The sequence below is a fragment of the Mycobacterium colombiense genome (genome assembly GCF_003284935.1).
Classification (GTDB): domain Bacteria; phylum Actinomycetota; class Actinomycetes; order Mycobacteriales; family Mycobacteriaceae; genus Mycobacterium; species Mycobacterium arosiense_A.
Genome location: NZ_QMEV01000002.1, coordinates 110,986 through 166,277, shown reverse-complemented (window position 1 = coordinate 166,277; position 55,292 = coordinate 110,986). Strand labels below are relative to the sequence as shown.

Below are 55,292 nucleotides of genomic sequence, written 5' to 3'. Positions count from 1 at the left end.
GCACGGTCAGCGCCGGCCCCCCGGGGCTGCCGAGCAACTGCACCCCGGCATCGATGAGGTTGTCACGGCGAAGCGCGAGACGGCTCTCCAAAGGGACGCCGGTCCAGCGTCCCCGTCGTTGACCCGTCTGCACATCGCTCCTAAGCTCTAAATTGACAACGGTTGTAGTCAGAATTTCCACGATACCTGCAGGGATTCAATAGTGACTCAAGATACGTCCGCATCGTGCCCCCTGACCAGCGACGTAGCGCGCAGCGATGGCGTCGCCACCGCTGAGCAGTCGGTTTCGGCCGGGCCGACCGACGCGTCCGGCGGCGTCGCAGGCGGCTGTCCGGTATCGCCGGCGGGATACGACGCGCCACCGGCACCGCTGGGACCCGACTCGCTGACCTGGCGGTACTTCGGCGACTGGCGGGGCATGCTGCAGGGCCCCTGGGCGGGATCGATGCAGAACATGCACCCGCAGCTGGGCGCGGCGGTCATCGATCACTCCACGTTCTTCCGCGAGCGCTGGCCGCGCCTGCTGCGCTCGTTGTATCCCATCGGGGGCGTCGTCTTCGACGGGGAACGCGCGCCCGTCACCGGCGCCGAGGTTCGCGACTACCACGCCGACATCAAGGGGGTCGACGAACAGGGCCGGCGCTACCACGCCTTGTACCCCGACGTCTTCTACTGGGCGCACTCCACCTTCTTCATGGGCACCATTCACGTCGCCGAACGATTCTGCGGCGGAATCACCGAGGAGCAGAAGCGCCAGCTGTTCGACGAACACGTCGAGTGGTATCGGATGTACGGCATGAGCATGCGGCCGGTACCCAAGTCGTGGGAAGAGTTCCAGGTCTACTGGGACCACATGTGCCGCAACGTGCTGGAGAGCAATTGGGCCGCCCGGGCCGTGCTCGATCTCACCGAGCTACCGAAACCCCCTTTCGCGCAATGGATTCCGGACACGCTATGGGCGGCGCAGCGCAAACTGCTTGCCCCGTTTTTCGTCTGGGTGACCGTCGGGCTGTATGACCCGCCGGTGCGCGAGCTGATGGGCTATCGGTGGTCACGCCGCGACGAATGGTTGCATCGGCGCTTCGGTGACCTCGTTCGCGGGGTGTTCGCCTTGGTGCCAAGCAGATACCGCAAGCACCCGCGGGCCCGCGCCGGTTTGGACCGGGCGAGCGGACGGATCCCCCTCGATGCGCCGCTGGTGCAGACCCCTGCGCGCAATCTGCCGCCCGAAGACGAGCGCGGCAACCCCAAGCACTACTGCCCGGTGGTCTCCTGAGCCGCTGCTGCCGCGCCGGTCGCGCTATGCGTGGGCATGACCGTGGACATCTTCCAGGCCCGCCTGGTGCACGTGGGCGTGGCTGTGTTCGGTCCCGTCGGCGTGAGCGTGTGAGTGTTCGTGCTCGACGTGCTCATGCTCGTGGGTGGTGTGCGCGTGGGCGTGGGTGACATCGCCGTGCTGGTGTTCGTGCGCGTGCGGCGCGTCGTGGGTGTGCTGTTCGCTCATCGCTGTTCTCTCCTTGGGTGAAATGCCTTGTGGCTGATGCTCGCTCAGCGCGCGGCGCTGTGCCGCCGGTTCGGCGGGCGGGACGCTTCGGTGACGGCCGTCAGCCCGCCGTCGCCGCGATGGTGACCGGGAACGCCCGGGCCGGCGTGTTCGGCGTTGAACACCGCGTCGATGACGAGTTGACGAACGTGGTCGTTTTCCAGGCTGTAGAAAATCGTCGTGCCCTCCCGGCGGGTGCGGACCAGTCGGGCCATCCGCAGCTTCGCGAGGTGCTGGGAAACCGACGGCGCCGGCTTGCCCACGTGCTCGGCGAGTTCGTTGACCGACATCTCGCGGTCGGTCAACGACCAGAGCACCTGCACGCGCGTGGCATCGGCCAGCATCCGGAAGACCTCGACGACCAGGCTGGCCTGGTCGTCCGGCAGCCGCCCTCTGCCACTATCTGCATGCATACGCAAATATTAGCGAAGACCGGTCCAGCTGCCAAGGACCCGGTTCAGCAGGACGGGACGACCGTCGCCAGGCGTCCGCCATTGCGCTCGTTCCAGAACCGGTAGACCGCGCCGGCCTCGTCGTTGGGCTCGTAGCGCATCGGCAGGCGGCGCTGGTCCCATCGCTTCGCGAATTCGTCGTAGAACGTGGACAATTCGAAATACTTGCGGTCGTCCACGTAGTACCGCTCGTAGCTTTCGCGCGTGGTCAGGAACACCACTTCTTTGGGCGAGCAGTAGTACAGGGAGCCCAGGCACATCGGGCACGGGTGGGCGAGCACGTAGATGGTGGCATCGACGAGGTGCTCGGTGCCGAGCTTCATGCAGGCCTCCCGGATGGCGAGGATTTCCGCATGGGCGGTGGGATCGTTGGTCTGGGCCACCTTGTTGGCGCTCTCGGCGAGCACCTCGCCGTCCTGGACGATCACCGTCGCGAAGGGGCGGCCCCCGTCTGCCACGTTCCGGCGAGCCAGGTCGATCGTCCGCTGGGCGAAATCGGTCACGGGCCCTCCGGGATGGAACGGGAGCAGATAACTCGCAGAGTAGTCCCGCGCACCGGACCGCGGCACTGTGATACTAACTAGATTGTCTATCTTTTTCCTGGCCCGGTTTAAGGGGGCACCATGGCGCGCGCCGAACGTGATCGTTGGGATCTTGCGACCAGTGTCGGGGCGACGGCGACCATGGTGGCCGCGCAGCGGGCGCTGTCTTCGGACGCAAAGCTGATCGACGACCCCTATGCCGCGCCGCTGGTGCGGGCGGTCGGCATCGACGTCTATGTGCGGCTGGTGAACGGTGAAATCGCGCCGGGCGGTACCACGGAGTTCGATCCGCAGCGGATGGCGCGAGGGATGGCGTGCCGAACCCGGTTCTACGACCAATTCTTTCTGGAAGCGACCCGCAGCGGCATCGGTCAGGTGGTCATCCTTGCGTCCGGCCTCGACTCCCGCGCCTACCGGCTGCCCTGGCCTGCCGGGACGATCGTGTACGAGGTCGACATGCCGGAGGTGATCGAGTTCAAGACGCTGACGCTGGGCGACCTGGGAGCCGAGCCGACGGCCGAGCGCCGCACCGTCGGCATCGATCTGCGCGACGATTGGGCCGCGGCGCTGCGGGCGGCCGGATTCGATCCGCAGGCGCCCTCGGCGTGGAGCGCCGAGGGCCTGGTGGTGTACCTGCCCGACGACGCCCAGGACGCGCTGTTCGACAACATCACCGACCTGAGTGCCCCGGACAGCCGCCTCGCGTTCGAATTCGTGCCTGACACCGCCGTTTTCACCGACCCGCGGTGGCGTGCCCATCACGACCGGATGAGCGAACTCGGGTTCGAGATCGACTTCAACGATCTCGTGTATCACGGGCAGCGCAGCCACATCGTCGACCACCTCGGCCGGCGCGGCTGGCAGACCACATCGCAGACCATCGCCGAGTTGCATGCCGCCAACGCGTTTGCCTACGCCGACGACGACGTCGCCGCGGCCTTCGCCGATGTCACCTACAGCAGCGCGGTGCTCGGGCGATGAGCCGTCATTCCTGCGCGCACGGGCCGGGTCGTGCGCGTTTTGGTGCCCCCACTAGGACTCGAACCTAGGACCTGCGGATTAAAAGTCCGTAGCTCTACCAACTGAGCTATAGGGGCCGCGGAGATTCAGGATACTTGGACCGAAAACGAGGCTCGTTTGAGGATTGGGCACGCCGTGACCTAAGCTGACGTGGCTCCCAACGAAACCACGTTGCGAGTACCCCGGAGTGATTCGGTTCTGGCCCCCATCGTCTAGTGGCCTAGGACGCCGCCCTTTCACGGCGGTAGCACGGGTTCGAATCCCGTTGGGGGTACGCGACGCGGTGACGCGGAGCAGCAGCAAGGCCCTGTGGCGCAGTTGGTTAGCGCGCCGCCCTGTCACGGCGGAGGTCGCGGGTTCGAGTCCCGTCAGGGTCGCCAAGCGCGGCGAGGCACTCGCTGCCTTCCGGCCAGGTAGCTCAGTCGGTATGAGCGTCCGCCTGAAAAGCGGAAGGTCGGCGGTTCGATCCCGCCCCTGGCCACCAGCGTTGAACAGCACGGACCCGGGCGACAGCCCTCTATGGATGTTTTGGTTTGTCCGGTTCCTGTCCGTTCGCCTGGTTGGACGAGTTCATCGAAGTAACGATCCCTGTAGATGTTCACCGTGACGGTCGGTTCGAGTGCCCCATGGTCTTCTGGACGTAGCGAAGATTGGCCCAAGGGGACCGGGCCGGGCAAAGCTGGGCTACCTGCGGTGTAGGTCGTGAATCGTCAAGGGCGCCAAGTGTGTTATTTGCCGTCTGCAGGGCGCGAGCCCACGGGCCTGGCGACGGCACGTGTTTGATTGAGGAAGCCGCTTTTCGGCGAGTCGACCGCTAATCAGTCCTCACGCCGAAGTCCTCATCGTGCGGTCGAGAAAACCGGCCACGGCGGTAGTGAAGGCGTCGTTGTCGTCCCCGGCAACCATGTGGCCGGTGCCGGAGACATCCATTGTTTCGGCGTGGGGGACAACGTCGAGGAATTCATCGACCGCGTGCTGTGACGTCACGTCCGAGAGCAGGCCGCGCACAAGAAGGGTAGGAGCCTGCACGCGACGGGCACCCTCAACAAGCAGCTCGGTGATGGCGTCGAACTGTTCGGCACCAGTTTCGGGGTCACCTTGCAGGAACTGAAAATTGGAGGTGATGAATGCTGGATCCCACCGCCAAATCCACCTGCCATCGTCGCGTTGTCGCAACACTTTTCGCAGTCCGTCCAGGCTTTCGGGACGGGCGCGGTGCGGATTGTATTGGGCGATGACGTCGGCCGCGTCGTCGAGCGTGCCGAATCCGTCGGGATGGGCGGCCATAAAAGACACAACACGTCGCGCACCGTGAAGCTCCATTCGCGGGGTGATGTCGACAAGAACGACTGCTGACCACAAATCGGCTGGTGCCAGCAGGTGGGCTCCCAAAATGGTCATGCCGCCCAACGACGCACCAACGACCACCGGCGGACGGTCGTCACTCGCGTGTTCGCGCACAGCCAGCAAATCGGACGTGAGTCCTGCGAGTTCGTATCGCCCAGTCGGGTCCCACCCGCTATCGCCGTGGCCTCGGGCATCGTAGGCGACGACGGTGTAACCGCGCGCATGCAACCGGCGCGCCGTGGTGGTCCAAGCGTGGCGGTTTTGACCACCACCATGCAGGAGAAGTACGACGGCGCGGGCGGTGTTGTGTCGGTAGAAATCCGCTGTGAGGGTGACGCCGTCTTCGGTGCGGATTCGCTCGCAGGTAACGGTCATTTGATTAGGCCGTGGTAGCCAATTCGGAAGGCACTCGTGCTCAGTCTTGCCATCATCCGGAATTCCCCCTAGGACTAACCACCGTCACGGTTCCCTGAGCAGCGCATACCGCGCGCCCCGCGTTGGTGACATCGATTCTGGCGACACCGCTACGCTTGCCCAGCGCGATGATCTCGGTGACCGCAACGCACACTCCGCTCGACACGGGCTGCAGCAGGTTTAGCTTGAATTCCGTTGTGGCAACCCATGATCCCGCTGGGATAACCGGATAGAACACCACGCCCAGACAGTGGTCTACCATCGCCGACAAGCATCCGCCGTGGAGATTGCCGAACGGGGTCATCAGGTCGTCCCGAGCATCCATCTCCACAACCAGACGTCCTGCGGCGAATTCGGTGTGGCGAAATTCCAAGTAGCTGGACAGCCCACCCGCGGTTGCCGCAGCATTCTGCAACTCGTCGGCAATCTCTTGGCTGAACTGCTCGAACTTCATGTCTGGAGCCCCTCATCGTTCACCGATACTGCTGACACTAATGAGACATTACTCCGTACTTGTTGCATCAACGCAAGACCGCGTGCTGGTGAGCAGAGGAGGAAGCAGGAATCGTCGTAAAAAAGTATCGAGGCCCTCCGGGCTGCGGTGTCTTGGGCCTTCGACCGTGAGGAGGCTGAGGATGGCCCGCAGTATCCATTCGGCGGCGTCGTCGACCGACACCCCACGCTCAAGTTGATCCCAGTGCGCGGCGAAGACAGGGCGAAGGAACTCGGCGACGAGTTCGAACAAAGCCACCGACGTGCCTTTGGCCAGCCCTACGCCGGCGAGTTCGTCGTCACTGCCGAATAGCAATCCGATTATCGGTTCATGGTGGGCCGCGCGGAGTGTAACCTCGACGAAATCCAGTATCGCCGAGTCTAAGTCGGTATGCGCCGCGATCCGCCCACTAATGCGGCGGAGGTAGCGTTCGGCTGACCGCAGGATAACACCGGAAATGACGGATTCACGACTCGGAAAGTAGCGGTACACCGTGGCGCGGGACACCCCCGCCTGCCTAGCGATGTCCTCCATCGTGGTGCCCGCCGGGCCCTTGCCCTCTAGGCACGCTTCGGCGGCGTCGAGCAGGAGGTCTCGGGCGACGTCACGGCTCGCGGGCGTTGCCGTGCCCCAGCGCAACGATTTCTTCATCACGATGCAAGTATGCAGCCTCGGACCGATCGGAGACTGACGAACCGACCAGTTGTCGGACGGCGATCTGTGTGACAATATCGCAAATATGTCGCACAGAAGACGTCGACGATGAACGCGACCTGACCGTTGGCGATTGCACCGCGCACTCCGGTTGTCGTCGGGGTTGGTGAGATCACACACCGCGACGATAGCGTCGTGGATCCCATCGATTTGGCGTCCGAAGCTGCGCGTCGAGCGTTGCAGGACTCGGGCGCCGCTATCGGGCATCGGATCGATACGGTGGCGACACCGGGGATCTTGATGATTCCGCGTGACAACCCTGCGTCAAGGATTGCCGAAGCGGCTGGGCTGGCGCCAACCCGCCGCATCAGTTGTCCGGTTGGCGGTAATACGCCTCAGTACCGCGTTGAGGTGCTCGGCGGCCACATCTCGCGCGGTATGGGAGACGCGGTGCTGGTCGTTGGAGCAGAAAGCGGCGCGTCAGCCCGCAGGCTCAATTCTGGCCGTGTGCTGCCCGGTCCGAAATCCGTTGATGCGCAGGATGAGTCACTTGGCGATACTCGCCCCGGTCTGAGCGCGGCCGAGACGTGCGCTGGATTGCGTTGGCCGCACGAGGTGTACCCGATCTTCGAATCCGCCATCGCGGCTCGATGTGGTCGGACGTTCGACGAGCAGCGCCGCTGGCTGGGAAGCCTGATGGCCCCCTTCACCCTCGAAGCATCGAGGCATCCCGACCAGGCATGGTTTCCGCGCGCGCGCACTGCCAGTGAGCTCAGCTCGGTGTCGCCAACTAACCGAATGGTGTGCGAGCCATATCCCAAGCTGCTCAACAGCATTATCACCGTCGATATGGCGGCCGCCTTCGTCATGATGGCTGCCGAACTCGCCGACGAAATCGGTGTTCCTCGTGACCGATGGGTTTTCCCCTGGTGCGCGGCCACTTGCAACGACGTGTACTTTCCGGTTCAGCGGCCCGATCTCAGTCGGTCCGCGGGAATTCGCGCTGCCGGACGGGCGCTCCTAGCTGCCTGCAACCTTTCCGCCGATGACATCGGATGGTTCGATTTTTACTCCTGCTTCCCTTCGGCGGTCGAAGTTGCCATCGATGCACTCGATCTCGATCCAGCGGATTCACGCGGGTTCACGGTGACCGGTGGATTGCCCTATCACGGAGGACCGGGTAACAACTATGTCAGCCACTCGATTGCGGAGATGGTTCGGCGCTGCCGAAGCGAACCGGCCGCCCTAGGACTGGTCTCCGGATTAGGTTGGTATATCACGAAGCACTCGTTGGGATTATGGTCGGCGACGCCGCCGCCGACGGGGTGGCAGACACCGGACATGGCCGAAGCGCAGGCCGCGATTGATGCGACTGCGCTTCCGGTCGCTTCTGCCGCCGATGCATCCGGTAGGGCAACGATCGATGGCTACACGGTGGTACACGACCGCGACGAAGGCCCTTCGTGGGTGCCCGTTCTCGCGCGTCTACCCGACGGCCGGCGCGTCGCGGCTCGCAACGACGATGCGAAGGTGGCGAAGGAAATGTCGAAACAGATGTTTGTCGGACGGCATATCAGGTTACGGCCAGGCGACCAGCACGTCGAATTCGAACTGCCATGAAGGCCGACGCGCTCGTGCTGAGCAAGCCGCGCGCTCTTGAGCGGCGCACTTTGCCAGTGCCGCCCGTCGACGGCGACTCCGGAGTCCTTCGGATCGAGGCGTGCGGGCTCTGCGGAACCGATCACGAGCAGTACAGCGGTCACCTGTCGGCGGGCTTCCCTTTCATCCCCGGGCACGAGATCGTCGGTGTCATTGACGCAGTCGGTGACGCCGCAAGCGCGCGTTGGGGCGTGTCGGCAGGTGATCGGGTTGCGGTCGAGGTTTTCCGATCTTGCCGGGAGTGCGACGCGTGCCGCCAAGATGAGTATCGCAGGTGCTCGCGCAACGGTCTGGCCACGATGTTCGGCTTTGTCGATGTAAACATCGATCCCGGCCTGTGGGGAGGGTATGCAACGCACCTGCACCTGCCGTTCGATTCCATGCTGTTGTCGATTCCAGACGGACTCGACCCGATTGTCGCTACGTTGTTCAACCCGCTGGGTGCGGGAATCAAATGGGCTGCCACGCTGCCGGATACAGGGTCGGGCGACGTCGTCGCAGTCCTAGGGCCGGGCATTCGAGGCATCTGTTCGGCCGTAGCAGCGAAGGAGTCGGGAGCGGCATTCGTCGCTATGACCGGACTCGGGCCTCGCGATCGGCCGCGGTTAGCCGCAGCGTGCAAGTTCGGCGTGGACCTGACCATTGACGTGACCCGTGAAGACCCGGTCAAGGCCCTGCAACGAGTGACCGGTCAGCTCGCAGACGTCGTCGTCGACGTCACCGCCAAAGCGCCAGGTGCGTTTGCTGACGCCGTCGCACTTGCTCGGCCAGGCGGGCGCGTGGTGGTCGCCGGCACCCGCGGCGGTGGCGGAGCACCAGGCTTCGAGCCAGACCTCCTTGTCTTCAAAGAATTACGCGTCTTCGGCTCGCTGGGCGTCGATTACCCCGCCTACCGCAGCGCGATCGAGTTACTCGTCTCCGGGCGTTGGCCCTTCGATGAACTGTCCCGGAACGTCACCGGGTTCGGGGGCTTACCGCGACTGCTCGATGTCTTGGCCGGCGCCGAGTCGGGCACGATCCCGGCGCTGCACAGCGTTTTCGTACCGAATGCGTGACAGCGTCAAGTGGCGTATGACCGAAAGGACCGACCGTGGGTAGTGGAAAGCGCATTGCGATGCTCGGCCTGACCGATGCGCGGAAGCGTGCCGCTCAGTGCGGAATTCCCGAAGCGATGGCGGAATTGTCGGTCTTTAGAATCGCCCTGCATCAGCCCGGCGTGGCGGCTGCGTTAAACGGGTTGCTAGAGGCATTGCTGTGGAGGGGTGTGCTGGATGCGCGTCTGCGGGAGCTGATCATCATGCGAATCGCCTGGGTCACCGGTTCGGTCTACGAATGGACGCAACACTGGAGAGTTGCCCGCCTACTCGATGTGCCCGAGCGCGACCTGCTCGCCGTGCGAGACTGGCCGAGCGTGACCCACTTTGGCGATGCCGAACGTGCTGTGCTCGCGGCAACCGACGAGACACTACTGGAGGGAACAATATCTGATGAGACATGGGCGGCTTGTGAGCGTGCGGTCGACGCGGACGCGGCCGTACTCGTCGAACTCGTCGCGGCGATCGGGAACTGGCGCCTGTTCTCCGCCCTACTGCGATCGTTGGATGTGCCGCTCGAAGACGGCGTCGATGAATGGCCGCCTGACGGTGTTCGACCTTCGTGAGGCGACGAGACCCGAGTTACGGCGGTATGCCGCCAGCGGCATCGCAGCGAAGTGTCACTCGCGGTGATTCGGCGCTGCCCTGTGCCAATCGGCGTTCGCTATACCTCGCTGAGCGGTATGAAACATGGCTTGTTTTGGAGAGTAATTGCCGCTACATCCGTGTGGGAAGCGAGGCTCTGATGATCGATCCTCCTGATCCGACCGCTCCACATCGATTGCCGGCACACACGCCCATCTGCATGGGCTGTGGACCCGAGAATCCCAGTGGCCTGAGGCTGGCGGTATACCGGCTGCGCGATGAGGTGTATGCCGATGTGACGTTCGATGAGCGCCATATCGGTGCGCCCGGCCTGGCACACGGCGGGGCGATCGCGGCTGCATGCGACGACCTACTGGGCTTCACCTTATGGATCGCAGGCACGCCCGCGGTCACGCGCAATCTCGCCGTCGAGTATCTGGCGCCGGTTCCGCTTCATCAAACCCACCGCATTACCGCACGCATCAGCGCTCGGCATAGACGTGCGTTGCACGTGCAGGGCGAGGGAGTCGGCAAAGATGGCATCACTAGATTCACTGCTACAGCGATCTTCATCGCCGTTGAGCCCGAACACTTCGCCGCTCACGGAGACATCGCCAGCTTCGGCGAGCTCTTTGACAGGCTTATTCGGTCAGTCGGCGGCCACCGCGAGCATGACTCGGATGAGGGTCCCTGATGCGCGCAATGCCAACTGAAATCGAGGCGTCTCACGCTTCCTGACGTTTGTGTTGCGGCCACCAGCTCGCTTCGCCCAGCAGCGTGGCGATCGCGGGGGCGGTGAGGGTGCGAACGACGAAGGTATCCGGTAGTAGGCCGCAGCCGATGATGAATCCGGCTTGGATCATGATGGCGAAAGAACCGACCATGAGTCCGAATGCTGGCGGCAAAGATGAGCCCGACCGAAGTCACACCGACCGCGGAGCACCTATACCGCACACGCGTTCACCACGCTGTGCCGACAGTTGGGGATTCGGCAGTCGATGGGCCGGGTGGGATCGTGTTTCGACAATGCCGCTAAGGAGGCGTTCTTCTCCTCGCTGAATGGGAAGTGCTGTCCCGCAATAGTTTCCATGTCACTCTCCCAGCGCAGGCTGTGGTTATCGACTGGTGCTACACCTTCGACAATCACCAACGCCGGCACAGCGCCGCCGACGGGTGAATCGCCCTGGAAATCCCGGAGGCTCTGATGTGCCCTGGGCTTATTGGTGTCACCCTACGGCGGAATCTCCGCCGCAACAGGATTGTTGAATCGACACCAATCACGCACGGCGCGTGTTACGAACTCAGGACCGTTGTCGAAGCGTACATAGTGCGTGAGGGCCAAGCAATCCAACATCGACGACGCTGTCGGCATCGATGGAGCGATCCACCTGGATCGCCAGCGCCTCCGAGTGAACTCGTCGTTCACGTTGCGTCGTGGAACGATGTAGCCCCACAACCGTGCAGACACGACGCTCAGACACCCCGAACCGCTCACGCAGGACCGAAACGGCACTACGCTTGCGGTTCGGGGTCAGGAGTTTCCCGCCGAGATCTCCTTGAGCATGTCGATGTCGATGGCCTGGTCGGCGACCAGCTTCTTGAGCCGGCGTTCTCGGCAGAGGAGCTTGTTGCCTTCGGCCAACTTGCGGATGATCTGATCCGGCGTGTGTCGCCGGCGCTTATTCGATACCATGTCGTGGTTGATCTTCCTTGCCCGCAGACCGGGCGACAAAGTCCCACAGCCACTGGACCACCTCAGCGGGCTCACGTCAGTGGGGCCGGCGGCGTCGCTAGACTGACCGGGCTGCGGGCCATCGAGTCGTCGTGATTGTGAGCGCATCGTCGACGACTTCCTCCGCGCACCGCCGCCAGGCCGATGGACTCGCACAACGACCCGCCGCCCGTAAACGTCCTTGCCGCAGCGGCCGTTCCGACTAGTACGCGGCGCGGCTAATTTGGCGACCAGGAGATCGGCAACGACAGATAACCTCGGATGGGTCCCGACCGCAGGCGCTGCGCGCGCTCTAGGTCGACCTCCCAATTGGGCACGCGGGCCAGCAGGGCGCGCAAGGCAATCCGGGCCTCCATCCGCGCTAACGACGCGCCGAGGCAGAAGTGAATACCCCGGCCGAATGCCACTTGGTGTTCGGGTTTGCGCCCAATGTCAAACACGTCGGGATCAGCGAACACGCGTTCGTCGCGATTGGCCGAGCCGAATAACAACAGCACTGATTCACCGGCGGACATCCTGACGCCATGCACTGTGACGTCGCGGGTCAACGTTCGCGAAAGTCCTTGCGCCGGTGAGTCATACCTGAGCAGCTCCTCAACAGCTGCCCCGAGCAAGGTCTCATCACCGGCCAGCCGACGTCGGATGTCGCGATACTCGGCCAGTACCACCGCGGAGTTGGCCAGCAGATTCGACGTCGTCTCATGTCCCGCGATCAGCAGCAGCAGGCAAAAGCCAAGCAGCTCGTCGTCACTAAGTTGCTTTCCGTCGATCTCGGCACACACCAACGCTGACATTAAGTCGTCGCGGGGTTGGCTGCGGCGGTCGGCGAGGAAATTGGTGAAGTAGCCATAGATCGCGGCCGCGGCTGCCAATGCCTCACCGGTCTCGCCGTGGGTGGGATCAGACTGCACCAGCGCGTTCGACCACTGTCGAAATTGTGTGCGGTCCTCGCGCGGCACACCGAGCAAATCAGCGATCACCATCGCCGGTAGTACAGCTGCGAACTCGGCGACGAAATCGGCCGAACCTGCTTCCTGGATCAGACCGGCCGTCAGGTGGTCGGCGAGGTTCTCGACCCCGGTCGTCAGAGCTGCAATCCGCCGCGGGGTGAATGCCTTGCTCACCAAAGCCCGCAGCTGGTCGTGCCGCGGGGGATCCATCAAAATCATCATGGGAAGCAGCGACCGGCGCATGGCCGAGCCAGGTGGAGTCGGAAATACTCCGTCGACCGACGAGTAGCTGTGATGGTCCAGCAGCGCGCTGATGACATCTGCGTGGCGACTAAGCACCCACGTGTTGGTATCTGGGGCGTGGTACACGGGTGCCTCGTCGCGGAGCTGCCGGTAGACGGGGTAGGGGTCGTCCTGAATTTCCGCGTCGAAGGGGTCGTATCGAAGCTGAACCGTCGACATAGCGTCTCCCGCCGCTCTGCAAAACATCGGTTTAAACTGAGAGTTTAAACCGAGGGGAGGGTTCATGCGTAAGATTCCCGGTCAGATTGCCGACCGGTTGCCGGCTGCGGCCGAACTGTTTGCCGAGCGCGGGCTCAATGACACCAAGATCGAAGACGTGGCCGCGACCACGGGCATCGCCAAGGCCACGCTCTACTACTACTTCGCCGGCAAAGAAGAAATACTCGCCTTCCTGCTCGAAGACGCCCTACAACAAGTCGCGCACGAAGTCACCGCGATCGTCGAGGCAGACGGCGACGCAGCCCAACGCCTGCACGCCGTCATCAGCGCCCAACTGCGCGTGATGGCCCAGCGGCCCGCTGTCTGTCGCGCCCTCATCGGAGAACTGGGCCGCGCCGCCCGCATGCCCGTCATCGGGGACATGATCAGCACTGCCTACTTCGAACCCGTCGAAACTTTGCTTCGCGCGGGCGCCGCCGACGGCTCACTCGTGGCACTCGACAAGCCGAGAGCTGCCGCCATCGCCCTATTCGGTGCGGTCACCACCAGCGCGCTGACCTACCTCATCACAGACGATGCGCTCAACGAAGATCTGATCGCGCGAACAATCCACGACGTCTTGTTTACCGGCCTACGGCCACGCTAACTGCCCCCGCAGACGTTCAGGCTGCTTTCTGCATTATGGTACGAACAGTAGCGTAGCGAAACCGACAGTACTAGGGGACTCTCTTGCTGGTGTCGCGATGTCGGGGGCCAAGGCAGGCGACGCCGATTGCACTGAAATGGCCGTCGCCTCAAGAATATCCGCGAGCAGCCGCGGCCACGGGCGTCCGCCAATCGGGCTCAGGTTCCACACCGGTTCGGCCCGGCGCAAATTCGGCGCTCGCTAAATCCCTCACCAGACAATGCGCTCGCACCTGCCATTCTTGGTGCTGTCCCGGTTGTCGACATCCCACTGAGAAAGGGCGACCCGCAAGCATCAGCTTGCTAGGCTCATCCCCGAGTAGAGGTGTTCGTCTTGTTCGCTGAGGTAGAGGCCGCGATGTCTCTTCCAGGGGCGCACACCGCGGGCAGCGCAGCAGTCCTCGATGCCACCCGTGCGGTCGCAACGTTGGGCGGCTTCAAGGCGGTCCATTTCAAATCGGTCGCCAAGCAAGCCGGCGTTAGGGTCGGGTCGGTCTATGACCATTTCACGTCGAAGACCCACCTGTTGGTGACGTTACTCGCCCGTGAGTTCGTGCGGCTGGATCAAGAACGCGACTGGAGCACGTGTGCGGCGTCCCCGATCCGGCGATTGGAATCCTTGACTCGCCGGCTTCACGACGAATGGCAGCAAAATGTGAAGCTCACCGAGGCGGTGGTTCGCGCATTCGTTATTGCTGGCACCGATGAAGCGCTGGCGGCGCAGCATGCCGCCGATCTCATCGAATGCATGCTGGCGCGGGCGCTTAGTGGTGGCACGCCAAGGCCTCATGAGCGGCAGGTTGCCGGGCTCATCATTGATATCTGGCTGGCCAACTTGATGGCCTTCGTCGGCGGCCGGGCGACAGCGGAGCAGTCACGCGAGTGCATCGACCGAGCTATGCGACTTCTTCTTGATGTGCGGGCGGGTGCCGCCGATTTATAGCAATACCGACCGTATCGCTGCGATACTATAGGTACTATAAGTGTGGCTTCGCTGACGAGTCGAAGGGGGCGGCTATGCCCACACAGTGGATCGAGCAGTGCACTGTTCAGCGAGTCTCACTGCACGAAGGCCTGGTACTCGATCTCGACGATTACAGCGAGCTCGTAATCTCCCGACCGATGCGACTAACGCTTCCTGCCATAGGCGCCTGGCCCGAGGAAGAGGTATTGATCGACCCCGTCCACCTTTCGCCCGAAGAGCGGACATTGTTGGACCTGGCCGGAGCGGTATGCACGCGGGCCTGGTTCGACGATGACGGGTCGCTGCATCTGGAGTTCTCCGGGGGACACCGCATCGATGTCTCGCCGGACGCAGCCGCGACCGCATGGGAACTGTATGGCAAACGCCACGGCTACATGGCGTGTCTGCCCCGGGGCCGAGTTCGAGCGGTTCGGCACGATCTTCCGACGGAGGACGACGACTCAGTTACTAGCTGAATCTCTATGCCCAGGACGGAGGGCGTAGGGGTCTGCTGCATGAACAGGTGACATCTTGACCTGACCTACCTGTTGGGTTCCAGTGGTGTGGCTAACTGACGGCGGTGAGTGTGTCGTTGGTGAAGGATAGTTCGTATTCGATCGGGGTGCGGTAGCCCAGGGCTGAGTGGCGGCGTTGGCGGTTGGGGAAGATCGCGAGGTAGTCGAAGATCGCGTTGGCCAGCTCGACGCGGGTGTGCCATTCTCTGCGGTCGAGCGGTTCGATCGGCATGGAGGACCTGAAGCTTCCATCATGGCGTTGTCGAGCCCGTCGCCGACTGTGCCGAAGGATGGAACGAGTACAGCGGCACGGATCTTTTCGCCGAAAACCCATGAGGTGAACTGGGTTCCATGATCTGCGTGGACAATGCCGCCGGCGGGTGGGCGGCGGTTGCGGATGGCCATATCGAGTGCGTTGACCACGAGCGTGGAATCGGCCCGCGAATCGATGGACCACCCGACGATACGGCGGCTGAACGCATCAAGGACAGCGCAGCAGTACAGCCATCCTTCCCACGTGCAGTGTTGGGTGATGTCGGTGACCCACAGCTCATTTGGGCGAAGCCGGTGGAACTTGCGGTTGACCAGATCATCGGTGGTGACGACCCCGCGCAACCGTTTGAGGCGGGTCGGTCCGGGCGCCCGTAGATGCCCGCGCGGGTCATTAGGACCGACACTGTGCGCGGGCACACCGTGATACCCATGCCTAGGGTGACCTCGGCGTGGATGCGGCGATAGCCGTAGGTGCCGCGGGAGGCGACGTGGACTTCGCGGATCAGTCCGGTCAGCCAGTGGCGGCGCAGCTGGGTCGGGGTGGTCGGTGTGCGTTTGTGCTTGTAGTAGTTCTGCCGTGTAATGCCAAGGACCTTGCAGCAGCGGTCTACGGGTGCCCCGGCGTCGACGAGTCGGTCGATCACCGGGTAGAGCCTTTTGGGCGGGACATGTCCTCACCCGAGAACTTGGCGGCTTGGCGCACGATGGACAGCTCGGTCTCCAGCTCGTGGATCCGGCGCCGAGCAGCGCGCAGTTCGGCCGATTCGCTTGTCGGGACACCGGGGCGGACGCCGCGTCGATGTCGTCTTGTTTGAGTCACTTCGACAGCGTGACCGGGTGAATGCCCAGATCGTGCGCTGTCTCCTGCGCTTGCCGCACGAGCGCGATCGCGCGGGCACGGAACTCGGCAGGATAAGCACGAGGCATGCCTGTAAGCCTTTCCGTAGAGGCTGTCAGTTAGTCAGTGAATCTGGAACCTAAACGGTGGGCCAGGTCAAAACTGTCCCCGATCGTGCAGCAGACCCGTTAGCTGGCTGTGGCGCAAGGTCAGGTAGGTCAACAACCGGCCCGCAGTGCTGCCGCACTGAGCATCTGGTCTGCGATTCGGTCATCGAAGCGGACGAAGTCCATGCCGGTCACGCTACCCAGTCCCCTTGGGTGGCACGTCATCGTCAGCGTGCTCTGCCGCGTTGGGCCGTGTGCTTCCGTTGAGGCCACCAGCTGGTCTCACCGAGCAATGTGGCGATCGCGGGAACGGTCAGAGTGCGGACAACGAAGGTGTCCAGGAGTAGGCCGCAACCGATGATGAGTCCGGCTTGAATCATGATCGCGACCGATCCGACCATCAGGCCGAACATGCTGGCTGCAAAGATGAGCCCGGCGGAGGTGATCACTGAGCCGGTGTTTGCGACTGTACGCAGCACCCCGACGCGAATGTTGTGAGCGGATTCCTCGCGTAACCGCGAGATCAGGAGCATGTTGTAGTCGGCACCTACCGCGACCAGGATGATGAACGCCAGAAGCGGTACGGGCCATGCGATTTCCTTGCCCAGGCCGTATTGGAAGACGAGTGTCCCGATGCCTAGTGCGGCCCCGTAGTTGAGTACGACCGTGCCGAGCAGGTAGAGCGGAGCAACCAAAGCGCGTAGGAGGACGACGAGGATTAACCCGACGATGACGAGTGTGGCGATAGCCAGCAGATGAAAGTCGGCCGACAGGAGGCGCTGGATATCGGAATTGACGGCGGGGAAGCCGGCCATGGATATCTTGGCGTTCGCCAGCGAGGTGTTAGGGCGTGCGGCATCGGCAACGTGGGTGATCTTCTGTGCGAGGTTCATCGCTTCGCTGCTGTACGGGTTGTAGTTGGATTCGATGGCGAAGCGGGCGGTCTTGCCGTCGGCGGATAGAAAGTGCTTTGCCACATCGGAGAACTGGCGATTCTCGAAGGCGTTAGCGGGCAGGTAAAAACCGCTGGAGTTGTCCGAACCGGCGCTGGTCCGCGCGGAATTCTGTAGCTGGGTTGCGATCTGACTCATGCCGGACAACATTTCGATGTTGCTGTCGGCGAGGGTGTGCACACCGGTGGCTAAGGCTTGTGCCCCCGACGCGAGCTGGCTGATGCCATGTTGGAGGCGGGCGATGTTGCCGGTCATGTCGGCGGGATCGCCGAGCGCTCCGAAGGCCTTGTCCAGTGAGTTGACCGTGTTCTGCAGGTCTGCCACGGTGCCCCCCGCGTTATTGGCGCCCGGCTGGTACAAATCGCCGAGGTTGGCGAGCTGACTGAAAAAGCCGCCATCGCGCAAGGTCACCAAGATCCGTACCTGGTCACGGATCTGGGCACACTCGGGTGTGGTGGCACACCAGGGGGAGGTGTTGAGCGCATCAACCAACGGGTCGATGGTAGCGATCGCATTCTGGGCTTCTTGCGCTTCTTGGCGTAGCCCAGGCCCGGTTCGGATTGCTTGGTCGATAGTCGGTGTGGTGGCCGAAAGTTGCTGCAGCAGAGGGTGAAAGCGCTGAAATTGCGATCCGCTGGATTGGGCTTGGGTGAGGATCCCGGTCAGCGGAGTCAGCGCTGCGTGCAGGGTGGTGTCAAGTTGTGCCAGGCCGGCAGCGAGTTGGTCGGCACCACCGGTGAGTTTGGTGAGATCGGTCTTGTGGGCGTCTCCTTTGGCGACGGCATCGGCCATCTTGTTTCCGATCTGGCCGTTTTGCCAAGAAAGCTGCGCCTGGTCCAGTCGCGCCCCCGTCGGACGGGTGACGCCCGCGACTTTGGTGACACCCGGCACTTGCGCCACGCGAGACGCCATCTCGTCCAGGTCGGCCAAGCCCTTACTGGTGCGCATATCGGTCGGTGATTCGACGACCATGAACTGCGTGATGACGACATCCTTGCGAAAGTGCCTGTCGAGCAGGTGATAACCCTCATTGCTGGCGGTCGTGGACGGCTGGCCTTGGCGGTCGTCGTAGCTCATGCGCATAGTGAGCGCCACAGCCGCTAGCCCTAACACAAGCGCCAGGCTCGCGACCAGCAGTGGGCCAGGCCGGCGGACTACGGCCACCGCGATCCAGTTCCAGTAGCGACGTGTGCGGTCGGCTTTGGGCTCGCCGATGCCGCGTTTGGCGGCGAGCGCCAACACCGGTGGGAACAATGTCACAGTGGCCGCGACTCCGACGAACACGGCTATCGCGCACGCCGGGCCCAGCGCGCCAAAGACGCTCAGTTTTGCAAACACCATGGCCAAAAACGCAAGCGCCACAGTCGCAGCGGAAGCCAGAATCACGCGCCCGATGGTGGCGGTTGCATTGATCAACGCGAGGTCGGGCGAGACTTCCTGGCGGCGTTGCTCATGGTAACGGCTGATCAAAAACACCGAATAATCAGTGCCGGCACCCAACAGAATCGCCGTCATGAACGCGATGGTGAATTGCGACACCGGCATTCCAGCTTCGCCCAGCGCCGAGAGCACTCCGCGGCCTACCCCAAGGCTGATACCGATCACCAGAAGAGGTAGCAACGCGGTAAACAATGACCTATAGATGAGCAGTAAAATCAGCGCGATCAATCCCGTGGTCACAACGGAGATGAAAACCAAATCCCGTTCAGCCGAATCGATTTGATCGCTAAACGTCGCGGGAGGCCCGGTTATGCGGACCGTCGTGGCCGTACCGCTAAACGACTGCGCGGCGATAGCCCGCACCGCCTGGACGGATTCTGCCGCCCTGGGATCACCGAGCGTGCCCGCCACCCCGACTGGCAGATACCAGGCCTTACCATCCTGGCTCACCGCCTGACCGGCAGTAACTGGGTCGGCTAACAGATCCTGAACCAGTCGCACATGCTTGGAGTCCGCACGTAACCGCGACACCATCGCGTTGTAACGCTGACGCACCGGCACACTCAGACCCGCCGGGTCCTCTACCGCGACGAAGATAGTTGTCTTGGACCCCTGCTCACCGAATGCGATCCCCATCCGGTCAACGGTTTGAAGCGAGGGCGCATCAGGGGGGATAAGATTTACCGACTGCTGTTTCACGACGGTTTCCAATTGCGGAAACACCGCGGCCAGGACGCCGGCAGCCATCACCCACGCCCCGATGACCAGCACCTTGTGCCGAATACTGAACCGCGCCACGCGCGCTAGTCGATCGCTGTAGACGCCCTCACCAGCGGTGATTTTGCGGAGTTGTTCTCGGACGGGCCGGCTCAAGGTGGCCACGCCCGACGAAACCCACCCGGTATCTACCATCCCCCGTCTCCGCTACATCGAAAGAAACTAACGGTATCGCAACAGTACTATCGGTACCCTTTCGTAGGGTCGCCGAAACTGCTATCGATGAGCGTGCCTACGTCATCGCCGGCGCCAGTCAGCCCTTGCGCTCGACATCGATGACGCGTTGCCGATTCCGTATGCAGGGTAAGTCAGTGAGTAATCCATTGTCGTGCAAATTGTTTGACCTAGTCGTTGCATGATCGCTGGTTCCCGACGATTCATGAACGACGTAAGCGAAAAGCCAGCCGGGAACTCAGCCTGATCGGCTCGTCGCGAACGTGATTGCGCATTTCCCGGCTCATCAGATCGTCATCCAAATAGGAGCAAGACCGAGGGGGATAGTGCCGTGGACGAACGTGGCCCTGGTCGACCGACGGCGCTGGGTGCATCCGCTTGGCAATACCGCGACTGCCGAGCCGGATATTCCGAACCGCACGCCTCCATCGGTGGGTTTTCGTCAGCGAAATCGGCACATTCATCAGGGTTTGACGGCCTCCCCTTCGTGAGATCAGCCGCGCAGGCAACGAAGATGGATTCTTCGATAGCCCTGCGGCGGGCCCACTCGGCCAGCACCGTGGACTGGCAGGGTCCGAACCAGCTCGACAGCTTGACTGATCACAAATCCCCCTTCGATACACAGCCCACACCGCCTAAGTGTACTTATCGTATCGCTACGATACTAGTAGTATCGTTTTTTGGATTGAATGACTCGCCAGGTGCGATTCGCCGCAGGCCAGATGCTTGGGGTTTACGGTGACTACGTGGAGCGTGATGCTGAAATCCCGGTCGATGACGACGAAGATGACGTTGATGACGTCGATCCCCGCCGCCTTCGGTCACGGACCCGGTTGCTGGACGCGGCCACCAAACTCCTCAATACCGGTGGCATCGAAGCCGTCACCATCGACGCGGTCACCAAGGCCTCCAAGGTTGCACGCACCACGCTATATCGGCACTTCAGCAGCTCCACCCAGCTGCTGGCCGCCACATTTGAACGGCTGCTACCGCAGGTCACCCCACCACCTGCTACGGGATCGTTACGCGATCAACTGATCGAGCTGTTGAGCCGGCAGGCGACGCTCTTTCACGACGCGCCGCTACATGTCACCACGCTGGCCTGGGTCGCGCTCGGGCCCACACCGGACGGCACAGATCAGACCTACGATCGCAACGCGCTGCGGACACGGATCATCGACCATTACCGCCAACCGTTCAACAGCCTTCTGGAAGGCCCTGAAGCTCGGGCCGATCTTGACGACTTCGATCTAGAACTGATCCTGTGCCAGCTCGTCGGTCCGGTGGCGTTCGCTCGACTCACCGGGCTGCGCGCAATTGATCGTCGAGACTGTGAACGCATAGTCGATGATTTCCTCGCCGCGCACCGTCGCCCGGCAGACAGGCGCCCCTCGCGACGCTCGGTTCGGAAAACCTCCTCCGGCACAAGAGATTCCAGCTAAGGCGGCAGCCATGTACGGCAGACGACCACCGTGCATAGCCCGGATTGGGTTAGACCGCACGCTGCGCACCTACCAAGTCGATCCCATTCGGTTACGCGAGCCAGCAGAAACAAAAGGCTATCAGCGCCAGCGACGCACCGACACAGAAGGAGCGCTCGATCGCCTGCGACTTGACGGTCGAGTTTGTCCCCGATGTCAACCACAGGATAGGGGGAGCCGCGTTCCTCACGATGGGCCGAGCCGAACGACAGCAATACCAAATCAGCGGCCGGCCTCATGACGTCATGGACATCGCATAACACCGACGTTTGGGGCATTCAGCATCAACGACCAGGGGCCTTTCGTCACCGGTTCCAAAGCAACCGATCGCTTTAAAAGCATCAGTAACACGTTCGATAAGGCGAAGGTGAAGATATTCTGCCATCCCACACGCCCCCGTACCACGCCTTGAGCATCCCGTTCGCCGTGGCGCCGTGCACCAGGAACGCGACCAGCCCGGCGACGATGACGGTGAGGATCACCGCGAACAGGTAGGGGTCGGGCATCAGCCGCTCGACGTAGGGGACGCAGAGCGCGGCGAAAGCCTGGATGACGCCGCAGTGCCTGGGTTTAGGTTCTTGTGCTGACGCGCTTGGCCGTTCGGCCTCGAGTGGCTCGGGTGCCTCGGTTGCGGCCCTGGGTCCTTCGCTCGTCGTCATCGACCTGCCCTCGCGTTCTCTGGCCAGCTCGCGTTCGACCGCGCGCATTGGCTGATCGTAATGGCGAAACCGATGAGGCCTGAACCAGACGGGAGATGTCGCCGCTATGAACTGTCCGTGGCTATCACGTTGCGCCGCGGGGCGATGGGGGCGTACGTCGGGCGGCGGCCGCCGGCGCGTGCGGCGCTGACCGAGTCCGCCTGTCTCAAGGCCGCGAACCGAGCCGATCGGATGATCGATCCCGACCTAGGAAATAAGATGCGGCACAACACTTTGACGGTCTTCCAGACGCCAGTAAGCTTGACGTCGATCTTGCCGCGCCAGTCGTCCCGGTGGGTCTTGTCTGTGGCGTCGGCTAGTAGCCGGAGGAACGCCCGCGTTGTTGTTGCGCGGCGCGCAGAATGGAGTCCGCTCGTATGAATGCGGGTTTGACGCGGTCAGCACCCTCGATGGGCAGATCTGCGGCGCACCGCAGCACCATCAACGCCAACGCGCTGTGCGTGGCGTAGGAGACGATCAGCAGGTTGGCGCAAGCATGCGTTCCCGTCACCGTCATGACGTGCTGGCGTTTGCCTTCCCACCCCGGCCAGTTGAAATCGGGTGGTCGTTGCAGCGATGACCAGTTCACGTTGATGCAGGTGACGTCGCCGAGCAGGGGCGTCAGGACCGCAACAAGCTCGGGCAATTCATTGGTGATGCGATCCGCACGCGGCCACCACGCGCCATCGATATCGCGGCCGAGTTCGCGAGCCACCGAGAGCCGGATGGGCGTGGATTGGCGTCGGGTCCTGACCGCGAAGCTCATTGCGGATACCGCAGTCGGCAGTTCGCGCACCCGCTCGGGGCGGCGCAGCCGTCCGCAAGAGTCATCGAAGTCTGGTGTCGTGAAATGGCCGGGGTTGCATAACCCATGGGCGTTCCTTCGCGCTCGGCGTCGCCGGGCCCACGGACGGGGGATCGACGGAGGAATCACATTGCCCGTGGGTGTCATCCGCACGGATCGCGCGGTCGACCACCGCTGACAACGAACGGCTCGTCTGTAACTTTACGCCACCGCCGACCCGCCTCGGTGATCGGGTGATCCAGCGTGGGTCCGCACTCACGACACGGCCGCGCCGCAAAGCGTCGGGAAATCCGCTCGGCGGATGAACTGCGTCCTGGTCAGCCGCTACAAATGCGTTGCGGTGCAATGGATTTGGAGACGATGCCCGTCATGCGGCCCGGGAGAGCGCAATGGCGGGTAGGGTGGTGGCAACGGCGAGGACGGATTACATGGCAATAGAGAACTGGTGCGACGCGGTCGAGATCCATCCATCGCAGATCCGGGTCGGTGACATCATCGGCACGCGGCGTCCCACTGAGTTGCGTCTGACGGTCAAGATGATCAGTGGTCCGCAGGGCGGCCTGGGGCAGTGGACGTTTTTCAGTCGAGACGATAACGGTCAGCAGCGAACCAGTACGTTCGGTGAAGGTGAATTGGTCCGCCGGTACGCCAAGGCATCCTGACGTCCAATCACGTCAACGCCGGTCAGCGACGCTGATTCGCAGAACCGTCGGCCTCGGGCCGATCGGAAAACGTCGGGAGTTCGACCGGTGTCGCGGAGGTTTCGCCCGAAGCGACATGCTTCGGTGCCTCGGGGTGAGAAAACAGGTTCGACTGGTCCATGGGCTGTCCTTCCGAATGAAGAGTTCGGCCGATACGCATTATTACCTGACGTCGGACGACGATCGGATCGCACGGCGGTCTCATTCGTGATTCGTTTGCGATGCGCGGCGACCGCAAGAACGCGGTTCTTTTCCACTCTACAGGCAGCCGACGTGTGCCTGCCGCGTCCGGGTGAGATGCCGGCGCGGGGTCCTGGTTCGGCCTGGTGTGGGCGCGCCCGCCCTCCAGGCCTGTCGTGAATGAATTATGCAGCGCCGCAACCGATTTCAAAGTCCAGGTCGCCGCATGCTATTCTGGGTGCGCATGGATGCGTTTGGTGCATCCGCATTTGATGAGAGAAGTAAGTAAATGGCACAGGGAACTGTGAAATGGTTCAACGGTGAAAAGGGCTTCGGCTTCATCACCCCGGATGACGGCACGAAGGATCTCTTCGTCCACTACTCCGAGATCCAGGGCAACGGCTATCGCTCGCTCGACGAAGACCAGCGTGTCCAGTTCGAGGTTGCGCAGGGGGCCAAGGGGCCCCAGGCGGTAGGAGTCAGCGCCGTCTGAGAACTTCACAAACGTCACGGTGGGCTGGTGCGATTGGTTCGCACCAGCCCACTGGTTTTTTGACCTCTGGACGCCGGTCGCGACGACATCTGGCGCCTAACCCGATCCGAACCGACCGACCGGGATAATGACCGCATGCGTCTCGCGTGGGTGCTGCGATTGGCCATTGCGGGGTGGCTGGTCTCGGTGGGCGGGCCACCCACCGCGCAAGCCAGCCCGGATGTTCCCCCGGTCAGCGACGCCGCACGAGCGGCCGGCTTCGTGGACATCCGCAGCGTCATTCCCGACGCGGTGCTCGACCTGCGCTACGCGACGACGAACAATTTCACCCACACGCAGCTTTATCCTTCCGACGCCAGATGCCTTGTGCACCAATCGATGGCGCCCGGCCTGGCCGCTGCTGCCGGCGCCCTGCGCCCGCAGGGCCACCTGCTGGTGTTCTGGGACTGCTATCGCCCGCATGACGTTCAGGTCAAGATGTTCAACCTGGTCCCCAACCCCGCGTGGGTGGCTCGTCCGGGCCCGTATGCGCGCAGCCACGAGTCGGGGCGCTCGGTCGACGTGACGTTCACCACCGCGCAGCAGCCGTGCTCGTCCGGGCTGCATGCCGGCGGTCTTTGCCTGGCCGACATGGGTACCGACTTCGACGACTTCACCTCTCGGGCAACAGCTTTCAATACCCAGGGCATCAGTCCGGATGCCGTGGCGAACCGGGCGGCGCTGCGCAACGCCATGAACTACGGCGGCTTGAAGGTGTATTCGGGGGAGTGGTGGCATTTCGACGGCCCGGGAGCCGGCGTCGATCAACCGATTCTTCACGTTCCCGTCGACTGAGCCGTCTCATTACTTGAGACGATGATTTCATAATGTGATGACGCTGCGTAGTCTTCCAGACGAGCCCCGGCAGGCAAGAAAGGCCACCATGGACGACGAACACCGCGCGGCATACACGCATGGACACCACGAGTCGGTGTTGCGCTCCCACCAGCGGCGCACCGCCGCGGACTCCGCGGCCTACCTGCTGCCGCACCTGAAACCGGGGCTGTCCGTGCTCGACGTCGGTTGTGGGCCCGGCACCATCACCGCCGACCTGGCCGCGCGGGTCGCGCCCGGGCAGGTCACCGCCGTCGATCAGTCCGTCGATGTGCTCAACGTCGCTCGTGCCGAGGCCGAGCGGCGGAATCTGTCCAACGTCTCGTTCGGGACCGCCGACGTGCATGGCCTCGACTTTCCCGACGACGCTTTCGATGTCGTCCACGCGCATCAGGTGCTGCAGCACGTCGCCGATCCGCTGGCGGCCCTGCGGGAGATGCGACGGGTGTGCGCGCCGGACGGCATCGTGGCGGCCCGCGACGCCGACTACTCGGGTTTCGTCTGGTATCCCGAGCTGCCGGCCCTCGACCTGTGGCGCACCCTCTACCAGCGCGTCGCGCGCGCCAACCGCGGCGAACCGGACGCGGGCCGGCGACTCCTGTCGTGGGCGCAGCGGGCGGGATTCGGCGACATCACGCCCACCGGCAGCCTGTGGTGTTATGCCACGCCCGCGACACGCGACTGGTGGGGCGGAATGTGGGCCGACCGGATTCTGCACTCCACCGTGGCCCGCGACCTGGTGGATCTCGAACTGGCGACTAGCGCGCAGCTCGAGGAGATCTCCGCCGCATGGCGAGAATGGGCCGCCGCCCCGGACGGTTGGATCGCCATACCGCACGGCGAAATCCTGTGCCGGGCATAGAGTTTCAGTCCAGGAAGAGGTCCGGAATCGGTTCGTCGCCCCCGCCGTATCGGGACAGATCCGCGATCCCGGCAGAGTGCAAGACATCGGCGTCGATGTAGCAGTTGCCGGTGGCCTCCCGGCTGGGACGGGAGATGATCTCGACGGCCGCGTCGGCCATGATCTCCGGGCTGCGCGACGACTCGGCCAGTTTGTCCCCGTCGGCCATGTTCGCCACCGCGGCCGTCGCGATATAGGTCTGCGGCCACAGGCAATTCACGCCGATCCCGGAGTCGGCGAATTCCGCCGCCCACCCCAGCGACAGCAGCGTCATGCCGTACTTGGACAGCGTGTACGCCGGGTGCGCGCCCAGCCAGCGCGGGTTCATGTTCACCGGGGGCGAGATGGTCAGCACGTGCGGGTTCGCGGACTTCTCGAAGTGCGGCACGCATGCCTTGGTCAGCAGGAAGGTGCCACGCAAATTGATCTCCTGCATCAGGTCGTACTTCTTGGCCGACAACGTGGCGGTCGGTTCCACCGCGATGGCGCTGGCATTGTTGACGCAGACGTCGACGCCGCCGAAGCGCTGCACCGCCGCGTCGACCACGCGTTGCACGTCCTCTTCGCGGCGCACATCCCCGACCACCGCCAGCGCCTTCCCGCCGGCGGCCTCGACCTCGGCGGCGGCGGTGTGCACCGTTCCGGGCAGGCGTGGATGCGGCGTATCGGTCTTGGCCAGGAGCACCACGTTGGCGCCCTGCCGGGCCGCACCGATGCCGATCGCCAGCCCGATACCGCGGCTGCCACCGGAGATGACGACGGTGCGATCGACGAGCGAACCGTTGGGCATGGAGCCTCCTTTTGCCTGGTCAAGCGTATGGTATTGGCATTCTCTTTTTTTGCAAGTACGTTATTCACCGATGGATAATACGGCCCGCACTCCGTCCGGTATCCCGCTGCAGCCCGTCTACGGGCCGGCGGACGTCGGCGCGGAGCCTCCGCAGCCCGGGGAGTTCCCGTTCACCCGGGGTAACTTCGCGTCCGGCTACCGCGGCAAGCTCTGGACCTTCCGCCAGTACTCGGGATTCGGCACCGCCGAGGAATCCAACCGCCGATACCGCTACCTGCTGGAGCAGGGCGGGACGGGGCTGTCGGTGGCGCTCGACTTGCCAACCCAGTGTGGGTACGACTCCGACGACCCCGAGTTCGGCGAGGAGGTCGGCCGCGTGGGCGTCGCGGTCGATACGCTGGCCGACTTCGAGATCCTCTTCGACGGCATCCCGTTGGACAAGCTCAGCACGAGCATGACGATCAACGGAACGGCGGCGATCCTGCTGGCGTTCTACGTCGCGGCCGCCGAGAAAAAAGGGATACCGCGGGCCACGCTCACCGGGACGATTCAGAACGACATCCTCAAGGAGTACGCCTCCCGCGGGACGTGGATCTGGCCGCCGGAGCCGTCCCTGCGGCTGATCGCCGACACCATCGAGTTCTGCGCGGCCGAGGTGCCGCGGTTCAACGCGATCTCGGTGGCAGGGGCGCACTTCCGCGACGCCGGGGCCAACGCGGTGCAGGAGATGGCGTTCACCCTGGCCGACGGGGTGACCTATTGCGACACCGTGGTCGAGCGCGGGCGCATGACCATCGACCAGTTCGCGCCGCAGATCTCGTTCTTCTTCTACACCCACGGCGACTTCTTCGAGGAGATCGCCAAATACCGTGCGGGGCGGCGGCGTTGGGCGACCATCGTGCAGGAGCGCTACGGGGCGACGACGGCCAAGGCGGCGATGTTCCGCTTCGGCTGCGTCTGCGGCGGCGCCTCGCTGTACGCGCCGCAGGCCCACAACAACATCGTGCGGGTGGCCTACGAGGCGATGGCCGCGGTGCTGGGCGGCGTGCAGTCGATGTTCACCGCGGCCTGGGACGAGCCGTTCGCCCTGCCCACCGAGGAAACCACCACCCTGGCGCTGCGCACCCAGCAGATCCTGGCGCACGAGACGGGGGTGGCCAGCGTCGCCGATCCGTTGGGCGGCTCCTACTTCGTCGAGGCGCTGACCGACGCCACCGAGGAGCGCATCATCGAGATCATGTCCGACCTCGAGCGGCACGGCGGCATGGTCCAGGCCATTGAAGACGGGTACCTGCAGGGCCTCATCGCCGACGAGGCCTTTAAGCTGCACCAGGACGTCGAAGCCGGCACCCGACCGGTCGTCGGGGTCAACCGGTTCGTGACCGAGGAGCCCGCGCACGACGTCGTCACCTATGAACTCGACGCCGAGGGTCGCGACCTGCAACTCAAGCGACTGTCCAAGGTCAAGGCCGAAAGGGATTCGGCCGCAGTGAAATCCACGCTGGCCGCGTTGTCGCAGTCGGCCGAGGGAGACGACAACCTCATGCACAAGCTGATCGACTGCGCCAATGCGTACTGCACGGTCGGGGAGATGGTGTCCGCGCTCAAGGCGGTCTGGGGCGAATTCCAGCAACCGGTGGTGTTTTAGATGACGGCCCGCATCCTCGTCGCCAAGCCCGGCCTGGATGGGCACGACCGCGGCGCCAAGATCGTCGCGCGCACCCTGCGCGACGCGGGCTTCGAGGTCATCTACACCGGCATCCGGCAGCGCATCGAAGACATCGCGTCCATCGCCGTGCAGGAAGACGTCGCCGTCGTCGGCCTGAGCATCCTGTCCGGTGCGCACCTTGCGCTGACCGCCCGCACCATCGAAGCCCTGCGTGCGGCCGATGCCGCCGACATCGCCGTCGTCGTCGGCGGGACGATCCCGCATGCGGACGTACCCAAGCTGCTATCCGCCGGTGCCGCAGCGGTATTCCCCACCGGGACGCCCCTGGAGGACCTGGTCCGCGAGATCCGTAAACTGACCGGCACCCCCGAACCAGCCCTGGAGGAACCGTGCGCGTCGGAGTGATGATCGGCGCCGAGCGTGGCGATATGGCCCGCAAGGTGGACAAACTGGTCTCCGATATCGAATGGGCCGAGTCCGCGGGCCTGGACACCGCGTGGATGCCGCAGGTGCCCAACGACTTCGACTGCCTGACCATGGTGTCGCTGATGGCCGCGCACACTTCGCGCATCGAGCTGGGCACCGCCGTGGTGCCGCTACAGGCCCAGCACCCCATCGCCCTTGCCCGCCAAGCCCTCTCGACGCACGCGGTGGCCGGCGGCCGGCTGGCTTTGGGCGTCGGGCCGTCGCACCACTGGATCATCCGCGACATGCTGGGCCTGCCGTACGAGAAGCCTGCCGCCCACACCCGTGACTACCTGCAGGTGCTCAACGCCGCCGTCGCCGGTCCGGGATCGGTTGACGTCGAGAATGATTCGTTCACCGTGCACAACCCGCTGGCGATCGGCGCCGACAGCCCGATGCCGGTGCTGGTCGCCGCGCTGGGGCCGGTGATGCTGCAGATCGCCGGTGAGCTCGCCGACGGTACCGTGCTGTGGATGGCCGACGAGCGTGCGATCGGCGACCACATCGCACCCAAGATCACCAAGGCCGCCGCCGACGCCGGGCGGCCCGCGCCGCGGATCGTCGCCGGCATACCCGTATGCCTTTGTGCGCCGGGGCAAGTCGACGAGGCCAAGGAGCGGGCCAACCGTATCCTCGGCGAGGCCGAGGTGTCGCCGAACTATCAGCGCCTGCTCGACCGCGGCGATGCCCGCGATGTCGGCGACCTGTGCGCCGCCGGCGACGAGGACGCCATCCTGGCCCGGATGCGCCGGTTCGCCGAGGCCGGCGTGACGGATCTGTCGGTGCGTCTGTTGCCGATCGGCGACAACCGCGACGAGCTGGTCGCCTCCAAACGCCGCACCCGTGAAATGATCGCTTCACTCGCCGCGGAATTGCGTTGACCCCCAACGCCACCGGGCCGCTGGCGGGAATCCGCATCCTCGAGGTCGGCACCATGCTGGCGGGCCCGTACGCGACCATGCTGCTCGCCGATCTCGGCGCCGCGGTCACCAAGATCGAACCCGCCGGCGGCGAGATCTCCCGCAGCGTCGGCGCCACCTATTTCGCCAGCCTCAATCGCAACAAATCCAGCATCACGCTGGACCTGAATTCCGATGCGGGACAACAACGGCTGGGCGAACTGGTCGCCGAATCGGACGCGCTGCTGGTGAACCTGAAACCCTCGGCCATCCGGCGGCTGGGCTTGACGTATGACACGCTGCGGCGGCACAACGAGCGGATCGTCTGCGTGGCGATCACCGGCTTCGGCCTGTACGGCGGCGACGATCCGGCGTTCGATTACGTGGTCCAGGCGGGCGTGGGCACCGCCGCGCTGACCGGCGACCCCGACGGTCCGCCGACGCTGCCCGGCTATTCCTCGGCCGACAACTCCACCGGAATGACGGCGGCGCTGGGGCTGTTGGCCAAGATCATCTCCGGCACCGGCGGCCAGGTGGATGTGTCGCTGCGTGACGTCATGCTGTCCCAGCTGAACTATCACGCGTCGGCCTATCTCAACGGTGGCGTGGAGCCGCAGCGCCGTCCGCACGGGGCGCACTCCTATTACGTTCCGGCGCAGCTCTTCCCGACGGCGGACGGGTATTTGGCGCTGTTCATCACCCACGACGGCTTCTGGAAGTCGTTCGCCGCGGAAGCGGGTATCGGGGGGTTCGAAACGATGGCCGAGCGCGTCGCGCGCCGCGACGAAGTGCTCGCGGTCGTCACGGCGATGCTGGCCACCGACAGCGCCGCGGGCTGGGAGCGGCGGCTGCGTCCGCTGGGGGTTCCCGCGGCGGCCGTCCGTACCCTGCCCGAGGCGCTCGAGGCCACCCCCGAAGTGATCGTCACGGCGGGCGAGTTCCGGTTGGTGGGAACCCCGATCCACGTCTCCGGCTATGAGCCCGAGTACCGGCCCCCGCCCGAGCTTCGCCAGTAGGCACGCCTGCCGTCGAGCTTCGAATGTGAAGCACGTTTCACGTTGGGCGTCCGCCACCGGGCCCGGTGAGGTGAGCCTCGGCAAGCTTCCGGAACGCCCCCACCAGACGGCTGCGATCCCCAGCGCGACAAGCCAATACGACGTGGCTCGGTTCGACCCCTTCCAACGGGACCGTGGTGATATCCGGCCGCACACCGTTGCCGTGCACGCCCGCCGTGATGGCCACCGCTTGCCCCGAGGCGATGAGTTCGAACTTGTCCTCGAGCGCATCGATGAACGGGCCATCGGGTGCCCGCCGACCGTCGGGTCGCGGATCGATGCGCCAGAAGGCGCTCCAGGCCGGATCTGAATGCCGCACCCGGGGCATGGGTTCGTCGGCGATGTCGTCGAGCGTGACCGATTCCCGGCCGGCCAGGCGATGGTCGACCGGTATCGCCAGCACGCGCGGTTCGTCGTACAGGATCGTCACGTGCAGCCCCTCGGTCGGAAACGGCAGCCGGGTCACCACCGCGTCCACCCGATGGCCGAGCAACGCATCGAGCGCCTGGTCCCAATCCAAATGCGTGACTTGAATATCGGCTTCGGGATGCTCGCGGCGCATCTCTCGCACCGCGGGGGTGACGATCATTCCCGTCGTGTACCCGATGGTGATCCGGCTCGGCTGCGCGGCCGCTCGCGCCTGCGCGGTGGCTTGGGCGGCCGAACGCAGCAGCGCCTTGGCCCGGGGCAGGAACACCTCGCCCGCCTCCGTGAGCCGGGTGCCCTGTGGGGTGCGGTCGAACAGGCGGACGCCGAGTTGTTGCTCGAGCCTGCGGATCTGGCGGCTCAACGACGGCTGCGCGACGCGCAGCGCTGAGGCGGCCCGGCCGAAGTGCCGGTGCTCGGCGACGACGACGAAGTACCCGACCAGCCGCAGGTCGAGATCGACAACCGTGGATGCCGAGTCCGTCATGCGTTCAGTGTAAACACTGTCCGACCCGCTACATGCCATAAAAGCGCCCACGAGCTGCTGTGATGCCTGGATTGCATCGCGCCATATGAAACAGGACTTGGACACGGCTCGCGCGCCGCCCTTGACTTGAGGCATACGTCCCAGGCGACAAGAAGGGAACTTTCATGCACGTCTTTGTCACGGGCGCGACCGGGCACATCGGCTCCGTCGTCGTCGCCGAACTCATCGACGCCGGGCACCAGGTCACCGGCTTGGCGCGGTCGGACGCGGGGGCCGCCGCCCTGAAAGCCGCGGGGGCGACGCCCCGGCGCGGTGACCTCGACGACCTCGACGGCCTGCGCGAAGCGGCGGCGGCGTCCGACGGTGTTATCCACCTCGCCTTCAAGCATGACTTCGACGACTTCGCCGGGGCGGCCGAGACCGACCTGCGCGCTGTCCGCGCCATCGGGGAAGCGCTCGTCGGTTCCGATCGGCCATTCGTCAGCACGTCGGGCACGCTGCTGCTTTCGCTGCTGGGTGGGGGCGGTGTCGCGACCGAACAGGACACGGTGGCCGGCGGCCCGCGGGTCGACTCCGAGAACGCGGTGATCGCGCTCGCCGAGCGCGGGGTGCGGTCGTCGGTGGTCCGCCTCGCGCCGCTGGTGCACAGCGACCTGGACCACCACGGCTTCGCCCACCACCTGATCAACGTCGCCCGCGATACCGGCGTGTCCGGCTACCTCGGTGATGGCGTCAACCGCTGGCCCGGGGTGCACACGCTCGACGCCGCACGCTTGTACCGGCTGGCGCTCGAAAATGCGCCCGCCGGAACGCGTTTGCACGGCGTCGCCGATGAGGGGGTGCCGTTTCGGGACATCGCCGCCGTCATCGGTCGTCACCTACACGTGCCGACATCCAGCATCGCCGCCGAACATGCGGGCCACTTCGGCTTTCTCGCGCTCTTCGCGTCACTGGACAACCCGACGTCGAATGCCTTGACACAGAAAATCCTCGACTGGCACCCGGAAGGACCGGGGCTGCTCGAGGATCTCGATGCCGGCCATTACTTCGGCGAGTGAGCTGATTCGGCCCGCATCGCGGCCAAGGTGAGCGAGCATCTGGAGGCAGGCGCCGACCACGTCGTGCTACTACCCGCCATCGGCGGTGAATTCTGCGCGGGCATCGACCAATTCGAAGAGCTGGCTCCGGCGTCCCACAAACACTCGGCCGTGTAACCCGACTGCGCCCCTTGGCCGAGCGTGACGGTGCAGTCACACTCGACCCGCGAACGTGACTGCACCGTCACGTTCGACGCGTTAAGGCGTCGCCAGCTGCCTTTCCTGGTAGCGGCGCGCCCACTCGGCTCGCGACCGGATCGACACGTCCACGTCACTCGCCTTGGCGCGCAACGCTTTTACGGTCGCCTGTTCGCGCGGAGTCCGGGCGAACGGGTCCCAGCCGAAGAACCGGCAGGCGTTGCCCCAGGTGATCTTGTTGATGTCGGTGTCGTCGGCGCCTGCTGCATCGAGCTCGGCCAGCACCTGCTCGGGCGCGTCCGGCCAAAAGCAGTCCGAGTGCGGGTAGTCGCACTCCCAGGCGATGATGTCGATGCCGATCTCGTGGCGCAGCTTCAGCGACGTCTTGTCGGTGACGTAACAGGCCAGCGAGTGCTCGCGGAACACCTCGCTGGGCAGCTGAGAGCCGAAGTCGCGGCGCAACCATTTCTGGTTGGTGTAGTGCCGATCGCTGCGATCCAAATAGAACGGGATCCAGCCGATACCGCCTTCGGAGAAGGCGAATTTCAGGTCGGGATAGTTGCGCATGGCCGGGCCCCACAACAGGTCTTGCGCGCACATCGCCGAGACCTGGGTGGCCAAGATGATCAGGTTGTCGATCGGCGCGTTGGGTGCCATGCTGATCGCCCCGAAGCCGGTGCCGATGTGCAGGCACATCACCACGTTCTCCTCCGACAGCGTGCGAAACACCGGACCCCAGTAGTCCTCGTCGTGGTAGCTCGGAAGTCCTTCCAGGTGCGGCAATTCCGGCATGGTGACCGCGCGGCACCCCTTCGCCGCGACGCGGCGGATCTCGGCGCACATCCCCTCGGGAGTCCAGGTCGGCAGGATCGCGATCGGGATGAACCGGTCCGGATACGAACCGGCCCACTCGTCGATGTGCCAGTCGTTGTAGGCCGACACCATCACCAGGGTGACATCCTCGCGGGTCATGTTGAGGTGGCGGGCCGAAAAGCCGGTGAACGTCGGGAAGCACATCGACGCGAGGATGCCGTTGCGGTTCATGTCGCGGACGCGTTCGTGGACGTCGTAGACGCCGGGGCGCATCTCGGCGAAGCCGGCGGGATCGCGGCCCCACTCCTCGGCCGGCCAGGACACCACCGCGTTCAGCCCGCTGACGCCCTGCGGCCTGCCCTGGTACATCCACTGGTCGACGCCCTTGTCGTCGGTGACGACGATGGGTGCCTCGTCCCGGTATTTGGCGGGCACGTGCCGCAGGAACATGTCCGGCGGCTCGACCACGTGGTCGTCGATGCTCACCAAAATCAGGTCGTCGACCTTCATCAAGCAGTCCTCTCTCGCACAGCGACCCGAGCCGGAATCGGCTATCCGCTGTGCTCGGTGGTGGTCTCGAGCAGTCGTGGAATCGGCGCCGGGTCGAGCTGCAGGGCGTCGGACATGTGCAGCTGTCCGGCGTTGGCGATCATGTTGTCCAGAATCGCCTGCAGATCGTCGCCCTCGATCTCGTAGATGGCGACGTAGGGTCCGTCGCCGTCGACGGGCCGCAGTCGGCGCGCGGAGACGAACCCGTCCAGGGCCACCAGCTCACCCAGGTGCACCTCGTCGTACCAGGTGTTGTATTCCTGTTCGCGCTCGGGCGAGCTGGGTCGGCTCTCCACGAGGATGATGCCCTTGGCCATCGTCGCCACCTCTCTGGTCGCTACTCGTAGCGCACCGTGACCGAGTCCGTGTCGGGAACGCCCTGGCACGTCAGAATGTAGCCCTCGGCGACCTCGTCTTCCTCGAGAGCGTCGTTGACCCGCATGGTGGCGTGGCCCTCTTCGAGCTTGGCCATGCAGGTACCGCAGTTGCCGGCCTCGCAACTGAACGGCGGCTCCAGCCCGGCCCGACGCGCGGTCTCGAGCAGGGTCTCGCCCGGGACGATGGGCACCGAGACCTTCTTGCGGTCGAGATGAATCGTCACCGTCCCGGCACCGGAGCCGTTTGTTGCCGGATCTGTCACCCCTGGGGTCTCCTCGATGATCCGGGTGACCGTCACTGGGACCGCCCCCTTCCCGTATTTGCATTCTTCAGTATAGAGAATACTATTCTCACGAAGCGATAGCATCTTCTCGAGACTGTATGGATGTCGGGTCAGCCCGGTCTGTCAGGGAAGGACGGGACGTGACCGAGCCGGCGGCGCTCGTGTTCGAGGAACGGCGATTCAGCGCGCCCGAACTCGATGCGTTGGCCGACGGATGGGCCGCAACCCTGGCCAAAGACGGTGTCACCGCGGGCCAGCGCGTCGCCCTCATGGCCTCCAACCGGCCGGAATTTCTCGCCGTGGTGTTCGCGACCTGGCGGTTGGCCGCCACGCCGGTACTCATCAGTCCCGCGTGGAAGCGCGACGAGGTCGACCATGCGCTCGCGCTGACCGAGCCCGCGCACGCCGTCGGGGACCACCCGGTGCTTGCCGCCCTGATGCCGATGCTGCACCTGGACGAGCCGGTCGCGCCCGCCGACCCGATGGCCGGGGGCACACCGCCGCCCATGAACGACGCGGCGCTGGTGTTCAGCTCCGGCACCACCGGCCTGCCCAAGGCCGTCCGGCACACTCACGCCTCGCTGAACGAGGCGGTGCGGCACTGGCGCCAGGCGCTGCAACTGACCCACCGCGACCGGATCCAGGTCGCGACGCCACCGTCACACATCCTCGGGCTGCTGAACCTGCTGACCGCCTGGGAGACCGGCGCCCGCGTGCGCCTGCATCCCCGGTTCGACATCGACCGGGTGCTGCAGCACATCGAAAGTGACCGCATCACAGTGGAAATGGCGGTCGCCCCCATCGCGCTGGCCATCGCTTCGCATCCCGGTCTCGAGTCCTTTGACCTGTCTTCGCTGCGGTACATCATGTGGGGGGCCACGCCGGTCAATGCCCACGTCGCCCAGACCGTGACCCGGCGCACCGGAGTGGGTTGGCTCCCGGCGTACGGGACCACGGAATTGCCCGTCATAGCGTGCAATCCGATCGACGACCCGCGGCTGGACACAGTCGGACGGGCGGTTCCCGGCGTGGACCTACGCGTCGTCTCACTGGAAACTGGCGAGCCGGTCGGCCCCGGCGAGGTCGGGGAGATCCAGGCCCGCGCCGCGTCGCTGATGGCCGGCTACCTGCCGGCCGACGCGACCGGCGAGGCGATCCGCGACGGGTGGTACCGCACCGGAGACGTCGGCTGGCTCGACACCGGCGGCTGGCTGCGCATCACCGATCGCCTCAAAGAGATGATCAAGGTGCGCGGCTTCCAGGTCGCCCCCGCCGAAATCGAGACGGTGCTGCACGGTCATCCGGCGGTCAAAGACTGTGCGGTGTTCGGCATTCCCGACGGCCTCAACGGCGAAGCCGTCGTCGCCGCGGTGGCGACGTCCGCGCCCGTCGATGCGACCCAGCTGACCGCCATGGTGGACGAGAAACTGGCGTCCTACAAACGTCTGAGCCAAGTGGTGTTCGTCCCCGAAATCCCCCGCCTGCCCTCGGGCAAGGTGCTGCGCCGAGCGCTGAAGGAGCGTTATGGATGTACGTCTGACAGCTGAACAACAGCAATTACGCGACGCCGCCGCCAAGCTGGCCGACGACCTCGGACCGGCCACGGTGCAGGATCTCGACGACCAGACCCGAATTACCCGTCTGGACAAACAGATTGACAACACCGGCTGGCGGTCGTTGCGTTCCGACGGGGCCTCCGGCGTGGAGGTGGCCATCGTGGCCGAGGAATTCGGCCGGCGGCTGGTCGACACGCCCTTCCTCGGTCCGGTGCTGGCCGACGATCTGGGCCGCCACGTCGGGGCCGACGTATCCGCGGTGACGGTCGCCGTCGGCGATCGGGTGATCGACGCCCGCGGCGCGCGGCGCGCCCTATGGCTGTCGGCGGGCGCCGTCGTCGTCGGCGATGTGCAGGCCACGGCGGAAAGCGTCGATCTGACGCGGGCCGACGCGACGATCACGGGATCGCCGGAGGCGCTGGGGGAGGTGCCAGCCGAGGTCGCCGAGCAGTGGCGGGCCCTGGCCTTGGTCGCGACGACGGCGGACCTGGTCGGCATCGCCCGGGGCGCCCACGCCGTCGCGTGTGACTACGCCAAAATCCGCGAACAGTACGGCAAGCAGATCGGCTCGTATCAAGCCATCGCCCACCTGCTGGCCGAAAGCCTTGCGCTGATTGAAGGTTCGGTCAGTGTGCTACGGCATGCGGCGTGGGGGGTCGACGAGCTGGCCCCCGCCGAAGCCATCCGGGCCGCCCAAATCGCAAAGGTCTACTGCGCGCGCGCCACCCGCACCGTCTGCGAGACGGCCATCCAGGTGCACGGCGGTATCGGCAACACCTGGGAATGCGTGGCGCACGTCTATCTGCGCCGGGCCCTGACATCGACCGAGCTGTGGCCGGTCGCGTTGAAGGAGATCGATTTTGGACTTTCGTGACTCACCCGATGAGGCCGCCTTTCGGGAGCGGCTGCGCACCTGGCTCGCCGCATACGCCAAGGAGTTCTCCGGCTCCGGCGACGAGTATTGGGCGCGCATGGCCGACTGGCACCGCGCCCTCTACGCCAACGGTTTCTTCGGCCTGTCCTGGCCACGCGAGTGGGGCGGTCAGGACCTGGCGCCCGTCTACGACGTGATCGTGGACGAGGAACTGGTGCGGGCCGGCGCGCCGCCGCGCCCCAGCGTCGGGTACCTGGTCTACGGCATCGGCGAACACGCCAACGACGAGGTGCGAAAACGCTTCCTGCCCGGCATCATCAACGGCACCGAGCGCTGGTGCCAGGGCTTCAGCGAGCCCGGCGCCGGTTCGGATCTGGCGTCGCTGACCACCACCGCACGCCTCGAGGGCGACACGTATGTGGTGAACGGCCACAAGATCTGGACCAGCTACTCCGACGTGGCCGACTGGTGCTTGTTGCTGGCCCGCACCGACCCCGACGCCAAGCGCCACCGCGGGCTGTCGGCATTCGTTCTGGACATGAAACAGCCCGGCGTGCAACAGCGCCCGCTGCAGATGATCAACGGGGTGACCAACGAATTCGGTCAGGTGTTCTTCGACGGCGCCAAGGTGCCGGCGGACCGGATGGTCGGTGCTCCCGGCGACGGTTGGGCGGTGGCCATGACCGTCGTCGGGCACGAACGCGAGCCCTCCACGCTCGGCTATGCGGCGCGCTACGGCAAGCTCGTGCGAGAACTGTTGTCCCGCAATGACGGTGAGGTTCCCGAGGAGCTGGCGTGGGCCGCGGTTCAGTCGGATATGCTGACCCATCACGTCCGCCGGCGGCTGTCCGAACAGCTCGACGGCGTCTCGCACGGCTCGGAGGGCTCGCTGGACAAGCTGCTGATGACCTGGGTCGAACAATCCGTCGGGCATGCCGCCCTGGCCGTCGCGGGGACCCGCGATCCCGAAATGCTGAGCGCCTATCTGTACAGCCGGGCGCAGAGCGTCATGGGCGGGACGTCGCAAATACAAAAGAACATCATCGCTGCACGAATCTTGGGATTGTAGAAGTGATCGCGAACGCGGGCGTAGCCCGGGTGAAGCGGGTCACGACCATCGAAGGAGTCTGACGTGTACGACATGCCTACCGAAATCGACGTTCAGGCGGACGGTGCCCTGCGCATCATCACGCTCAACCGGCCGGATTCGCTCAACTCCGTCAACGACAACCTGCATGTCGGGCTCGCGCGGCTGTGGCAGCGACTGACCGACGACGCGGGCGCCCGCGCCGCGGTGATCACCGGCGCCGGCAGGGCATTCTCGGCCGGTGGCGATTTCACGTATCTGGAAGAGCTGGCCAACGACGCCGAGCTGCGCGCCAAAACGATCCGGGATGGCCGCGAGATCGTGCTGGGCATGGCGCGGTGCCGAATTCCGGTGGTAGCGGCCGTCAACGGGCCCGCCGTCGGGCTGGGCTGCAGCCTGGTCGCGCTCAGCGACATCGTCTACATCGCCGAGGCCGCCTATCTGGCCGACCCGCACGTGCAGGTGGGCCTCGTGGCCGCCGACGGCGGCCCGCTGACCTGGCCGCTGCACATCAGCCTGCTGCTGGCCAAGGAATTCGCCCTCACCGGAACCCGTATCGGCGCGCAGCGCGCGGTCGAGCTCGGGCTGGCCAACCACGTGGTCGACGACCCGCTCGCGGAGGCGATCGCCACCGCCAAAAAGATTCTGGAACTGCCGCAGCAGGCGGTGGAGAGCACCAAGCGGGTGCTCAACATCCACCTGGAGCGCGCCGTGCTCGCCAGCCTGGACTATGCGCTCTCGGCCGAGAGCCAGTCGTTCCTCACCGAGGACTTCCGGGCCAACGTCGCAAAATTCAACGCGGCCAAGAAGAATTGAGGTTCTGGCCGCGCGACGACCTCAGGAATCGTATCGGCGCAGGAATTCACGCATCACCGCATCGAACTTGCCCGGCTCCTCGATGAACGGCATGTGAGCGCTGGACTCGAACAACTCGAACCGCGAACCCGCGATGCGCCGGTGCATTTCCCACATGTGTTCGGGAACGCATTCGTCGTACTTGCCGGCGAGAACCAGTGTCGGCGCGGTGATTTCGTGGAGTCGGTCGACCACGTCCCAGTCCCGGATGGTCCCGACGATGTGAAAGTCGCTGGGACCGAACATGGTCTCGAAGATTTCGGCGCCCATGTTGCGGAACGCATCCTCGAGCTCCCGCGGCCAGGGACGCACCCGACAGAGGTAGGTTTCGTTCCAGGTGCGGATGGCCGCCTGGTAGTCGGGGGAGTACGTCGTGCCGGCGGCCTCATGGTGGTCGATGGCGGCCTGGGTTGCCGGATCCAGCTCGGATTTCAAGCGCGCCACCATCTTCGTGAACTCCGGGATGGACGCGATGCTGTTGGAAATGGTCAGGCTCGCCACCCCGGCGGGTACTGCCTCGAGCATGTACTGCTGGGCCAACATCGCGCCCCAGGAGTTGCCGAACAGATGGAAATGGTCCAGGCCGAGGGCCCGCACCACGGCGTCCACCTCGGAGACCGAGCGATCCATCGTCCAAAGCTTGCGATTAGGAGGGCATTTGGATTTCCCACAGCCAAGCTGGTCCCAGAAGATGAGCTCTCGTTCGGTGGCCAGCCGCTCCAGCGACCGCAAGTAGTCGTGCGGCAACCCCGGCCCGCCGTGAATGACGAGCAGCGGAAGGCCCGGCCCGCCGCCGGTCCGTTTAAACCACACGTTGCCGCCCGGGACGGCGACCATTCCCTGAGTCATGTACCCACCATCGCAAATCGACACCCATTGCGCAGTCCCGCCGCAGTCCTGGCAGGATGCGCAATGGAGCGGTGCGCTAAACGCCCGCTCGACGATCCGTCCCACCACCGTCGTCGTGGGAGCCACCGCAGCTGCGGCCTGACCGGGAGGAACCGCAATGACCAGTGTCGACAATCCAATTCCCTCGCAAGATCTTTCGGGGATTGTCGGACACCGCTTCATCTACACCTACGCCAACGGCTGGCAATACGAGATGTATGTCAAGAACGCCACCACCATCGACTACCGGATCCACTCCGGGCATGTGGGAGGCCGCTGGGTCAAAGGTCAGGAGGTCCACCTCGTCCAACTCGACGATGACAGTTTCAAACTGTCGTGGTCCGAACCCACCGGCACATGCGTGGTCGTCAATGTCCTGCCCGCCAAACGCTGTCTGCACGGGGTCATCTTCTTTCCGCAGTGGATCCGGCTGCACGGTGAGCGCACGGTCTGCTTTCAGAACGAACACCTGGACGAGATGCGGGCCTACCGGGATCAAGGCCCGACCTACCCGATCTATGAGGTCCCGGAATTCGCCTACATCACCCTGTTCGAATACGTGGGTGCCGACGACGAGAGCGTCATCGACACCGGCCCCGAGCAGCTGCCCCCGGGATGGTCGGACCGCACCGACTGACCGACGGGGGACCAGCGGGCGCCTGTTGCGACTCGCACTCTCGCAATGCGAGAATATGATTCTCGCATTGCGACTGGGGCGTCTCGCGCCCCTGCCCGCTGGTTGAACTGGAGAAAGACCTGTGCCTGAAGCCGTCATCGTGTCCGCCCTGCGCACCCCCATCGGCACCGCCCGCAAGGGCACGCTGCGCGATACCAGCGCGTTCGACCTGGCCCACCACGTCGTCAGCGAAGCCGCCAAGGATCTGGACCCGACGCAGGTCGATGACGTGATCCTGGGCGAGGGCCTCTACGGCGGCGGTGTGCTCGCCCGCCACGCCGCCGTCACCGCCGGCCTGACCCAGGTTCCCGGACTGGCCAACAACCGGCACTGCGCGGCCGGTCAGGCGGCCGTGCAGACCGCGGCCGCGAGCGTGGGCGCGGGAATGGACCAACTCGTCATCGCCGGGGGCGTGAACTCGGCGTCGACGTCACCGCGGTCGCGGATGCAGGTCGACGGCGAGTGGGTCGACTGGTTCCCGCCGACCCACCCGGACCGGCCCGACGCTCCCAACATGGACATGTCGATCACCGTGGGCTGGAACGCCGCGGTCAAGGCCGGCGTCAGTCGCGAGGAGATGGACGCCTGGGCGCTACGGTCCCACCGCAACGCCATCGCCGCCATCGACGAAGGCCGCTTCAAAGAGGAGATCGTGCCGATCGACACCCCGCACGGGTTGTTCGCTGTCGACGAGCACCCGCGCCGGGACACCAGCATGGAAAAGCTGGGCGCGCTCAAGCCGCTGCACCCAGAGATCGAAGGCTTCTCGATCACCGCCGGCAATGCCTGCGGCGCCAACGATGGTGCCGCGGTGCTGACGATCGCCGGCGACGGGCTCGGATTGCCCGCGCTGGCCACCATCCGGTCCTGGGCGTCCGTCGGCGTCGACCCGGCGATCACCGGCCTGGCGCCGGTGGAAGCGATACCGAAAGCCCTTAAGCGAGGCGGACTCTCGATTGCCGACGTAGATCTTTTCGAGATCAACGAAGCCTTCGCCGCGATGTGCGTGGCCACCGTCAAGCTGCTCGAGCTCGACCCCGACCAGGTCAACGTCAGCGGCAGCGGCTGCTCGCTGGGTCACCCCGTCGCGGCCACCGGCGCGCGGATGCTGGTCACCCTGGTGCACGAACTGCGCCGCCGCGGCGGCGGCATCGGCGTCGCGGCGATGTGTGCGGGCGGCGGGATGGGCTCGGCGACGGTGATCGAGGTCGCGGCTCCATAATGCGTACATGATCATCGCCGATCTGATTGCCCGCGCGCGCAACGGATCTCCGCGCGCGGCCGGTCGGCTGCTCAGCCTCGTCGAGGGCGACCAGCGCGACGAGGTCCTGGCGAATATCGGTCCCGCCCCGGGCGGCATGGGGCCGGTCGTCGGCATCACCGGCCCGCCGGGGGCGGGAAAGTCGACGACGGTCGCCGCGCTGGTCGGCGCCTACCGCAAGCGCGGATCCCGGGTGGCGGTGTTGGCGGTGGACCCGTCGTCCCCGTTCAGCGGGGGTGCGCTGTTGGGCGATCGAATTCGAATGGCCGCCCACATCAACGACTCCGATGTCCTGATTCGTTCGGTGGCCACCCGCGGGCATCTCGGGGGCCTGGCCGCCGCGGTTCCGGCGGCCATCCGGTTGTTGGGGGCGATCGGCTACGACGTGGTGCTGCTGGAGACGGTGGGGGTGGGCCAGTCCGAGATCGAGATTGCCGCCGTCGCCGACCCGACGGTCGTCATCCTCAATCCCGGTGCGGGCGACGCGGTTCAGGCGGCCAAGGCCGGCGTGCTGGAAGTGGCCGACATCGTGGCGGTCAACAAGGCGGACCGCGACGGTGCCGAGCAGACGGTTCGGGATCTGCGGGCCGAAACCGCGGCCCCGATCGTGTCCCTGGTCGCCGCCCGGGGCGAGGGCATCGAGGACCTGATGGCCGCCATCGAGGACCATCGCCGCACCGACAGTCGTGCCCGCCGACTGGCCCGGGCGCGGGCGCAGATCTTGTCCCTCGCGCAGACCAGGCTGCGGAATCAGCCGGATCTCGACCGGCTCGCCGAGGCGGTCGTCGACGGCCATCAGGACCCCTACTCGGCCGCCGATCAGCTAATCTCACCCCCCGCGCCGCCGAGCGACTGACGGCCCGCTTGTCCCCCAATCGGGGGAACGGGCGTTCATCACATTTGCGGTCCGATCGGCGGAGTTGCCACTCGCGCAATCGCCCTACGTTGAGTTCGTGTTCAACGCGGCGGCCACCTCGGCCAGCGAGTTAGGAGATTCGGCATGACTCACACCCCCCAGCTTTCGGCAGCGCTCGACCCTGATGACCACCTGGAGCTGTATCGCCGAATGTGGGTTCTGCGGCTGCTCGACATGGCCATGGATGAGCTGCGTGTCGACGGCCTGATCGACGACGCCACGCGAACCGAATTCGGGCAGGAGGCGGTGGCGGTCGGCGCGGTTGCGGCCCTGCGGCCGGGCGACCGCGTCAACGCCGCCACCCCGCAATTCCGGCACGCCCAGCAGGTCGGCCTCGCCCTGCCGCTGGGCCCGGCCATCGCCGACATCATCGGCCCGCGCCGCGCCGGCGCCGGGGCCGCGGACTGGAAACGGTCGCTGGCCAATGAAAGCGCTCTGGGTCAATCGACCATGTTTGCGCTGGGCGACGCCAACACGCAGCTACTGGCCGGCGAGGGCAACGTCGCCTTGTGTGTCATCGGCGGTCGCGACGCCCACTCCGTCGAGTTCACCACGGCCGCAAAGATTGCCGTGCAGTGGCGGCTGCCGGTGGTGTTCGTCGTGGAGAACATCCGCGGCGGGACGAACGCGCGTCGCCGCGCGTACGAATTCGACGCGATGCCCATGCTGTCGGTGGATGGCAGGGACGTGGTGGCGGTGGCCGCCTCGGTCACCGAAGCGGTGCACCGGGCGAGCGCCGGTGACGGCCCCACCCTCGTCGAGGCGATCACGTATCACACGAATCACCCCATCGCCGTCGACCCGCTGGTCTTCGCACGCCGCCAGCTGATCGCCGCCGGCGGCACTAGCGATCACCTCTGCGAGGTGGAACGCGGGGCGCGCCACCTGATCGCCGAGGCCATGGCTTCGGCCAAAGCGGTGGCGCGGGCGCAGCAGATCACGTCCGCGCCAAAGCCAAAGCCCTGGTCGGCCGCTAGCTGAGCAGACCTTGCCGCATTGCTTCGGCGACGGCGGCCGCGCGATCGCTGACGCCGAGCTTCTCGTAGAGGCGTTGCACATGCGTTTTGACCGTCGACGGGGCCACGAAGAGCTCACCGGCGATCGCGGGGATGCTTTGGCCGCGGGCGATCCTGTTGAGCACCTCACGTTCGCGCGCGCTGAGCACGGGTGCCGTCGGCTCCGCGCGCTGCCGGATCTCTGCGGCAAGACCGCCGACGAGCGCCGGCGCCACCACGTCGCGGCCCTGCGCGCAGTCGAGCACCGCCTTGACGATCTCGCTGCGCGTCGAGTCCTTGAGCACAAACCCGGCGGCGCCCTGCTGCAGCGCCTGGTACACAATCGCCGACTCGTCGTGCGCCGAGATCAGCAACACCCGGGTGGGCAAGCCCTGCTTTCGCACCGCGGCCGCCACCTGGGCGCCGTCCAAGCCGGGCATCCGGTAGTCGAGCAACGCGACGTCGGGCACGTGCGATTGGATCAATTCCAATGCGGCAGAGCCGTCTTCCGCTTCACCGACGACGTTCACCGAACCGCTCGACGAGAGCGCGCGCACCACGCCCTCGCGAAAAAGCGGGTGATCGTCGCCGACAACCACCCGCACCGTCTCCGGGGTAGCCGCGCCGACCATGGCGACGAGTGTAGCGGTCTTCCGAGCAGCGGCCTTCGCGTTCTCCGGGCGCCACGATGAGCCATTTCCCCGTTTGCTTCGGGGGCGCGGACGCCGATGAGTACGGTGATCGGGTGGCGGTAGCCGGCGACGCAGAGCTGGAACGGGTGCGCACGGTTCACCAGTTGCGCTCGTACCGCATCGGCTCGGTGCTGCGCATCGGTGTGGTCGGCCTGATGGTCGCAGCCATGATCATCGGCACCAGCCGATCGGAGTGGCCGCAGGAAAGCGTGCTCATCGCGCTGTACGCACTCGTCGCGCTCTGCGCGTTCGGGTTGGCTTTCGCTCCTTTCCGGCGCTGGATCGGGATGGGCCGACTGGTCGCGATCGGCCGGCTGGAGCCGTTTGCGTTCACCGTCATCGACATCGTCGCGCTGACCGTCTTTCAGCTGCTGTCCACCAACGGGATCTATCCGCTGCTGATCATGGCGATGTTGCCGGTCCTGCTGGGGCTCGACGTCTCCTCGCGCCGGGCGGCGGTGGTGCTGATCTTCTCCATGCTGGGGTTCGCCATTGCCGTGCTGCAAGATCCGGTGATGTCGAGCGCGGTTAAGTTGGCGGAGGCGGGTTTTCGGTTCCTGCTCTATGCATTCCTGTGTTGCGCGGCCTTTTTGGTGGTGCGCATCGAGGAGCGCCATACCCGCTCGGTGGCCGGACTGAGCGCGTTGCGGGAGGAGCTGCTGGCCCAGACGATGAACGCCTCGGACGAGGCGGCGCGCCGGATCTCGGAATTCATTCACGACGGACCGCTGCAAGACATTCTGGCGGTGCGCCAAGAGCTCGTGGAGTTGGATGCGGCGTTCGGGGGCGACGAGCGCGTCGGCCGCGCGCTGAGGGGCTTGCAGCTGGCCTCGGAACGGCTGCGGCAGGCCACTTTCGAGCTGCACCCCGCGGTGCTCGAACAGGTCGGGCTCGGGGCCGCGGTGCGGCAGCTCGCGGACTTCACCGCGCAGCGTTGCGGCATCGAGATCACCACCGATATCGAATACGCGGCGCGCAGCGACATCGACCCCATCGTGTTCGGTGTGGTGCGTGAGCTGCTGTCCAACGTCGTCCAGCATGCTCGGGCCCGTCACGCGACGGTCATGCTCGGAATCACCGACCAGACCTGTGTGCTGCATGTGGTCGACGACGGCGTGGGGTTCAGCCAGGAGACGATGGCGCGCCGCATGAGCGAGGGACACATCGGGCTGGCGTCGCACCGCGCCCGAGTGGAAGCCGCCGGCGGAGCCCTGACGTTCCTCGATGCCCCGGTGGGCACCCATGTCTGCGTCGAAATGCCGTTGCGGAATTGACGGTTCCCGGGCCGCGGGGGGACGCGTCGGCAGTCGCAGCAGTCACGTGGGCATCAGTTTCGCTGGCATGAAGTGACTTTGAAGTGCGCTGGCACCGGCGCTAGCACACATGAGACCCGCCACCGAGGGTCCCGCTCAGCCGTGGTCGCTGACCAGAAGGCGGTAGCCGGCATCGAGCTGGCGTTGGTCAAGCAGCCGCGAGTGCCGCTGCCGCCATCGTCCGGTGCGCAGGTCGGCGGCGAGGCGGGCCAGGCCCTCGGTCAGCGAGCCCTGGTCCGCGTACGCCAGCATCGAGATGCCGGCGCGGACAGTGGGATCAAGATAGGCCTCGGGTCGGCGCCAGAAGGCCGCCCCGAATCCGTCGGTGCAGTCGTGCGGGACTGGCACGGTCTGCACCTGCGCACCCCCCAGCAGCTCCACGAGTTCCGCGATCGGGACATAGAGCTCGTGGTTGATCCGAGCGGCCTCAGGCAGATAGTCGCGCACCAACCAGAAGCTCTGAAACACCGCTTGATCCCAGGTCAGCACCACGATGCGACGGCGCGCGACACGACGTAACTCCGCGACCCCGGCGGCGACATCGCTCCAGTGATGCACGGTCAGCAGGGCCATCGCGGCGTCAACGCAGTTGTCGCGCAGGGGCAAAGCCTCCGCCAACGCCTGCACGCAGGGGGCGGAGCCCGGTGGACGCTGAGCGATCATCACCATGCTGGGCTCCACCGCGGCCACCGTTTGGACGGGTTCATACGATCCCGTGCCGGCCCCGACGTTGACGACGGTGCCCATCGTGGCGAGCGCGGCGTTCACCTGCGAACCGATCCGCGGGTCGGGTCGACGAGTGCTGCGATAGGTGGCACCGATCCGGTCGTAGGCGACCATCGATATCCACCCTACTTCAGGTCGACCGACTTCCCGGTGGCGGCGGCATGACCCGCGCGATAGCCGAAAACCATTGCCGGGCCGAGCGTTCCACCGGCACCACCGTAGGCCCTCCCGGTCACTCCGCCCATCGCGTTGCCCGCGGCGAACAGGCCCGGTATCGGCTCGCCGCCGACGTGCAGGACGCGGGCATCGTGATCGGTGCGCGGGCCGCCCTTGGTGCCCATCGCACCGATGCTCACCGGCACCGCGTAGAAGGGCGCGGTGTCGATGGGGCCCAGCGTCTTGCCGGCCGGTGTGGTCGCGCTGTCGTCGCCCCAGTAGCCGTCGTAGGCGCTCGAGCCGCGACCGAAGTCGGGGTCTGCGCCGGCGGCCACATGACGGTTCCAGCTCTCGACGGTGCGGGTCAGACCGGCGGCGTCGATGCCGGTCTTGGCGGCCAACTCGGCGAGGTCCGCGGACTCGCAGAACCAGTCCGGGACGGGTTGCCCCGGTTCGATACCGAGAAACCCGTAGCGCTGCAGGTGAATCGAATCGAACACCATCCATCCGCGGTCGTTGACGTAGCCGCCGCGAGGGTCCAGGTAATGGAAGGCGCCGGCCATCGAGTTGTAATCGCACGCCTCGTTGACGAAGCGCCGGCCGGCCGAGTTGACGATGATGCTGCGCGGCCGCGTCCTTTCCAGTCGCACGCTGCGGCTGCGTGGCTTGCCCTCGATGGTGTCGCCCGGGATTTGCACGATGGGCACCCACCACGCTTCACCCATGTTGGCCAGGTCGGCCCCCTGCTCCATCGCCATGCGCAAGCCGTCGCCGGTGTTGTTGGGCGGAGAGACGGCGCCGTGCATGGGGCCACGCAGAAACGCTTGTGTCAGGGCCGGATCCCACTCGAAGCCGCCGGTGCCCAGGATGACGCCGTGGCGGGCGCCAACGCTGATCGTTCGATCCGGCAGGGCCACGCGCACCCCGGTGACCTCTCCGTCGTCGGCGATGAGGCCCTCGGCGCGGGCATTGGTGCGTGGGGTCACTCCCACGTCCAGCAAACCCTTGAGCAGTCCCGCGATCAGCGCGGTGCCGGCCACGCACAGATGGCTGGTTCGCTCGTCGATCGCCGCGTGCAGGCGCGCCCTGGTCTCGGCATCGAATCCGACGTTGGACCAGTCGGCCGGGAAAGATGTGATGCGCGTTGCCCATTCGCCCAGTTGCGCCAGATCGAACGGGGCCGCACTCAGCGACCTGCCGCCGCTCGGTTGCCCGCCCGGCAGCTCGGGACGATAGTCGGGAAAGCCGGTGGCGATCTCGAACTGAAGACCGCTGTGCGCCTCGATGAAATCGAGCATCGCCGGGCCGGTGCGCACGAACGTTTCCACCAACTCGTCGTCCATCGAACCGAGCGACTGCGCGCGCAGGTATCGCAACGCGTCCGCCGGGGTCAATTCGCCGTCGGGAGAACGATTGTGGGCGGGGATCCACACGATGCCACCCGAGACGGCCGTGGTCCCGCCGACGGTCGAGGCCTTTTCGTAAACCTCCACCGAGGCACCCGCGACGGCTGCGGTCAGCGCGGCGGTGAGGCCGGCGCCGCCGCTGCCGAGCACGACGACGTCGACTTCGTGGTCCCATGACATGGACTGCTATCCCTTCAGCTCAGTAGCTCCGACAACTGCTTGGCGGCCTTCACGACCGCGTCCTTCCCGCGCATCACCACGTCTTCTCGGTGGGAGATGAGGTTGATGCACGTCGGTGGCGAAGGTGCCGGGCGGCGCACCCCCACGGCCAGGCCGTAGGTGTTCGGTTCGATCTCGCCGTAGGTGGTCACCCAACCGCGTTCGCGCGCTTGGGTTACCAGCTCTCGTTCGCCCGGACGCGGCGGCATGCATGCGAGCAGCGCGATGCCGGCCGCGCCGCGGTCCAACGGATAGCGGCTGCCTTCGTGAAAGGACAGCTGGTAGGCGACGTGGCTGGGCACGATGACGGCGATCGCCACCTGCTGGTCGCCTTCGGCGATGAGCAGCGACACGGTCGTGCCGAGCTCGTCGGCCAACGCGCGCAGCGTCGGCAGGCTCACTTGGCGCACGTTGCGGTCGAAGGAAGCGCCGAGCACGGCCAGCCCCGCCGCCGGACGGTAGCGCCCGTCCTCGCCCTTGGCCACCAGTCGGAACTCGGCCAGTGTCGACAGCAACCGGTAGGCGATGGTGCGGTGCACCCCCACCTGGTCGGCGAGCTGCTGCACCGTCAGCCCGCTGGGCGAGTCCGCCACCATCTGCAGGGCCGTCAGACCCCTGGCCAGGGTCTGGGAACCGGTACCCGCCCCCGTCACAGCCTTGACAGACCTTCCCGCGAGAGCGAAGCTCTATATATAACGCACATTAGTGTGCGATATTAGCACACAACGTACGCCGAAAACGAGAACGAGATTTCCCCGATCTGGAGGCCGGAGCGCACCGTGGCGGAGTTCGAGAGCATCTGGAGCGATCTGCAGGGCGTCGCGTTTGAGCAGGGCTACCTCGACGCCGGCGGGGTGCGGACCCGCTACCTGCGTGCCGGTGATCCCGCAAAGCCGGTGCTGGTCCTGTTGCACGGATCCGGCGGACATGCCGAGGCCTACGTGCGCAATCTGGGCGCGCACGCCGAGCATTTCTGGACCTGGTCGATCGACATGCTCGGTCACGGGTACACCGGCAAGCCGGGCCACCCGCTCGAAGTCGCCCACTACGTCGAGCACCTGATGGCGGTGCTGCGCACCATCGGTGTCGACCGCGCCTATCTCAGCGGTGAATCGCTGGGCGGCTGGGTGGCCGCGCGCGCCGCTATCGATCACCCGGACGTGGTCGAGCGGCTGGTGCTCAACACCGCCGGCGGCTCCCAGGCCGACCCCGCGGTGATGCAGCGGATCATCACGCTGTCCATGGCAGCCGCCGAGGACCCGACCTGGGAAACCGTGCAGGCACGCATCAAATGGCTGATGGCCGACAAGTCCAGGGACTACGACGATTTGGTCGCCAGCCGCCAGCGCGTGTATCGCCAACCGGGATTCGTCTCGGCGATGAGCGACATCATGGCTTTGCAGGACCCCGAGATTCGGGCGCGCAACATCCTGGGACCGGACGAATACGGGTCGATCATCGCCCCGACGCTGGTGCTGTGGACCAGCGACGACCCGACCGCCGACGTGACCGAGGGGCGGCGCATGGCGTCGATGATCCCGGGCGCCCGCTTCGAGGTGATGCCCGGTTGTGGCCACTGGCCGCAGTACGAGGACGCCAAGACCTTCAATCGCCTGCATCTCGACTTTCTGCTGGGCCGGTGATGGTCACACCGGACCGGGCGTTACCTGACCTCGACACCGATGTCCTCGTCGTCGGCGCGGGTCCGGTCGGCTTGACCCTGGCCAACATCCTTGGCCTGCAAGGCATCCGCACGGTGGTAGTCGACGAGCGGGACACCCTCATCGACTACCCGCGCGGCGTGGGTCTGGATGACGAGGCGTTGCGCACCTTCCAGTCGATCGGGCTCGCCGACCGGGTACTGCCGCACACGGTGCCCAATCAGATTTTGCGCTTCGTCGACGCCAGGCGCCGGGTGCTCGCCGAAATGGCCCCGCCGGACGCACGTTTCGGCTGGCCGAAACGAAATGGCTTCGTGCAACCCCTCGTCGACGCCGAATTGCTGGCCGGCTTGGAGCGATTCGAGCACGTCGAGGTGCGCTGGCGGCGCCCGATGACGACCTGCCGGGAAGACGCCGACGGGGTGACCGTCGAACTCGGCGGCGGCGACGGCGACGCCGCCCGCCTGCGGGCACGCTATGTGGTCGGGTGCGACGGCGGCCGCAGCATGACCCGCCGGGTGATGGGGGTGTCGTTCGATGGAACGACGTCGTCGACGCGCTGGCTGGTGGTCGACATCGCCAACGACCCGCTCGGGCACCCGAACAGCGAGGTCGGCGCCGACCCCGAACGCCCGTACGCCTCGATCTCGATCGCCCACGGAATTCGGCGCTTCGAGTTCATGATTCATGGCGACGAGACCGACGAACAGGCCGAGGACCCGGCGTTCCTGACCCAGATGCTGGCGCGGATGGTGCCCCATCCCGACCGGGTCGACGTGATTAGGCGCCGGGTGTACACCCACCACTCGCGGATCGCCGGCGCGTTCCGCCAGGGCCGGCTGCTGCTGGCCGGCGATGCCGCCCACCTGATGCCCGTCTGGCAGGGGCAGGGGTACAACAGCGGGATCCGGGACGCGGCGAACCTGGGTTGGAAGCTCGCCGCGGTGGTCAGCGGACGGGCCGACGAGAAGCTGTTGGACACCTACGACGTGGAACGCCGCAAGCACGCCCGCGCGATGATCGACCTGTCCACCATGGTGGGCCGGGTGATCTCGCCGACCAACCGCCGGGTGGCGAACGCGCGAGATCTCCTGATCCGGTCGGCGTCAATCGTGCCGTCGCTCAAGCGATATGTGCTGGAAATGCGGTTCAAGCCGATGCCGCGCTACGAGCACGGGGCCGTCGTGCACGCCGCGCCCGGCCGGGCCGATTCGCCGGTGGGAACGCTGTTCATCCAACCCCGCGTCGACACCCGCGATCGGCAGAACGTGCTGCTCGACGACGTGCTCGGCTCCTGGTTCGCCGTGCTGTGCTGGAACAACCACCCCCGCAAAATCCTGGGCGATGTCGCGTTCGCGAACTGGAAAGCGTTGGGCGCGCGCTTCTTTGCGCTCCGCCCGGCGACCCAGCTGCACTGGGCAGGCCACGATGACCCCGACGTCGTCATCGTGGGCGATCGGCATGGTGGCCTCAAGTCCTGGTTCGACACGCATTCCGAGTCGGTGTTGTTCCTGCGCCCCGACCGGTGCATCGCGGGCGCCTGCATCGCCCAGCGCGCGCCGGACTTGAGCGCCGCGCTGATCGATGCGCTCACGCTCAGGCCGCGAGGAGGTGATTTGCAAAGTGGCACTGGCTCTGTGCTGTATGTCGCACAGCCCTCTCCTGAATCTTCCGGGGCCGTCGCGGGACCTGCTTGATGATATCGAGGGTGCCATCGCCGAGGCGCGGCGATTCGTCGAAGAGTTCGACCCCGAACTGGTGGTCAGCTTTTCGCCGGATCACTACAACGGCTTTTTCTACAAGGTGATGCCGCCCTTCTGCATCGGCACCAGCGCCTCTGGAGTGGGGGACTACGGCACCCACGCCGGCCCGCTCGACGTGCCGGAAACGCTTGCGGCCGACTGCGCCAAGGCGGTCCTCGATGCGGGCGTCGACGTCGCGGTGTCGACCAGCATGGACGTCGACCATGGGACGGTCCAGCCGCTGGAAAAGCTGTTCGGCGACGCCACCTCGCGTCCCGTGATACCGATCTTCGTCAACGCCATCGGAGTGCCGCTGGGCCCGCTGCACCGCTGCCGCGCACTCGGTGCCGCCGTCGGCAGTTATGTGGGCACGCTGGACAAGCGAGTGCTGATCCTGGGATCCGGTGGGCTTTCCCACAGCCCGCCGGTGCCGACCCTGGCCACCGCGCCCGCGCCCGTGCTGGAGCGGATCGTGCACGGCCAGCCGATGACGTCCGAGCAACGCCAGGCCCGCCAAGCCGCCGTCATCGACGCGGCCAAAAGCTTCGCCGCCGGCGAGAGCGACCTGCAGGCACTCAATCCGGCGTGGGACCACCAGTTCCTGGACATCATCGACGGGGGGCGGCTGAGCGAATTGGATGGCTGGTCGAACTCGTTCGTCGCCCATGAGGGCGGCAGCTCCGCGCAGGAAATCCGCACGTGGGTGGCGGCTTTCGGAGCGCTGGAAGCGGCGGGCCCCTACGACATCACCGGGCGCTTCTACAAGCCCGCGCCCGAACTGATCGCCGGTTTCGCCATCAGAACGGCACTTCCGAAATGACGGCCGCTCTGGACGGTTTCGATCACGTCGTCGACGTGCTCATCGTCGGTTCGGGCGGCGGGGGCATGACGGCCGCATTGACGGCCGAGGCCGCCGGCCTTGACGCGTTGGTCATCGAAAAGTCGTCTTGCTTCGGGGGTTCCACCGCCCTGTCCGGCGGCGGCATCTGGGTGCCCGGCGCGCCGGCGCAGCGCCGCGAGGGCTATGCGCCCTCGCCCGAGGCGGTCGTGGAATACCTCAAACGGATCACCGACGGCCTGGTCAGTGAGGCACGGCTACGGCAGTACGTCGAGACCGCACCACAGATGCTGCAGTTCTTGGAGCAACGGTCCGGATGGTTCGAATTCGTCTGGAAGCCCGGATATGCCGACTACTACCCGGAGTTGCCCGGCGGCTCCGCGCTGGGCAGCACCATCAACGTCCCGCCCATCGACTTGCGGAAGCTGGGCGCCGACGAGCGCAAGCTGCTGCAGCCTCTGACGCTGGCCCCGAAGGGAATCTGGCTGGGGCCCAAGGAACTCCGCACGTTCTATCGGATCAGGCAGTCATGGGCCGGCAAGGGTGTGCTGCTCAAACTGATTGCGCGGATGGTCCGGGCCCGGGTGTTCGGCGAGCGGATGGCCGCCATCGGACAGTCGCTGGCGGCCCGGCTCCGACTGGCGCTGCGGGAGCGCGGCATCCCGTTGTGGCTGGACTCGCCGATGGTGCAACTGCTCACCGATGCCGACGGGGCGGTCACCGGGGCGGTGGTGGAACGCGAGGGCACGTCCCAGCGGATCGGCTCTCGCCTGGGCGTCATCCTGGCGTCCGGCGGATTCGACCACGACCTGGCATGGCGCAAGGAACTTCTGCCCGAGGTGGACCAGGACTGGAGCTTCGGCAACCCCGCCGCCATGGGAGACGGCATCCGCGCCGGTCAACAAGTCGGCGCCGCAACGGATTTGCTGGACGAGGCCTGGTGGTTCCCGGCGATCCAATGGCCGGACGGCCGCATGCAGTTCATGCTCAACGAGCGCATGATGCCGGCGCAGTTCATCGTCAACGGTGCGGGCAAACGCTTCATCAACGAGGCGGCTCCCTACATGGACTTCGGCCACGCCATGATCGAGGGCCAGCGGTCCGGCGTCACCCACATCCCGTGCTGGCTGATCACCGACCACCGATCGTTCAACCGCTACGTCGTCGGTGGACACCTACCCATACCGAAAATTCCGGGGGCACCGGTGCCCACCGGCCGCAAGGTCCCGCCGGCCTGGCTGGAATCCGGTGTGGTCAAGGCGGCCATGACGTGGGACGAGATGGCGGCCAAGATCGGCGTGCCCGCGGACCAGCTGGCCGAAACCGCCCGCCGCTTCAACGAACTCGCCCACACGGGGCATGACGACGATTTCAACCGCGGCGACAGCGTGTACGACAACTACTACGGCGACCACACCCTGCCCAACCCTAACCTGTATCCCCTCGGTGATCCGCCGTACTACGCCTTTCGGATCGTGCTCGGCGACCTGGGCACCTCGGGCGGCCTCCTGACCGACGAGCACGCCCGCGTGCTGCGGGCCGACGGCACCGCGGTGCCCGGACTCTACGCGGTGGGCAACACCTCCGCGCCGGTGATGGGCCGCAGTTACGCCGGCGCCGGGGCAACCATCGGCCCAGCCATGACCTTCGGCTATGTCGCGGCGAAACACGTTGCGTCGCAAGCAGCTAACCGAGCCGCTAATACTCATAGGAGGTAACGATGAAAATATCGCTGTTCTACGAATTCGCCCTGCCGCGACCCTGGGCGCCCGACGACGAACACGTCCTGCTGCAGGACTGTCTCAACGAGGTCGAGGCCGCCGACAAAGCGGGCTTCTCCACCGTGTGGCTGACCGAGCATCACTTCCTCGAGGAGTACTGCCACTCGACGGCGCCGGAGATCTTCCTGGCCGCGGCCAGCCAGCGGACCAAGAACATCCGGCTGGGGTTCGGCATCATGCACCTGCCGCCGGTGGTCAATCACCCCGCCCGGGTGGCCGAGCGCATCGCCACCCTCGACCTGTTGTCCAACGGCCGCGTCGAATTCGGCACCGGGGAGTCGTCGTCGGTCGGTGAACTCGGCGGATTCAACATCGACCCCGCGGACAAGCGAGCCCAGTGGGAAGAGGCTCTCGAGGTCTCGATCCGTTGCATGATCGAAGAGCCGTTCACCGGCTTCAACGGTGAACACATCCAGATGCCGGCGCGCAACGTCGTTCCCAAGCCGCTGCAACAACCGCACCCGCCGGTGTGGGTCGCCTGCACGCGGCCGGCCAGCGTGCAGATGGCGGCCCAAAAGGCGATCGGCGCCTTGAGTTTCGCCTACACCGGTCCCGGTCCGCTGACCGAGCGGGTGAACGGCTATTACAAGGAGTTCGAGGAGAACGGCGTGCCGGTGACTCCCCGCATCAACCCGAACATCCTGGCCATCGGCGGCGACCTGTCGATGATGGTGGCCAAGACCGACGAGCAGGCCCTGCAGCGGCTCGGCCAGGGCGGCGGGTTCTTCTCGTTCGGAATCATGCACTACTACATGACGGGGGTGCACACGCCGGGCCGGACCGGGGTGTGGCAGCGC

55 protein-coding genes, 4 tRNA genes and 5 pseudogenes (2 of these 64 only partly in view) are annotated in these 55,292 nt (G+C 65.6%); 38 read left to right on the top strand and 26 right to left on the bottom strand.

The window, feature by feature from the left end; genetic code table 11:
- Positions 1-133, bottom strand: the beginning of a protein-coding gene (locus DQP57_RS01900; protein WP_112631178.1) for a TetR/AcrR family transcriptional regulator. Its footprint begins 482 nt before the window's first position; the window shows 133 of its 615 coding nt (coding positions 1-133); the start codon lies at positions 131-133; its stop codon lies beyond the left edge, outside the window.
- Between the two features lie 69 nt (positions 134-202).
- On the opposite strand from DQP57_RS01900, the gene DQP57_RS01895 reads away from it, so the two are divergent.
- On the top strand, positions 203-1,276 hold the full coding sequence (locus DQP57_RS01895) for an oxygenase MpaB family protein (RefSeq protein ID WP_112631176.1): 1,074 nt from the start codon (positions 203-205) through the stop codon (positions 1,274-1,276).
- Between the two features lie 24 nt (positions 1,277-1,300).
- On the opposite strand, the gene DQP57_RS01890 is transcribed toward DQP57_RS01895, so the two are convergent.
- The 3 genes from DQP57_RS01890 to DQP57_RS01880 are packed head-to-tail and all read right to left on the bottom strand — an operon-like array spanning position 1,301 to position 2,498.
- A complete protein-coding gene (locus DQP57_RS01890; protein WP_112631174.1) occupies positions 1,301-1,504 on the bottom strand; it encodes a zinc transporter Slc39a7 in 204 nt (67 codons plus the stop codon).
- Positions 1,505-1,548: 44 nt separating this feature from the next.
- The gene (locus tag DQP57_RS01885; protein ID WP_112631172.1) at positions 1,549-1,956 is read right to left on the bottom strand and encodes an ArsR/SmtB family transcription factor; all 408 of its coding nucleotides are present in this window, start codon (positions 1,954-1,956) and stop codon (positions 1,549-1,551) included.
- Between the two features lie 44 nt (positions 1,957-2,000).
- Entirely contained in the window at positions 2,001-2,498 is a 498-nt protein-coding gene (locus DQP57_RS01880; protein WP_112631170.1) for a nucleoside deaminase, read from the bottom strand.
- A gap of 120 nt (positions 2,499-2,618) precedes the next feature.
- On the opposite strand from DQP57_RS01880, the gene DQP57_RS01875 reads away from it, so the two are divergent.
- Complete coding sequence (locus DQP57_RS01875; RefSeq protein WP_112631168.1) at positions 2,619-3,518, top strand: class I SAM-dependent methyltransferase; 900 nt, start codon at positions 2,619-2,621, stop codon at positions 3,516-3,518.
- A 40-nt stretch (positions 3,519-3,558) separates the two neighbouring features.
- Here the strand turns inward: DQP57_RS01875 and DQP57_RS01870 are convergent.
- Positions 3,559-3,634: transfer RNA gene (locus DQP57_RS01870), tRNA-Lys, on the bottom strand.
- 124 nt (positions 3,635-3,758) lie between these two features.
- Between DQP57_RS01870 and DQP57_RS01865 the strand changes: the two genes are divergently transcribed.
- The 3 genes from DQP57_RS01865 to DQP57_RS01855 all read left to right on the top strand — a co-directional run bounded on the left by DQP57_RS01865 (position 3,759) and on the right by DQP57_RS01855 (position 4,041).
- Positions 3,759-3,831: transfer RNA gene (locus DQP57_RS01865), tRNA-Glu, on the top strand.
- Positions 3,832-3,860: 29 nt separating this feature from the next.
- A tRNA-Asp gene (locus DQP57_RS01860) sits at positions 3,861-3,937 on the top strand.
- A 27-nt stretch (positions 3,938-3,964) separates the two neighbouring features.
- A tRNA-Phe gene (locus DQP57_RS01855) sits at positions 3,965-4,041 on the top strand.
- A 341-nt stretch (positions 4,042-4,382) separates the two neighbouring features.
- Here DQP57_RS01855 and DQP57_RS01850 read toward each other — a convergent pair.
- The 3 genes from DQP57_RS01850 to DQP57_RS01840 are packed head-to-tail and all read right to left on the bottom strand — an operon-like array spanning position 4,383 to position 6,462.
- Positions 4,383-5,279, bottom strand: a complete 897-nt coding sequence (locus DQP57_RS01850) for an alpha/beta fold hydrolase (protein ID WP_112631166.1) — start codon at positions 5,277-5,279, stop codon at positions 4,383-4,385.
- 52 nt (positions 5,280-5,331) lie between these two features.
- Complete coding sequence (locus DQP57_RS01845; RefSeq protein WP_090609845.1) at positions 5,332-5,772, bottom strand: PaaI family thioesterase; 441 nt, start codon at positions 5,770-5,772, stop codon at positions 5,332-5,334.
- A 48-nt stretch (positions 5,773-5,820) separates the two neighbouring features.
- Positions 5,821-6,462 carry a TetR/AcrR family transcriptional regulator gene (locus DQP57_RS01840; RefSeq protein WP_205869005.1) on the bottom strand — a complete coding sequence of 214 codons (642 nt, stop codon included), beginning with the start codon at positions 6,460-6,462 and terminating at the stop codon, positions 5,821-5,823.
- A 129-nt stretch (positions 6,463-6,591) separates the two neighbouring features.
- On the opposite strand from DQP57_RS01840, the gene DQP57_RS01835 reads away from it, so the two are divergent.
- From DQP57_RS01835 to DQP57_RS01820, 4 genes are all read left to right on the top strand, one after another.
- Positions 6,592-8,085, top strand: coding sequence for an acetyl-CoA acetyltransferase (locus tag DQP57_RS01835; RefSeq protein WP_112631162.1), 1,494 nt, complete (start codon positions 6,592-6,594; stop codon positions 8,083-8,085).
- The gene (locus DQP57_RS01830) at positions 8,082-9,179 is read left to right on the top strand and encodes a zinc-dependent alcohol dehydrogenase (protein ID WP_112631160.1); all 1,098 of its coding nucleotides are present in this window, start codon (positions 8,082-8,084) and stop codon (positions 9,177-9,179) included. The genes DQP57_RS01835 and DQP57_RS01830 overlap by 4 nt, the downstream gene beginning before the upstream one ends.
- Before the next feature lie 59 nt (positions 9,180-9,238).
- Positions 9,239-9,784, top strand: a complete 546-nt coding sequence (locus DQP57_RS01825; RefSeq protein ID WP_112631158.1) for a carboxymuconolactone decarboxylase family protein — start codon at positions 9,239-9,241, stop codon at positions 9,782-9,784.
- Between the two features lie 179 nt (positions 9,785-9,963).
- The gene (locus DQP57_RS01820) at positions 9,964-10,497 is read left to right on the top strand and encodes a PaaI family thioesterase (protein ID WP_112631249.1); all 534 of its coding nucleotides are present in this window, start codon (positions 9,964-9,966) and stop codon (positions 10,495-10,497) included.
- 31 nt (positions 10,498-10,528) lie between these two features.
- Here the strand turns inward: DQP57_RS01820 and DQP57_RS01815 are convergent.
- Positions 10,529-10,730, bottom strand: a pseudogene (locus DQP57_RS01815) (MMPL family transporter); the annotation flags it as partial.
- Here DQP57_RS01815 and DQP57_RS27590 point away from each other — a divergent pair.
- Positions 10,728-10,980: pseudogene (locus DQP57_RS27590) on the top strand (IS3 family transposase); the annotation flags it as partial. The pseudogenes DQP57_RS01815 and DQP57_RS27590 sit on opposite strands and share 3 nt — an antisense overlap.
- 57 nt (positions 10,981-11,037) lie before the next feature.
- Here DQP57_RS27590 and DQP57_RS01805 read toward each other — a convergent pair.
- Together DQP57_RS01805 and DQP57_RS01800 are read right to left on the bottom strand one after the other, a co-directional pair.
- A pseudogene (locus DQP57_RS01805) lies at positions 11,038-11,496 on the bottom strand (hypothetical protein); the annotation flags it as partial.
- Positions 11,497-11,753: 257 nt separating this feature from the next.
- Positions 11,754-12,947, bottom strand: coding sequence for a cytochrome P450 (locus DQP57_RS01800; protein WP_112631154.1), 1,194 nt, complete (start codon positions 12,945-12,947; stop codon positions 11,754-11,756).
- A gap of 64 nt (positions 12,948-13,011) precedes the next feature.
- Between DQP57_RS01800 and DQP57_RS01795 the strand changes: the two genes are divergently transcribed.
- From DQP57_RS01795 to DQP57_RS01785, 3 genes are all read left to right on the top strand, one after another.
- Positions 13,012-13,593 (top strand): TetR/AcrR family transcriptional regulator, encoded by a 582-nt coding sequence (locus tag DQP57_RS01795; protein WP_112631152.1) that lies wholly within the window; start codon positions 13,012-13,014, stop codon positions 13,591-13,593.
- A 372-nt stretch (positions 13,594-13,965) separates the two neighbouring features.
- Positions 13,966-14,574: a TetR family transcriptional regulator gene (locus DQP57_RS01790; RefSeq protein WP_240631645.1), complete on the top strand. Its 609-nt coding sequence runs from the start codon at positions 13,966-13,968 to the stop codon at positions 14,572-14,574.
- Between the two features lie 74 nt (positions 14,575-14,648).
- Positions 14,649-15,071 carry a DUF6188 family protein gene (locus DQP57_RS01785; protein ID WP_112631150.1) on the top strand — a complete coding sequence of 141 codons (423 nt, stop codon included), beginning with the start codon at positions 14,649-14,651 and terminating at the stop codon, positions 15,069-15,071.
- 91 nt (positions 15,072-15,162) lie between these two features.
- On the opposite strand, the pseudogene DQP57_RS01780 reads toward DQP57_RS01785, so the two are convergent.
- Together DQP57_RS01780 and DQP57_RS01775 are read right to left on the bottom strand one after the other, a co-directional pair.
- Positions 15,163-16,310 (bottom strand): annotated as a pseudogene (locus DQP57_RS01780) (IS3 family transposase).
- A gap of 245 nt (positions 16,311-16,555) precedes the next feature.
- A complete protein-coding gene (locus DQP57_RS01775) occupies positions 16,556-19,633 on the bottom strand; it encodes an RND family transporter (protein WP_205869003.1) in 3,078 nt (1,025 codons plus the stop codon).
- 785 nt (positions 19,634-20,418) lie between these two features.
- Here DQP57_RS01775 and DQP57_RS01770 point away from each other — a divergent pair.
- Entirely contained in the window at positions 20,419-21,114 is a 696-nt protein-coding gene (locus DQP57_RS01770) for a TetR/AcrR family transcriptional regulator (protein ID WP_112631244.1), read from the top strand.
- A 380-nt stretch (positions 21,115-21,494) separates the two neighbouring features.
- Here DQP57_RS01770 and DQP57_RS01765 read toward each other — a convergent pair whose 3' ends face one another.
- The 3 genes and pseudogenes from DQP57_RS01765 to DQP57_RS01760 form a co-directional block, all read right to left on the bottom strand.
- A complete protein-coding gene (locus DQP57_RS01765) occupies positions 21,495-21,860 on the bottom strand; it encodes a TIGR00366 family protein (RefSeq protein ID WP_240631644.1) in 366 nt (121 codons plus the stop codon).
- Between the two features lie 201 nt (positions 21,861-22,061).
- Positions 22,062-22,156, bottom strand: a pseudogene (locus tag DQP57_RS27585) (SDR family mycofactocin-dependent oxidoreductase); the annotation flags it as partial.
- Positions 22,157-22,167: 11 nt separating this feature from the next.
- Positions 22,168-22,617, bottom strand: a complete 450-nt coding sequence (locus tag DQP57_RS01760; protein ID WP_112631148.1) for a DUF5994 family protein — start codon at positions 22,615-22,617, stop codon at positions 22,168-22,170.
- A 467-nt stretch (positions 22,618-23,084) separates the two neighbouring features.
- Here DQP57_RS01760 and DQP57_RS01755 point away from each other — a divergent pair, with 467 nt between their 5' ends.
- From DQP57_RS01755 to DQP57_RS01740, 4 genes are all read left to right on the top strand, one after another.
- Positions 23,085-23,318 carry a hypothetical protein gene (locus tag DQP57_RS01755; RefSeq protein ID WP_112631242.1) on the top strand — a complete coding sequence of 78 codons (234 nt, stop codon included), beginning with the start codon at positions 23,085-23,087 and terminating at the stop codon, positions 23,316-23,318.
- 508 nt (positions 23,319-23,826) lie between these two features.
- Positions 23,827-24,030 carry a cold-shock protein gene (locus DQP57_RS01750; protein WP_112631147.1) on the top strand — a complete coding sequence of 68 codons (204 nt, stop codon included), beginning with the start codon at positions 23,827-23,829 and terminating at the stop codon, positions 24,028-24,030.
- A 135-nt stretch (positions 24,031-24,165) separates the two neighbouring features.
- Positions 24,166-24,864 (top strand): M15 family metallopeptidase, encoded by a 699-nt coding sequence (locus tag DQP57_RS01745; RefSeq protein ID WP_112631145.1) that lies wholly within the window; start codon positions 24,166-24,168, stop codon positions 24,862-24,864.
- An 88-nt stretch (positions 24,865-24,952) separates the two neighbouring features.
- Positions 24,953-25,765 carry a methyltransferase domain-containing protein gene (locus DQP57_RS01740; RefSeq protein WP_112631143.1) on the top strand — a complete coding sequence of 271 codons (813 nt, stop codon included), beginning with the start codon at positions 24,953-24,955 and terminating at the stop codon, positions 25,763-25,765.
- 4 nt (positions 25,766-25,769) lie between these two features.
- On the opposite strand, the gene DQP57_RS01735 is transcribed toward DQP57_RS01740, so the two are convergent.
- Entirely contained in the window at positions 25,770-26,594 is an 825-nt protein-coding gene (locus DQP57_RS01735; protein WP_112631141.1) for an SDR family oxidoreductase, read from the bottom strand.
- 70 nt (positions 26,595-26,664) lie between these two features.
- Here DQP57_RS01735 and DQP57_RS01730 point away from each other — a divergent pair, with 70 nt between their 5' ends.
- From DQP57_RS01730 to DQP57_RS01715, 4 genes are read left to right on the top strand one after another with little or no spacing between them, the layout of a single operon-like run.
- On the top strand, positions 26,665-28,242 hold the full coding sequence (locus DQP57_RS01730) for a methylmalonyl-CoA mutase family protein (protein ID WP_112631139.1): 1,578 nt from the start codon (positions 26,665-26,667) through the stop codon (positions 28,240-28,242).
- Positions 28,243-28,668, top strand: coding sequence for a cobalamin-dependent protein (locus tag DQP57_RS01725; RefSeq protein ID WP_112631138.1), 426 nt, complete (start codon positions 28,243-28,245; stop codon positions 28,666-28,668).
- On the top strand, positions 28,653-29,609 hold the full coding sequence (locus tag DQP57_RS01720; protein ID WP_112631136.1) for an LLM class F420-dependent oxidoreductase: 957 nt from the start codon (positions 28,653-28,655) through the stop codon (positions 29,607-29,609). Before DQP57_RS01725 ends, DQP57_RS01720 begins: the two co-directional genes overlap by 16 nt.
- Positions 29,606-30,643 carry a CaiB/BaiF CoA transferase family protein gene (locus tag DQP57_RS01715; protein WP_112631134.1) on the top strand — a complete coding sequence of 346 codons (1,038 nt, stop codon included), beginning with the start codon at positions 29,606-29,608 and terminating at the stop codon, positions 30,641-30,643. Before DQP57_RS01720 ends, DQP57_RS01715 begins: the two co-directional genes overlap by 4 nt.
- A gap of 37 nt (positions 30,644-30,680) precedes the next feature.
- Here the strand turns inward: DQP57_RS01715 and DQP57_RS01710 are convergent, their stop codons facing one another.
- A complete protein-coding gene (locus tag DQP57_RS01710; protein ID WP_112631132.1) occupies positions 30,681-31,595 on the bottom strand; it encodes a LysR family transcriptional regulator in 915 nt (304 codons plus the stop codon).
- 164 nt (positions 31,596-31,759) lie between these two features.
- Between DQP57_RS01710 and DQP57_RS01705 the strand changes: the two genes are divergently transcribed.
- Together DQP57_RS01705 and DQP57_RS27405 are read left to right on the top strand one after the other, a co-directional pair.
- Complete coding sequence (locus tag DQP57_RS01705; protein ID WP_112631130.1) at positions 31,760-32,653, top strand: SDR family oxidoreductase; 894 nt, start codon at positions 31,760-31,762, stop codon at positions 32,651-32,653.
- A 27-nt stretch (positions 32,654-32,680) separates the two neighbouring features.
- Positions 32,681-32,809 (top strand): hypothetical protein, encoded by a 129-nt coding sequence (locus tag DQP57_RS27405; protein WP_276310809.1) that lies wholly within the window; start codon positions 32,681-32,683, stop codon positions 32,807-32,809.
- Positions 32,810-32,890: 81 nt separating this feature from the next.
- On the opposite strand, the gene DQP57_RS01695 is transcribed toward DQP57_RS27405, so the two are convergent.
- Genes DQP57_RS01695 through DQP57_RS01685 form a run of 3 tightly spaced genes read right to left on the bottom strand, consistent with a single transcriptional unit; the run spans position 32,891 to position 34,868 of the window.
- The gene (locus DQP57_RS01695) at positions 32,891-34,153 is read right to left on the bottom strand and encodes an amidohydrolase family protein (protein ID WP_112631128.1); all 1,263 of its coding nucleotides are present in this window, start codon (positions 34,151-34,153) and stop codon (positions 32,891-32,893) included.
- Positions 34,154-34,194: 41 nt separating this feature from the next.
- Positions 34,195-34,509 carry a DUF4286 family protein gene (locus tag DQP57_RS01690; protein ID WP_066878053.1) on the bottom strand — a complete coding sequence of 105 codons (315 nt, stop codon included), beginning with the start codon at positions 34,507-34,509 and terminating at the stop codon, positions 34,195-34,197.
- Between the two features lie 20 nt (positions 34,510-34,529).
- Entirely contained in the window at positions 34,530-34,868 is a 339-nt protein-coding gene (locus DQP57_RS01685) for a 2Fe-2S iron-sulfur cluster-binding protein (protein WP_112631126.1), read from the bottom strand.
- Positions 34,869-34,993: 125 nt separating this feature from the next.
- Here DQP57_RS01685 and DQP57_RS01680 point away from each other — a divergent pair, with 125 nt between their 5' ends.
- From DQP57_RS01680 to DQP57_RS01665, 4 genes are all read left to right on the top strand, one after another.
- Entirely contained in the window at positions 34,994-36,400 is a 1,407-nt protein-coding gene (locus DQP57_RS01680) for a class I adenylate-forming enzyme family protein (protein ID WP_112631124.1), read from the top strand.
- On the top strand, positions 36,378-37,283 hold the full coding sequence (locus DQP57_RS01675; RefSeq protein ID WP_112631122.1) for an acyl-CoA dehydrogenase family protein: 906 nt from the start codon (positions 36,378-36,380) through the stop codon (positions 37,281-37,283). The genes DQP57_RS01680 and DQP57_RS01675 overlap by 23 nt, the downstream gene beginning before the upstream one ends.
- Entirely contained in the window at positions 37,270-38,352 is a 1,083-nt protein-coding gene (locus DQP57_RS01670) for an acyl-CoA dehydrogenase family protein (protein WP_112631120.1), read from the top strand. Before DQP57_RS01675 ends, DQP57_RS01670 begins: the two co-directional genes overlap by 14 nt.
- A 63-nt stretch (positions 38,353-38,415) precedes the next feature.
- On the top strand, positions 38,416-39,186 hold the full coding sequence (locus DQP57_RS01665; protein WP_112631118.1) for an enoyl-CoA hydratase/isomerase family protein: 771 nt from the start codon (positions 38,416-38,418) through the stop codon (positions 39,184-39,186).
- A 21-nt stretch (positions 39,187-39,207) separates the two neighbouring features.
- On the opposite strand, the gene DQP57_RS01660 is transcribed toward DQP57_RS01665, so the two are convergent.
- Positions 39,208-40,062, bottom strand: a complete 855-nt coding sequence (locus DQP57_RS01660) for a proline iminopeptidase-family hydrolase (RefSeq protein WP_112631116.1) — start codon at positions 40,060-40,062, stop codon at positions 39,208-39,210.
- Between the two features lie 169 nt (positions 40,063-40,231).
- Here DQP57_RS01660 and DQP57_RS01655 point away from each other — a divergent pair, with 169 nt between their 5' ends.
- The 4 genes from DQP57_RS01655 to DQP57_RS01640 all read left to right on the top strand — a co-directional run bounded on the left by DQP57_RS01655 (position 40,232) and on the right by DQP57_RS01640 (position 43,947).
- Positions 40,232-40,750: a phenolic acid decarboxylase gene (locus tag DQP57_RS01655; RefSeq protein WP_112631115.1), complete on the top strand. Its 519-nt coding sequence runs from the start codon at positions 40,232-40,234 to the stop codon at positions 40,748-40,750.
- A gap of 121 nt (positions 40,751-40,871) precedes the next feature.
- Entirely contained in the window at positions 40,872-42,011 is a 1,140-nt protein-coding gene (locus DQP57_RS01650) for a thiolase family protein (protein WP_112631113.1), read from the top strand.
- Between the two features lie 7 nt (positions 42,012-42,018).
- On the top strand, positions 42,019-42,906 hold the full coding sequence (meaB, locus tag DQP57_RS01645; protein ID WP_112631111.1) for a methylmalonyl Co-A mutase-associated GTPase MeaB: 888 nt from the start codon (positions 42,019-42,021) through the stop codon (positions 42,904-42,906).
- A 144-nt stretch (positions 42,907-43,050) separates the two neighbouring features.
- Positions 43,051-43,947: a thiamine pyrophosphate-dependent enzyme gene (locus tag DQP57_RS01640; RefSeq protein ID WP_205869002.1), complete on the top strand. Its 897-nt coding sequence runs from the start codon at positions 43,051-43,053 to the stop codon at positions 43,945-43,947.
- On the opposite strand, the gene DQP57_RS01635 is transcribed toward DQP57_RS01640, so the two are convergent.
- Positions 43,940-44,593, bottom strand: a complete 654-nt coding sequence (locus DQP57_RS01635; RefSeq protein WP_112631107.1) for a response regulator — start codon at positions 44,591-44,593, stop codon at positions 43,940-43,942. The two genes, DQP57_RS01640 and DQP57_RS01635, sit on opposite strands and share 8 nt — an antisense overlap.
- 113 nt (positions 44,594-44,706) lie before the next feature.
- Here DQP57_RS01635 and DQP57_RS01630 point away from each other — a divergent pair, with 113 nt between their 5' ends.
- Entirely contained in the window at positions 44,707-45,927 is a 1,221-nt protein-coding gene (locus DQP57_RS01630) for a sensor histidine kinase (RefSeq protein WP_112631240.1), read from the top strand.
- A 135-nt stretch (positions 45,928-46,062) separates the two neighbouring features.
- Here the strand turns inward: DQP57_RS01630 and DQP57_RS01625 are convergent, their stop codons facing one another.
- The 3 genes from DQP57_RS01625 to DQP57_RS01615 are packed head-to-tail and all read right to left on the bottom strand — an operon-like array spanning position 46,063 to position 49,126.
- A complete protein-coding gene (locus DQP57_RS01625) occupies positions 46,063-46,806 on the bottom strand; it encodes a class I SAM-dependent methyltransferase (protein WP_112631105.1) in 744 nt (247 codons plus the stop codon).
- An 11-nt stretch (positions 46,807-46,817) separates the two neighbouring features.
- Positions 46,818-48,434, bottom strand: a complete 1,617-nt coding sequence (locus DQP57_RS01620) for an FAD-dependent oxidoreductase (RefSeq protein ID WP_112631103.1) — start codon at positions 48,432-48,434, stop codon at positions 46,818-46,820.
- 14 nt (positions 48,435-48,448) lie between these two features.
- Positions 48,449-49,126, bottom strand: coding sequence for an IclR family transcriptional regulator (locus DQP57_RS01615; RefSeq protein WP_112631101.1), 678 nt, complete (start codon positions 49,124-49,126; stop codon positions 48,449-48,451).
- 126 nt (positions 49,127-49,252) lie between these two features.
- Here DQP57_RS01615 and DQP57_RS01610 point away from each other — a divergent pair, with 126 nt between their 5' ends.
- The 5 genes in view from DQP57_RS01610 to DQP57_RS01590 are tightly spaced (at most 8 nt apart) and all read left to right on the top strand, a layout consistent with a single transcriptional unit that may run on beyond the window.
- Complete coding sequence (locus DQP57_RS01610) at positions 49,253-50,116, top strand: alpha/beta fold hydrolase (protein ID WP_112631099.1); 864 nt, start codon at positions 49,253-49,255, stop codon at positions 50,114-50,116.
- Positions 50,116-51,831 carry a bifunctional 3-(3-hydroxy-phenyl)propionate/3-hydroxycinnamic acid hydroxylase gene (locus DQP57_RS01605; protein WP_112631097.1) on the top strand — a complete coding sequence of 572 codons (1,716 nt, stop codon included), beginning with the start codon at positions 50,116-50,118 and terminating at the stop codon, positions 51,829-51,831. The genes DQP57_RS01610 and DQP57_RS01605 overlap by 1 nt, the downstream gene beginning before the upstream one ends.
- Positions 51,779-52,696, top strand: a complete 918-nt coding sequence (locus DQP57_RS01600) for a 3-carboxyethylcatechol 2,3-dioxygenase (RefSeq protein WP_240631643.1) — start codon at positions 51,779-51,781, stop codon at positions 52,694-52,696. Before DQP57_RS01605 ends, DQP57_RS01600 begins: the two co-directional genes overlap by 53 nt.
- Before the next feature lie 8 nt (positions 52,697-52,704).
- Positions 52,705-54,432: an FAD-binding protein gene (locus tag DQP57_RS01595; RefSeq protein ID WP_112631238.1), complete on the top strand. Its 1,728-nt coding sequence runs from the start codon at positions 52,705-52,707 to the stop codon at positions 54,430-54,432.
- A gap of 2 nt (positions 54,433-54,434) precedes the next feature.
- On the top strand, positions 54,435-55,292 hold the 5' portion of the coding sequence (locus DQP57_RS01590) for an LLM class flavin-dependent oxidoreductase (RefSeq protein ID WP_112631093.1). The gene runs 444 nt beyond the window's last position; the window shows 858 of its 1,302 coding nt (coding positions 1-858); it begins with the start codon at positions 54,435-54,437; the stop codon falls past the right edge of the window.

Bases quoted from the DNA above. Each gene is read 5' to 3' on its own strand.
- DQP57_RS01890 (WP_112631174.1), bottom strand. From the start codon at position 1,504: ATGAGCGAACAGCACACCCACGACGCGCCGCACGCGCACGAACACCAG.
- DQP57_RS01885 (WP_112631172.1), bottom strand. From the start codon at position 1,956: ATGCATGCAGATAGTGGCAGAGGGCGGCTGCCGGACGACCAGGCCAGC.
- DQP57_RS01875 (WP_112631168.1), top strand. From the start codon at position 2,619: ATGGCGCGCGCCGAACGTGATCGTTGGGATCTTGCGACCAGTGTCGGG.
- DQP57_RS01850 (WP_112631166.1), bottom strand. From the start codon at position 5,279: ATGACCGTTACCTGCGAGCGAATCCGCACCGAAGACGGCGTCACCCTC.
- DQP57_RS01845 (WP_090609845.1), bottom strand. From the start codon at position 5,772: ATGAAGTTCGAGCAGTTCAGCCAAGAGATTGCCGACGAGTTGCAGAAT.
- DQP57_RS01840 (WP_205869005.1), bottom strand. From the start codon at position 6,462: ATGAAGAAATCGTTGCGCTGGGGCACGGCAACGCCCGCGAGCCGTGAC.
- DQP57_RS01830 (WP_112631160.1), top strand. From the start codon at position 8,082: ATGAAGGCCGACGCGCTCGTGCTGAGCAAGCCGCGCGCTCTTGAGCGG.
- DQP57_RS01825 (WP_112631158.1), top strand. From the start codon at position 9,239: ATGCTCGGCCTGACCGATGCGCGGAAGCGTGCCGCTCAGTGCGGAATT.
- DQP57_RS01820 (WP_112631249.1), top strand. From the start codon at position 9,964: ATGATCGATCCTCCTGATCCGACCGCTCCACATCGATTGCCGGCACAC.
- DQP57_RS01800 (WP_112631154.1), bottom strand. From the start codon at position 12,947: ATGTCGACGGTTCAGCTTCGATACGACCCCTTCGACGCGGAAATTCAG.
- DQP57_RS01795 (WP_112631152.1), top strand. From the start codon at position 13,012: ATGCGTAAGATTCCCGGTCAGATTGCCGACCGGTTGCCGGCTGCGGCC.
- DQP57_RS01785 (WP_112631150.1), top strand. From the start codon at position 14,649: ATGCCCACACAGTGGATCGAGCAGTGCACTGTTCAGCGAGTCTCACTG.
- DQP57_RS01775 (WP_205869003.1), bottom strand. From the start codon at position 19,633: ATGGTAGATACCGGGTGGGTTTCGTCGGGCGTGGCCACCTTGAGCCGG.
- DQP57_RS01765 (WP_240631644.1), bottom strand. From the start codon at position 21,860: ATGCGCGCGGTCGAACGCGAGCTGGCCAGAGAACGCGAGGGCAGGTCG.
- DQP57_RS01760 (WP_112631148.1), bottom strand. From the start codon at position 22,617: ATGAGCTTCGCGGTCAGGACCCGACGCCAATCCACGCCCATCCGGCTC.
- DQP57_RS01755 (WP_112631242.1), top strand. From the start codon at position 23,085: ATGGCAATAGAGAACTGGTGCGACGCGGTCGAGATCCATCCATCGCAG.
- DQP57_RS01750 (WP_112631147.1), top strand. From the start codon at position 23,827: ATGGCACAGGGAACTGTGAAATGGTTCAACGGTGAAAAGGGCTTCGGC.
- DQP57_RS01745 (WP_112631145.1), top strand. From the start codon at position 24,166: ATGCGTCTCGCGTGGGTGCTGCGATTGGCCATTGCGGGGTGGCTGGTC.
- DQP57_RS01740 (WP_112631143.1), top strand. From the start codon at position 24,953: ATGGACGACGAACACCGCGCGGCATACACGCATGGACACCACGAGTCG.
- DQP57_RS01735 (WP_112631141.1), bottom strand. From the start codon at position 26,594: ATGCCCAACGGTTCGCTCGTCGATCGCACCGTCGTCATCTCCGGTGGC.
- DQP57_RS01730 (WP_112631139.1), top strand. From the start codon at position 26,665: ATGGATAATACGGCCCGCACTCCGTCCGGTATCCCGCTGCAGCCCGTC.
- DQP57_RS01725 (WP_112631138.1), top strand. From the start codon at position 28,243: ATGACGGCCCGCATCCTCGTCGCCAAGCCCGGCCTGGATGGGCACGAC.
- DQP57_RS01710 (WP_112631132.1), bottom strand. From the start codon at position 31,595: ATGACGGACTCGGCATCCACGGTTGTCGATCTCGACCTGCGGCTGGTC.
- DQP57_RS01705 (WP_112631130.1), top strand. From the start codon at position 31,760: ATGCACGTCTTTGTCACGGGCGCGACCGGGCACATCGGCTCCGTCGTC.
- DQP57_RS01695 (WP_112631128.1), bottom strand. From the start codon at position 34,153: ATGAAGGTCGACGACCTGATTTTGGTGAGCATCGACGACCACGTGGTC.
- DQP57_RS01690 (WP_066878053.1), bottom strand. From the start codon at position 34,509: ATGGCCAAGGGCATCATCCTCGTGGAGAGCCGACCCAGCTCGCCCGAG.
- DQP57_RS01675 (WP_112631122.1), top strand. From the start codon at position 36,378: ATGGATGTACGTCTGACAGCTGAACAACAGCAATTACGCGACGCCGCC.
- DQP57_RS01660 (WP_112631116.1), bottom strand. From the start codon at position 40,062: ATGGTCGCCGTCCCGGGCGGCAACGTGTGGTTTAAACGGACCGGCGGC.
- DQP57_RS01655 (WP_112631115.1), top strand. From the start codon at position 40,232: ATGACCAGTGTCGACAATCCAATTCCCTCGCAAGATCTTTCGGGGATT.
- meaB (WP_112631111.1), top strand. From the start codon at position 42,019: ATGATCATCGCCGATCTGATTGCCCGCGCGCGCAACGGATCTCCGCGC.
- DQP57_RS01640 (WP_205869002.1), top strand. From the start codon at position 43,051: ATGACTCACACCCCCCAGCTTTCGGCAGCGCTCGACCCTGATGACCAC.
- DQP57_RS01635 (WP_112631107.1), bottom strand. From the start codon at position 44,593: ATGGTCGGCGCGGCTACCCCGGAGACGGTGCGGGTGGTTGTCGGCGAC.
- DQP57_RS01625 (WP_112631105.1), bottom strand. From the start codon at position 46,806: ATGGTCGCCTACGACCGGATCGGTGCCACCTATCGCAGCACTCGTCGA.
- DQP57_RS01620 (WP_112631103.1), bottom strand. From the start codon at position 48,434: ATGTCATGGGACCACGAAGTCGACGTCGTCGTGCTCGGCAGCGGCGGC.
- DQP57_RS01605 (WP_112631097.1), top strand. From the start codon at position 50,116: ATGGTCACACCGGACCGGGCGTTACCTGACCTCGACACCGATGTCCTC.
- DQP57_RS01600 (WP_240631643.1), top strand. From the start codon at position 51,779: ATGTCGCACAGCCCTCTCCTGAATCTTCCGGGGCCGTCGCGGGACCTG.